Annotated in this window: 51 protein-coding genes and 2 pseudogenes; 33 read left to right on the forward strand and 20 right to left on the reverse strand. The window is 59.3% G+C overall.

Annotated features, from left to right (window positions below):
- The first annotated feature begins 271 nt into the window (after nucleotides 1–271).
- Nucleotides 272–760: a hypothetical protein gene (locus tag ASD63_RS18650; RefSeq protein ID WP_156624159.1), complete on the forward strand. Its 489-nt coding sequence runs from the start codon at nucleotides 272–274 to the stop codon at nucleotides 758–760.
- On the opposite strand, the gene ASD63_RS18655 is transcribed toward ASD63_RS18650, so the two are convergent.
- Nucleotides 757–1,605 (reverse strand): DUF4238 domain-containing protein, encoded by an 849-nt coding sequence (locus ASD63_RS18655; RefSeq protein WP_162253355.1) that lies wholly within the window; start codon nucleotides 1,603–1,605, stop codon nucleotides 757–759. The genes ASD63_RS18650 and ASD63_RS18655 overlap by 4 nt on opposite strands.
- Before the next feature lie 400 nt (nucleotides 1,606–2,005).
- Between ASD63_RS18655 and ASD63_RS18660 the strand changes: the two genes are divergently transcribed.
- Complete coding sequence (locus tag ASD63_RS18660; RefSeq protein WP_060529707.1) at nucleotides 2,006–2,641, forward strand: hypothetical protein; 636 nt, start codon at nucleotides 2,006–2,008, stop codon at nucleotides 2,639–2,641.
- A gap of 47 nt (nucleotides 2,642–2,688) precedes the next feature.
- Here the strand turns inward: ASD63_RS18660 and ASD63_RS18665 are convergent, their stop codons facing one another.
- Nucleotides 2,689–3,579, reverse strand: a complete 891-nt coding sequence (locus ASD63_RS18665) for a hypothetical protein (RefSeq protein ID WP_060529708.1) — start codon at nucleotides 3,577–3,579, stop codon at nucleotides 2,689–2,691.
- 815 nt (nucleotides 3,580–4,394) lie between these two features.
- Here ASD63_RS18665 and ASD63_RS18670 point away from each other — a divergent pair.
- Complete coding sequence (locus tag ASD63_RS18670) at nucleotides 4,395–5,309, forward strand: recombinase family protein (protein WP_060529709.1); 915 nt, start codon at nucleotides 4,395–4,397, stop codon at nucleotides 5,307–5,309.
- A gap of 545 nt (nucleotides 5,310–5,854) precedes the next feature.
- Complete coding sequence (locus ASD63_RS18675; protein WP_060529738.1) at nucleotides 5,855–7,690, forward strand: PAS domain S-box protein; 1,836 nt, start codon at nucleotides 5,855–5,857, stop codon at nucleotides 7,688–7,690.
- Between the two features lie 1,203 nt (nucleotides 7,691–8,893).
- On the opposite strand, the gene repC is transcribed toward ASD63_RS18675, so the two are convergent.
- The 3 genes from repC to repA (ASD63_RS18690) all read right to left on the reverse strand — a co-directional run bounded on the left by repC (nucleotide 8,894) and on the right by repA (ASD63_RS18690) (nucleotide 12,596).
- Complete coding sequence (gene repC, locus ASD63_RS18680) at nucleotides 8,894–10,108, reverse strand: plasmid replication protein RepC (RefSeq protein ID WP_060529710.1); 1,215 nt, start codon at nucleotides 10,106–10,108, stop codon at nucleotides 8,894–8,896.
- 212 nt (nucleotides 10,109–10,320) lie between these two features.
- A complete protein-coding gene (gene repB / locus ASD63_RS18685; protein WP_060529711.1) occupies nucleotides 10,321–11,337 on the reverse strand; it encodes a plasmid partitioning protein RepB in 1,017 nt (338 codons plus the stop codon).
- On the reverse strand, nucleotides 11,334–12,596 hold the full coding sequence (repA, locus tag ASD63_RS18690) for a plasmid partitioning protein RepA (RefSeq protein WP_113080705.1): 1,263 nt from the start codon (nucleotides 12,594–12,596) through the stop codon (nucleotides 11,334–11,336). The genes repB (ASD63_RS18685) and repA (ASD63_RS18690) overlap by 4 nt, the downstream gene beginning before the upstream one ends.
- Nucleotides 12,597–13,531: 935 nt before the next feature.
- Here repA (ASD63_RS18690) and ASD63_RS18695 point away from each other — a divergent pair.
- Nucleotides 13,532–14,383: a DUF932 domain-containing protein gene (locus ASD63_RS18695; protein ID WP_060529740.1), complete on the forward strand. Its 852-nt coding sequence runs from the start codon at nucleotides 13,532–13,534 to the stop codon at nucleotides 14,381–14,383.
- A gap of 220 nt (nucleotides 14,384–14,603) precedes the next feature.
- On the opposite strand, the gene ASD63_RS18700 is transcribed toward ASD63_RS18695, so the two are convergent.
- Nucleotides 14,604–14,807 carry a hypothetical protein gene (locus tag ASD63_RS18700; protein WP_060529712.1) on the reverse strand — a complete coding sequence of 68 codons (204 nt, stop codon included), beginning with the start codon at nucleotides 14,805–14,807 and terminating at the stop codon, nucleotides 14,604–14,606.
- Nucleotides 14,808–15,258: 451 nt separating this feature from the next.
- Between ASD63_RS18700 and ASD63_RS18705 the strand changes: the two genes are divergently transcribed.
- The 6 genes from ASD63_RS18705 (at nucleotide 15,259) to ASD63_RS18730 (ending at nucleotide 20,397) form a co-directional block, all read left to right on the forward strand.
- Entirely contained in the window at nucleotides 15,259–15,570 is a 312-nt protein-coding gene (locus tag ASD63_RS18705) for a DUF736 domain-containing protein (protein ID WP_060529713.1), read from the forward strand.
- Between the two features lie 207 nt (nucleotides 15,571–15,777).
- On the forward strand, nucleotides 15,778–16,536 hold the full coding sequence (locus ASD63_RS18710) for a LuxR family transcriptional regulator (protein WP_051659359.1): 759 nt from the start codon (nucleotides 15,778–15,780) through the stop codon (nucleotides 16,534–16,536).
- A 167-nt stretch (nucleotides 16,537–16,703) separates the two neighbouring features.
- Nucleotides 16,704–17,771 (forward strand): class I SAM-dependent methyltransferase, encoded by a 1,068-nt coding sequence (locus tag ASD63_RS18715; RefSeq protein ID WP_060529714.1) that lies wholly within the window; start codon nucleotides 16,704–16,706, stop codon nucleotides 17,769–17,771.
- A 1-nt stretch (nucleotide 17,772) separates the two neighbouring features.
- Nucleotides 17,773–19,185: a hypothetical protein gene (locus ASD63_RS18720; RefSeq protein WP_244497263.1), complete on the forward strand. Its 1,413-nt coding sequence runs from the start codon at nucleotides 17,773–17,775 to the stop codon at nucleotides 19,183–19,185.
- 68 nt (nucleotides 19,186–19,253) lie between these two features.
- On the forward strand, nucleotides 19,254–19,874 hold the full coding sequence (locus ASD63_RS18725) for a GNAT family N-acetyltransferase (protein WP_244497265.1): 621 nt from the start codon (nucleotides 19,254–19,256) through the stop codon (nucleotides 19,872–19,874).
- A 238-nt stretch (nucleotides 19,875–20,112) separates the two neighbouring features.
- Nucleotides 20,113–20,397, forward strand: coding sequence for a hypothetical protein (locus tag ASD63_RS18730; RefSeq protein ID WP_156624162.1), 285 nt, complete (start codon nucleotides 20,113–20,115; stop codon nucleotides 20,395–20,397).
- 263 nt (nucleotides 20,398–20,660) lie between these two features.
- Here ASD63_RS18730 and ASD63_RS34365 read toward each other — a convergent pair whose 3' ends face one another.
- The gene (locus ASD63_RS34365) at nucleotides 20,661–20,933 is read right to left on the reverse strand and encodes a helix-turn-helix domain-containing protein (protein WP_082572937.1); all 273 of its coding nucleotides are present in this window, start codon (nucleotides 20,931–20,933) and stop codon (nucleotides 20,661–20,663) included.
- A 140-nt stretch (nucleotides 20,934–21,073) separates the two neighbouring features.
- On the opposite strand from ASD63_RS34365, the gene ASD63_RS34370 reads away from it, so the two are divergent.
- The 10 genes from ASD63_RS34370 to ASD63_RS35170 all read left to right on the forward strand — a co-directional run bounded on the left by ASD63_RS34370 (nucleotide 21,074) and on the right by ASD63_RS35170 (nucleotide 32,528).
- On the forward strand, nucleotides 21,074–21,592 hold the full coding sequence (locus ASD63_RS34370) for a hypothetical protein (protein ID WP_082572938.1): 519 nt from the start codon (nucleotides 21,074–21,076) through the stop codon (nucleotides 21,590–21,592).
- A 133-nt stretch (nucleotides 21,593–21,725) separates the two neighbouring features.
- A complete protein-coding gene (locus tag ASD63_RS18735; RefSeq protein ID WP_060529715.1) occupies nucleotides 21,726–23,330 on the forward strand; it encodes an ABC transporter substrate-binding protein in 1,605 nt (534 codons plus the stop codon).
- Between the two features lie 6 nt (nucleotides 23,331–23,336).
- Nucleotides 23,337–24,314 carry an ABC transporter permease gene (locus tag ASD63_RS18740; protein WP_060529716.1) on the forward strand — a complete coding sequence of 326 codons (978 nt, stop codon included), beginning with the start codon at nucleotides 23,337–23,339 and terminating at the stop codon, nucleotides 24,312–24,314.
- An 11-nt stretch (nucleotides 24,315–24,325) separates the two neighbouring features.
- Nucleotides 24,326–25,201, forward strand: a complete 876-nt coding sequence (locus tag ASD63_RS18745; RefSeq protein WP_060529717.1) for an ABC transporter permease — start codon at nucleotides 24,326–24,328, stop codon at nucleotides 25,199–25,201.
- Nucleotides 25,198–26,928 (forward strand): ABC transporter ATP-binding protein, encoded by a 1,731-nt coding sequence (locus ASD63_RS18750; RefSeq protein WP_060529718.1) that lies wholly within the window; start codon nucleotides 25,198–25,200, stop codon nucleotides 26,926–26,928. Before ASD63_RS18745 ends, ASD63_RS18750 begins: the two co-directional genes overlap by 4 nt.
- Nucleotides 26,929–27,020: 92 nt before the next feature.
- The gene (locus tag ASD63_RS18755; RefSeq protein WP_060529719.1) at nucleotides 27,021–28,256 is read left to right on the forward strand and encodes a CapA family protein; all 1,236 of its coding nucleotides are present in this window, start codon (nucleotides 27,021–27,023) and stop codon (nucleotides 28,254–28,256) included.
- Nucleotides 28,257–28,297: 41 nt separating this feature from the next.
- Nucleotides 28,298–29,551, forward strand: coding sequence for a peptidase T (pepT, locus tag ASD63_RS18760; RefSeq protein WP_060529720.1), 1,254 nt, complete (start codon nucleotides 28,298–28,300; stop codon nucleotides 29,549–29,551).
- Nucleotides 29,552–29,975: 424 nt separating this feature from the next.
- Entirely contained in the window at nucleotides 29,976–30,917 is a 942-nt protein-coding gene (locus tag ASD63_RS18765) for a DUF3991 and toprim domain-containing protein (protein WP_060529721.1), read from the forward strand.
- An 848-nt stretch (nucleotides 30,918–31,765) separates the two neighbouring features.
- Nucleotides 31,766–32,074, forward strand: a complete 309-nt coding sequence (locus ASD63_RS18770; protein WP_060529722.1) for a DUF736 domain-containing protein — start codon at nucleotides 31,766–31,768, stop codon at nucleotides 32,072–32,074.
- A 286-nt stretch (nucleotides 32,075–32,360) separates the two neighbouring features.
- On the forward strand, nucleotides 32,361–32,528 hold the full coding sequence (locus ASD63_RS35170; protein ID WP_156624160.1) for a hypothetical protein: 168 nt from the start codon (nucleotides 32,361–32,363) through the stop codon (nucleotides 32,526–32,528).
- A gap of 336 nt (nucleotides 32,529–32,864) precedes the next feature.
- On the opposite strand, the gene traG is transcribed toward ASD63_RS35170, so the two are convergent.
- The 3 genes from traG to traC are packed head-to-tail and all read right to left on the reverse strand — an operon-like array spanning nucleotide 32,865 to nucleotide 35,299.
- Nucleotides 32,865–34,790, reverse strand: a complete 1,926-nt coding sequence (traG, locus tag ASD63_RS18775; protein ID WP_034796840.1) for a Ti-type conjugative transfer system protein TraG — start codon at nucleotides 34,788–34,790, stop codon at nucleotides 32,865–32,867.
- Nucleotides 34,777–34,992, reverse strand: a complete 216-nt coding sequence (locus ASD63_RS18780) for a type IV conjugative transfer system coupling protein TraD (RefSeq protein ID WP_034796842.1) — start codon at nucleotides 34,990–34,992, stop codon at nucleotides 34,777–34,779. Before ASD63_RS18780 ends, traG begins: the two co-directional genes overlap by 14 nt.
- Before the next feature lie 4 nt (nucleotides 34,993–34,996).
- Entirely contained in the window at nucleotides 34,997–35,299 is a 303-nt protein-coding gene (gene traC, locus ASD63_RS18785; RefSeq protein ID WP_034796843.1) for a conjugal transfer protein TraC, read from the reverse strand.
- Nucleotides 35,300–35,555: 256 nt separating this feature from the next.
- On the opposite strand from traC, the gene traA reads away from it, so the two are divergent.
- The 4 genes from traA to ASD63_RS18805 are packed head-to-tail and all read left to right on the forward strand — an operon-like array spanning nucleotide 35,556 to nucleotide 41,196.
- Nucleotides 35,556–38,864 carry a Ti-type conjugative transfer relaxase TraA gene (gene traA, locus ASD63_RS18790; RefSeq protein WP_060529723.1) on the forward strand — a complete coding sequence of 1,103 codons (3,309 nt, stop codon included), beginning with the start codon at nucleotides 35,556–35,558 and terminating at the stop codon, nucleotides 38,862–38,864.
- Nucleotides 38,861–39,427 carry a conjugative transfer signal peptidase TraF gene (gene traF, locus ASD63_RS18795; RefSeq protein WP_060529724.1) on the forward strand — a complete coding sequence of 189 codons (567 nt, stop codon included), beginning with the start codon at nucleotides 38,861–38,863 and terminating at the stop codon, nucleotides 39,425–39,427. Before traA ends, traF begins: the two co-directional genes overlap by 4 nt.
- On the forward strand, nucleotides 39,417–40,577 hold the full coding sequence (locus ASD63_RS18800) for a conjugal transfer protein TraB (protein ID WP_060529725.1): 1,161 nt from the start codon (nucleotides 39,417–39,419) through the stop codon (nucleotides 40,575–40,577). The genes traF and ASD63_RS18800 overlap by 11 nt, the downstream gene beginning before the upstream one ends.
- Nucleotides 40,578–40,593: 16 nt before the next feature.
- Nucleotides 40,594–41,196: a TraH family protein gene (locus tag ASD63_RS18805; RefSeq protein WP_060529726.1), complete on the forward strand. Its 603-nt coding sequence runs from the start codon at nucleotides 40,594–40,596 to the stop codon at nucleotides 41,194–41,196.
- 255 nt (nucleotides 41,197–41,451) lie between these two features.
- Here ASD63_RS18805 and ASD63_RS18815 read toward each other — a convergent pair whose 3' ends face one another.
- The 7 genes and pseudogenes from ASD63_RS18815 to traI form a co-directional block, all read right to left on the reverse strand.
- On the reverse strand, nucleotides 41,452–41,661 hold the full coding sequence (locus ASD63_RS18815) for a helix-turn-helix transcriptional regulator (RefSeq protein ID WP_060529727.1): 210 nt from the start codon (nucleotides 41,659–41,661) through the stop codon (nucleotides 41,452–41,454).
- Nucleotides 41,662–41,699: 38 nt separating this feature from the next.
- Nucleotides 41,700–42,074 (reverse strand): annotated as a pseudogene (locus tag ASD63_RS18820) (conjugal transfer protein TrbJ); the annotation flags it as partial.
- Nucleotides 42,046–44,499, reverse strand: a complete 2,454-nt coding sequence (locus tag ASD63_RS18825; protein WP_060529728.1) for a conjugal transfer protein TrbE — start codon at nucleotides 44,497–44,499, stop codon at nucleotides 42,046–42,048. The gene ASD63_RS18825 and the pseudogene ASD63_RS18820, both read right to left, overlap by 29 nt.
- Before the next feature lie 8 nt (nucleotides 44,500–44,507).
- Nucleotides 44,508–44,807 (reverse strand): conjugal transfer protein TrbD, encoded by a 300-nt coding sequence (locus ASD63_RS18830; protein WP_060529729.1) that lies wholly within the window; start codon nucleotides 44,805–44,807, stop codon nucleotides 44,508–44,510.
- A complete protein-coding gene (locus tag ASD63_RS18835; protein WP_060529730.1) occupies nucleotides 44,800–45,171 on the reverse strand; it encodes a TrbC/VirB2 family protein in 372 nt (123 codons plus the stop codon). Before ASD63_RS18835 ends, ASD63_RS18830 begins: the two co-directional genes overlap by 8 nt.
- Nucleotides 45,161–46,138, reverse strand: coding sequence for a P-type conjugative transfer ATPase TrbB (trbB, locus tag ASD63_RS18840; protein ID WP_060529731.1), 978 nt, complete (start codon nucleotides 46,136–46,138; stop codon nucleotides 45,161–45,163). Before trbB ends, ASD63_RS18835 begins: the two co-directional genes overlap by 11 nt.
- A gap of 23 nt (nucleotides 46,139–46,161) precedes the next feature.
- The gene (gene traI, locus ASD63_RS18845) at nucleotides 46,162–46,776 is read right to left on the reverse strand and encodes an acyl-homoserine-lactone synthase TraI (protein ID WP_060529732.1); all 615 of its coding nucleotides are present in this window, start codon (nucleotides 46,774–46,776) and stop codon (nucleotides 46,162–46,164) included.
- A 344-nt stretch (nucleotides 46,777–47,120) separates the two neighbouring features.
- On the opposite strand from traI, the gene repA (ASD63_RS18850) reads away from it, so the two are divergent.
- From repA (ASD63_RS18850) to ASD63_RS18870, 6 genes are all read left to right on the forward strand, one after another.
- On the forward strand, nucleotides 47,121–48,353 hold the full coding sequence (repA, locus tag ASD63_RS18850; protein ID WP_090429322.1) for a plasmid partitioning protein RepA: 1,233 nt from the start codon (nucleotides 47,121–47,123) through the stop codon (nucleotides 48,351–48,353).
- A gap of 50 nt (nucleotides 48,354–48,403) precedes the next feature.
- Nucleotides 48,404–49,417 (forward strand): plasmid partitioning protein RepB, encoded by a 1,014-nt coding sequence (gene repB, locus ASD63_RS18855; protein ID WP_060529733.1) that lies wholly within the window; start codon nucleotides 48,404–48,406, stop codon nucleotides 49,415–49,417.
- Nucleotides 49,418–49,741: 324 nt separating this feature from the next.
- Entirely contained in the window at nucleotides 49,742–49,978 is a 237-nt protein-coding gene (locus ASD63_RS34375) for a hypothetical protein (protein WP_082572939.1), read from the forward strand.
- Nucleotides 49,979–50,146: 168 nt separating this feature from the next.
- Nucleotides 50,147–50,641, forward strand: coding sequence for a SyrB-like regulator (locus ASD63_RS18860; protein ID WP_244497264.1), 495 nt, complete (start codon nucleotides 50,147–50,149; stop codon nucleotides 50,639–50,641).
- Between the two features lie 90 nt (nucleotides 50,642–50,731).
- Entirely contained in the window at nucleotides 50,732–51,142 is a 411-nt protein-coding gene (locus ASD63_RS18865) for a hypothetical protein (RefSeq protein ID WP_060529735.1), read from the forward strand.
- A gap of 195 nt (nucleotides 51,143–51,337) precedes the next feature.
- On the forward strand, nucleotides 51,338–51,724 hold the full coding sequence (locus tag ASD63_RS18870; protein ID WP_060529736.1) for a hypothetical protein: 387 nt from the start codon (nucleotides 51,338–51,340) through the stop codon (nucleotides 51,722–51,724).
- Nucleotides 51,725–51,821: 97 nt separating this feature from the next.
- Here the strand turns inward: ASD63_RS18870 and ASD63_RS18875 are convergent, their stop codons facing one another.
- Nucleotides 51,822–52,025: a cold-shock protein gene (locus tag ASD63_RS18875; protein ID WP_060529744.1), complete on the reverse strand. Its 204-nt coding sequence runs from the start codon at nucleotides 52,023–52,025 to the stop codon at nucleotides 51,822–51,824.
- A gap of 343 nt (nucleotides 52,026–52,368) precedes the next feature.
- A pseudogene (locus tag ASD63_RS36245) lies at nucleotides 52,369–52,479 on the reverse strand (transcriptional regulator); the annotation flags it as partial.
- Between the two features lie 1,022 nt (nucleotides 52,480–53,501).
- Here ASD63_RS36245 and ASD63_RS18880 point away from each other — a divergent pair.
- A complete protein-coding gene (locus tag ASD63_RS18880) occupies nucleotides 53,502–53,714 on the forward strand; it encodes a hypothetical protein (RefSeq protein WP_134888074.1) in 213 nt (70 codons plus the stop codon).
- A gap of 410 nt (nucleotides 53,715–54,124) precedes the next feature.
- On the opposite strand, the gene ASD63_RS36250 is transcribed toward ASD63_RS18880, so the two are convergent.
- Complete coding sequence (locus ASD63_RS36250) at nucleotides 54,125–54,337, reverse strand: hypothetical protein (RefSeq protein ID WP_029742856.1); 213 nt, start codon at nucleotides 54,335–54,337, stop codon at nucleotides 54,125–54,127.
- An 830-nt stretch (nucleotides 54,338–55,167) separates the two neighbouring features.
- Between ASD63_RS36250 and ASD63_RS18895 the strand changes: the two genes are divergently transcribed.
- Nucleotides 55,168–55,428, forward strand: a complete 261-nt coding sequence (locus ASD63_RS18895) for a hypothetical protein (RefSeq protein ID WP_034796848.1) — start codon at nucleotides 55,168–55,170, stop codon at nucleotides 55,426–55,428.
- The last annotated feature ends 465 nt before the right edge of the window (nucleotides 55,429–55,893 follow it).

The following is a 55,893-nucleotide window of genomic DNA, read 5'->3' on the forward strand; positions in this document are numbered from 1 at the left end:
GCCTGTCCGCGACTTAGTGAAATCGCTGTCCCGTACTTACTGAAATCGGTGTCCGCGACTTACTGAAATCCTTGTCCCGTACTTTGTGAAACCCGCAGTGTCGCAGGTGAACCTACCGCCGCGCGCGCAGTAATCGGCAGCCAGGCAAGCCAGCTCGGCCGCGTGGACGCGGGAAGACTTACCCCCGTAATAGGCGGCCCTAAATCACCTATCAAGATGTTTCGCACAGCTACGACTTGTGTTTATCTCGGCCTATGCTTCGGGGGATCTAATGAACATCAAGCGCGGCATGTTTCGCCTTTGGCTTGTTTTCAGCGTTCTATGGATCGCGAGCATGACCGTGATATGGTGGCCCGATATCCAGCGTGACACCTGGACTATTGGCGACCGGTGGTGGGAGGCCGATGCCCTGGCTAACCTACCCGTGCGCTGCGAGTACGCGCGCGGCGCCATCAACGCGGATTATCGTATCGGGGTCGCCGCTGAGCCATGGAACCAACACAGGGCACCGTCGCAGGCCTGCTGGTACAGCGAGAAGAGATTCAGAGCCCTTTGGCCGGAATACGCAGACCTCGACCATGCGTCTCTATCCAACAAGCTCTATCAGTCGTTAGGCTGGACGCCGCAGATTGAAGAAGACCGCTTCGAGAGAACGAAGAGAGCAATGTTCTTCGCCTTCATCCCTCCAATCCTTTTGCTCGCCATCGGAAGCGCTTTGTTTTGGGCGCTTTCAGGTTTCAGCCGGCCAAAGGGAACCTAACCCGCAATTGTTGCAGCCATACCGAGCTCGCCACGCCTTTCTGGCGTTCTGATAAGCGACATGTATGGCCGCTTCGACATACCACGGCGGACTTCAGCCAGGTCGGAATTGTCCCATCCGTACACGTGAAGTCTCGCTTGGCCAATTTGCTGTGCATTGCTCTCACGCGCAAGCTTGCTCGCCGGCTCCTTCAGGAACGCGTCCATCGTCGGCTTCAGGGTACAGGCAACAAACAGATGCCTCGGGGTGATCGGAAGGCAAATATGGCCATCGACACGGAGAAGGCCGCCCGTCATCACAACCGGTCTGTCAGACGTAACAAGCCTCCGCGATGCCTTGTCGGTCCTGATGACTGACCATGACATTCCGGCGATGGTTCTCATCGCGTTTTGGTTCTGAATTAGCTGTGTCCCGATCAGCAGGGCAGAACGGTTTGGGGAGTCGGGGAAATGCAGCCGAATTGCTTCTTCCGCAGTGGCCGGCTCATGCGGCTCACGAATTTTCAGGTATTTCGCCTGAAGCTCGGCATCCGGCTGGTCGAAGATGGAATTGACGCTCTCCTTCATCTTCTGAACCTCCTCCGGGTTCCGAAGGATCAGAGACAGCACAAAGCGCGCCCAATCATAACGCTCGGGCAGGCTCAGGGGTGCGCCCGCCAACATCTTGTCGCGCACTTTGGCCCCGTCGGCATCAACCTTACCAAAGAACACCCTCTCGACATTCTGCTTCGTTTCTTCGGTGGTACCAGGCAACGTATAGAGGTTGTAGACGAAGCCCGTGGGTTCGGTTCCGCGCCGCCGCGAGCGTATTTGGTTGCTCGGCGGCACCCGCCCGTATTCCTCCAACTTGTCATCGATATTTGAGCCAGGGGCGCAGGTAGAATTGCGGGATGTAGTGATGCTTCTCCTGATTTAGGAGCTTTTTCAGCTTCCGCTTTTCCTTTTTCTTCACGGCGGCTCTCAGTATTCACCCTTCTACTGGTTCAATTATACCATTCGCCCGCCTTCGCCGATGCAGACCGTCAACCGGTCGGCCCCTTTCTCCACCGCATTTTCAGCTTTTAAGCCTCAGGCCGATGATCCGCTGGGCTTATGCGTCAGTTTTCCCGGCGTTCCAGCAACTCTGTGACGCATCCTCCAGCAGCTGGAAATGGTCCGGCCCGACCCTGAGATGCAATCCCTTCATTCATCAATCTCGACGATTAATATGCTCCATGCATAATGACCTGATGTACGGGGGAATCGCATGAACTTTAAGCGCGGCTTGTTCCGGATGTGGGTGGTCCTCTCCGGTCTCTGGGCTTTGCTGGTCGGCGCATTCAGCTACGACAGCGTCGTAAGCCCGTATTTCAGTCCGCGCGCCTTTTATTTCCTCAAGAATGTCACTCCGGCCGCGGCAAAGGCAGAACTTGATAAACGCCGATCTGTTTCGTCATCCTCGTGGTCCAACTATGAGATAAGAACGCCGGAGGGATTCGTCTACACGATGCAAGGCGTAAGCTCGAAGGACGCGTATGACCGCCTTACGGTTGGGCTTGGGACGTCAATCTACGAACTAAAACCTGTTACGGTCGAGCTCTACACTGAAAAATACCGCCAGCTTGAGGAAGGCGAAAGAAACGGCCACACCCAGCAGGTTGAAATCATCGGCTTGCCGGAGGTAACCCTGTTCGCTGCGAAGGATGCCTCCGCAGAGGAGTTGAAACGCCAAGCTGCCGAAGCGTACCGGGTGGGCATCGGGGTCAAGAAGCTGGTGACAGGCATGAAGCGGAAAGGCGCTATAATGCAAGCGGCTCTATGGGGCATTCTTCCGCCTCTCGCCCTGTTTCTCTTTGGTTGGATACTTCTTTGGATTGGCCGGGGTTTCAAGAGCTCCAACTAAGCGTCTTTTGACTGCGGGGCCAAGGTCTAGGATTGACCGCGGCACTTCTAATATCCGCCATAGCCGTAACCGACGTCGGCCCATAGTGCAGCCTCCCGTGCAGCCTTAAGTTCCTCTAGTGAGACCTGGATAGGTTTGAAATCGATCCGATACATCGGTACCTGCCAACTGTTGTATAGCCATCGGAGCTGCTCCTTCTGCGCATGCTCCGAGATTAGATTGGCAGAGTGTAGGCGCTCAAGCATCGTTTGCGACAGACCGCGTCCAGTCGAATAACAATCGATCGATCCTGAAAATTCAACCCGCCCCCAAACCTCTGAAAGGATATCAAGCCCGGGACGCGTGATCGCGCCCACGTCATTCAGCGCTTTCGCAACGTGCCATATGGAAGGGCGCTGGTCCCAGAGCGCCGTTGCTGCTTCGGAAGGCTCATTCCAGGTGGGCTCGCCGTCTTCATAAGTGACTATATCGGCGTACAGTCGGCTTTCTCTGGAAAAGAGCGTCCAGTTGGGAAGAATATGTTCGCCGACCAAACCTTCGAGCCCATGTGTCTTTCGGCTATTGTCTACATACTCCTGCAACTGATCTATGGTTGTCGGGCGCCAATCCTGAGCTTCCGCATAGATGAGGCGGGGCAGGTGCTCATAGAACCATTTGAACATCGTACCGACTAAGCCGCCGCGAATGTTTGGAGGACAACGGACTATGTCGATCAGAACCAGAAGCTTGGCCAATTCCTCGGTCGCGTGGCCGACAAGGATCGCCGACGCGCGGGGGTGGGCGTCAAGTTCGTCTGCCGCCTTCAGCAGGTCATCGGCGCTCTTCAGAAGGACGGGCAAACCCTCAGCTATGACGTCGAGCTGGCGAGCTGGCGACAACTGTCCCAACAGTCGGCCACGCTTCATGCCGATATCTTCTGATTTCTTAACCTCAACCATAAGCGACCCACAGCGTGTTGTTTAAGATTGGTCATTCATGCGGACTCTCCTTGATCACCTTTTCAGCGCCAGAGATCCAGAAGAGCACGCCCGCATATACCACAATTTGCCCTGTCCCAAAGTCAGCGAAAACGGGCTCGGACTGCCGTTCAGCACAGCGGCCGCTCGAAATGCTGCGGCGGATGAAGTTCGAGGCTAAAGGCTTTCATCGATCGAAGATTGACGGTTGAATTCTACGAACCGACGAATCAGACGCGGATCAATTGGAGACGGACCGTCAAACAAACGGCGGTCGGGTCCTCGAAACCGAGGCCGCGGGTCCGATTAGGCAATAATTAACCATATGAATTAACGTGTTAAATTTCATATACCGAAGTGAACTTGGCTTATATTTCCGTCATGCCGACGGCTCCTTTCTCGCACGGTCACTATCGATAGGTTTCAGGTATGGATAGTGATGGCCCCGAAAACGCAAAGCCTCGGTCCCCGGATCAGCACGGGGAGAATCACCTGCGAGATAGAATGGACTGACCGAAGGGGCGGGTCCAGTGTGAGCACTATCCGCCTCGCATTATCTCCAGATTCTCCTTCTAATGAGTTACGACGGCTTGCGACATCGTCTGGAGCTGCCAATTGTCATGATTTCGCCCGCAGAAGCCCGCTGGAGCGCTTTCGCTATCGTTTATGATCAGCTCACCATGTTCCCTTCCATTCTGCCTCTGATGGCCTCCAATTTCCACCATAAAACACGCTTGCAACTTACCTGTTTCTCACACACTTTAACATCCTCACTGAAGTGACGGTTCGAAGGCGCGATGGCGAAGCAACAAACAGCTGATGTCCAACCCCTGCAGCGGCTAATCGGGTACGCCCGCATGTCGACGGATGACCAGGCCAGCGATACTCAGCTGGACGAGCTGCGGGGCGCCGGCTGCGATCGGATCTATCAGGAGCATGGCACCGGGGTTTCGCGCGCTCGGCCCGTCTTGACCAAATTGCTGGGCGAGCTCACCGCGGGAGACGTACTCGTCGTCGTCCGTCTCGATCGGCTAGCCCGCTCCGTGAGCCATTTGCTGCAAGTCATCCGGGATCTTGAACATCGCGGGGTGCACTTTCGGTCAATCCACGATCCGATCGATACCTCAACTCCGCAAGGCATGTTTTCCCTTGCTGTCCTCGATTCCGTCGAAAAGCTTGAGCGTTCGCTGAACGCCGAGCGAACCAAAGCGGGCATCAAGGCCGCGAAGGCTCGCGGCAGGCTGCCTGGAAACCCGGGTCTTCGAGAACGGCGGCCGGAGGCGATTGTCGCGGTTTCAAAGGCGCGCGAGAAGCTCTATCTCGATGAACTGATCGCGTCCGCACAGGCATGGCTTCCAATGGTGCAGCAACTCCGGCCTCAGCACAGCTGGGATAATGTCGTTCGCGTTCTCAACCGGCGTGGCCAGGACTGGACCGTCGAACGCCTTCGTCGCGCCGTGCATCGCATGGTCCGCGCAAAGCTCGCGGAAAATGATCTCCTCGCCCGGTCCCCGCGTCGCGCGCCCGAAGACCATTTAATGCAACTGGTGGCGGCGATCGCGATCGCCGATCCCGATCTGTCGCTTCGCGAGATTGCCGCCGAGCTGGACAAACTGGGAGAGCGGCCGAAGGGCGGCGGCAGAAAATGGATCCCCTCCTCCGTCCGCGATTTGCTGGATGAGGCCCACCGGTTCGGCCTCATCCGCCGCTGAGGCACATTCTATCAGGCGCGCGATTGCCGACATTCTGCTTAATCCTGCGACGGCGAGCCCTTGGCTGGCGTGACACACTCACTACCGAGCCCGCTTTGCTTCCTTAACCGCCATTGATCGAGTGGACGGTCTGCGCGATGCCGAACTTACAGACTAGCGCGAGCCCCCTTGCTGGGGGCAATTCCCTTGCCTCCCATCCCTCCTGATACGCCCCGGCCATACAAGGACAACGTCTGGCCTACCCAGGGCGGCGCCGTCGCCAAGCAAGTCGCCGCCAGGACAATGTCTGAGAGCGCCGACAGCCACGGCAGCGCAGGGATCATTCGTTATCCGGGCACACCCGCAGTCTGATGAATGATCATCGGTTCACGAACAGCGCCCATCTCCGTTCCAGCACGAAAGCGCGGGGTACGGTCCATGCCGTTCCAGGCGCGGATCTGATCCGAAACGTAATCAAAGTGACCAGCAGGTTCCCTCGCTTTGCTTGTTGACCCAACCGTCTCAAAAGGTTGTAGTGCACGCCCATATCGGTGAGGAGTTTGGCCCTGAAGAGCAGCAACGATTTTACAGCAGCTGGGGCCATTGAGCGCCTGATCGAAACCTACAACTGGGAGGCCAGCCCTCTCGGCCCCAGGGTGCGTTGGCCAAACTGTCTCAGCGCCTCAATGGATATTCTGCTGCCGGCGCGGGCCCAGATCGTGCTGTTTTGGGGCGAAGAATTCGTCGCCCTTTACAACGAAGCTTATGCGCCCACCATCGGTGACAAGCACCCTCGCGCATTTGGACGTCCTGCCCGAGAAAACTGGGGTGAACTCTGGAGTGATCTCGAGCCCCTGCTTCGACGTGTCCTCGACGGCGGGCAGACCGTCTTTGCGAAGGACCGTCCCTTCTACATCGAACGCCACGGCTACCCGGAAACAGTCCACTTCGACATCTCCTATTCTCCCGTCCGCGACGAGGAACGCCGTGTTCGTGGGGTTCTTTGCATCGTCAACGAAACAACGGACCGGGTAAAATTCGAGAGTGCATTGCAGGCGAGCGAAGAGCGACTAAGGGCGATTTTTTCGCAGTCCGCAGCAGGGATCGTTCAGACAGACCTCACGGGCCGCTTTCTCCTGGTCAACAACCGCTTCTGCGAGATCCTCGGCTATAGCGAAAGCGAGCTCTTATCGATGCGAATGCGGGATATCTGTATTGCCGGTGATATCGACGAGGCAGACCGGCTCTTTCAAACGGTGGCTGAACGCGGCCAGAGTTTCGAGATGGAGAACCGTCTTCGGCGAAAAGATGGCAATTTGGTCTGGGTGGCGAGCTCGGTTGCGGCGCTTCGCGACAAAGATGGCGGTTTCCAGCAAGCGACCGCCATCATCGTCGACATTACCGAACGCAAGCGCGCTCAGGACGTCGAGCGTCGCCTGGCCGCGATCATCGCTTCGTCCAACGATGCCATCCTTGGCATAGACCTTGGCATGAAAATCACGAGTTGGAACACTGGCGCCGAACGGCTCTATGGATATACCGCTGACGAGGTCATTGGCCGATCCGTCCTGGTCTTGGTTCCTGAGGACCGCCAGGGTGAGGAGCCTGCAATCTTGCGTCAGGTCAGCGCCGGCCTGAAGGTCGAGCCCTACGAAACGGCAAGGCTTCACAAGGACGGTCGAAGCGTCCCTGTCCTCCTCAGCGTTTCACCGATCTATGACGCCTATGGCGTGATCGTCGGCGCATCGAAAATCGCGCATGACATCTCGGCCCGAAAAGACGCAGAACGCCTACAGAGCGTCCTCGTCGGTGAACTGAACCATCGGGTGAAGAACCTTTTTGCGACTGTCCTTGCGATCTCGCGCCAGACGCTTGGCCACGGCCAAATAGATGCCGCGGACGTGCGCTCATTCGAGGCGCGGCTATCTTCCATGGCACGCGCTCATGATCTTTTGACCCACGGGACATGGGAGCAGGCCGAGCTACGGGCGATCGTCGAACAGTCCATTTCACCCTATTCTCCGGATCGATTTGCGGTCACCGGCCCTTCAATCCAGGTCCCTCAAAGGGCGGTCGTGTCGATCTGCCTGGCGCTTCATGAGCTCGCCACGAATGCAGCCAAATACGGCGCACTTGCGGTCGACCAGGGCCGCGTCTCGATCGCTTGGACAGTACAAACCGGAACCGGCTCTCCCGCCAGACTGGTCCTGCGATGGGAGGAAACCGGAGGGCCGCCTGTGACCCCACCGACCCACAGAGGTTTTGGATCCCGGCTCATTGAGAACCTTTTGGCCGCCGAACTCAATGGCACGGTCAAAATTACCTATGACCCAAAGGGCGTCGTATGCGAGGTCGATGCCAATCTTCTTAGCGAATGGGACCAGCAGCCAAACTCTCATTGAACTCGAAGCGTGAGGTGCATTCCATGATCGTCGATCGGGTGCGCGATCGCATTAATCCCCGAGCCGACCTCTTTTTCCCTGACCGCCGGTGTCATCGCCACGGGGCTAGCCGGCGATAGTTTCAGGTAGCCTTTCCAGAAGCCGCGGCGCCTTGATATAAGCCCTCATCACCTGCGCTTCCCAATGCCTTTGCACCCGCGCGCGCAGTTGTTCCCCGGTCGCTCATGCTGAAAGAAATCCAAAAAGCGGTCCCGATCTCAGCGGCGGGCTGCTGTTCGGCTTAAAGGTGGACTACCGTTCCCATTTGCGCCGACACGCAATGTTCTGCGGCAGGAGACTGCACAACGCGCCGAGTGTTTCGCCAGAGACGGCCTTACAACTAGGCTCCCAGTGACCAGCTCAAACCATGGAACCATAAAATCCAAAACCCTGACAGCTGTCAGGGTTTGATGGAAATCACCCGGCAGACCGTGTAGGGGAGCGCATTAAGTCGATCGCCCCGCGCTTGCTGTCTGAAGCACAATGCGTACGGCTTCTTCGTCATGGTTGGAAGGCTCGCTATTCAAAAACCCTGACAGCTGTCAGGGTTTCTCGTCCGGCAGTCTGATCAACCCATTCAACCGCAGCCCGCTTCATCCACGACGTCAATCAATCGACGGCACCGCAATGGAATGCTTCACGTCGTGCAAAGAAACAATCTTCAAGTGAACAGGCCCATTAACGCCGGTCGGGTTTGCCGGCAACCCTAAGCTCAGCTCTCGCTTCCGCCCTGCCGTGAACCGTAACGATACTTCATCGTCCCGCTCGCTGCCCAGACGAAACCCGCCAATGGACCGAGCGGGACCGGGCTTCTGTTCAGCGGATGCTTGCGATCTGTGTTTCGACATCTGGACGCATGAGATCGATAGCCAGCTCAGTGAAAGGGAAGGCTGGGCGAATGACCAATGATGCCACGCTTTTCACCTTAGGCACGATCAGCCGACATGGAGCGGGAACTCCGCAATTTCCAGGGTCGAACGAGCCAATTAAGTGACAGACCTGATCTCACGAGGCTGGAATTGCCGCCCTTCTGAGATCGAACCCCACCATTCCGAGGGAGAATCCATTTCTCGTCAGCAGCCCGCTTCCATTTCGGGAGAGATCAGCCTCGTTTCGCGGACCGGTTTCGATCTACAGCGAGAGAGATGGTAGTCGGCTGTAAGTTCATCCAACGCGCCGATCCGAGCCTCCATTTGCCCTCAACAAAGCCATCAGCATCGGCCCGAGGGAGAATTCGCCGCGCCGTGCCTTTGTCGTCAGATCGCGCAGGTAACCTCCGGCCGAATTGATGTGTCCTGCCCGCTCAAGGATACAAGCGACCGCAACGGCAGCATTTTCAGGCCCCATCACATCGCAAGCATCCTGATAGGCGTTCGGGTTTACCCCCAACATCGAACGGACCACGACCGCCGCGGACATCAGGTCACGCCAGCTCGATACGGCTCCTTCCTGGGCGTACAGTGCGATCTCCGGGCAGGCTCGCATCACCATGCTGAGCGGAAAAGCCTTGATCGGCTCGTTCACCAACCGCTTTGTTGGTTCGGATTCTGCCTCCAGCTGCTGTCCAGAGCCAGGTTCAAGTTCATATAAGGATTCGGTATGTGAATTCTGTATGTGGCGCTCATTTTGAGCATCATTGCTGCTCAAACTTTCCGAATTATCCAAAATATCCAACTGATTGACGATCTCCGAGCAAAGCAGTTCCATCTCGTCGAGGATCGGTGTCAGGTCATGGATGGTTGGGGATCGCGGTATCCGGGCAACGAGAGCCTGATATATATCTTCGATCTTTCTCCAATCGCCGCTCGCACCTTCTTCAATTGCTGCAGAGATGAGCTTGCGGGCGTCGCGTCTACGGATCGTGAGCGCTTCTTTGGTTTTCCGAAGCAAGGCGTGCTCGGCAGCCACCTGCTGCGCCAGCTGCGCAAGTTCCTCCGATCGGGCGAGAAGTGGGGAAAGATCGAAACCAAAAGCATCCTGAACGTCGCCAGCCCTGTCCTTGCGGGCGTAGCGCTTCCCGTTTGCACTGTCTTTGCGATTGATCAATCCGGCATCAACAAGCGCTGCCAGGTGCCGTCGCAGCGTCGCGCCGGCAATACCGTGCGCACGCACCGACAGTTGGGCATTCGACGGAAAAACGATGAGAGAATCTCCCTGCCGGAGATAAGTCTCGGGATAGAAGCTCAAAAGCGCGTCAAGGACGGCAAGAGAACGATCCTGTAGCCCAAGATGCGCCCTGGCTTCACAGGCATCCCGGAACACTTTCCATTTGTCGGCCGATTTGTTCGGCCGGATCTCGATCGACGCTTTTTGTCGCTTTAACAGCGCAAGCGTCATCGGCCGCCGCCCAAAAGGCGTCGTCACACTTCCACTTTGCATCTTCCTTCACCCTTCAGAAGGCAAAAGATGTCCGCTCACCCAATTCGGTGCCAAAAACTCTTGACTGGGATTCGTGGAAATGCGATTCTCAGATTGTCCAGATATGAGAGAGGCTTCCACGACGGCAACGTTAAGGGGGCCTTTTTCTTTTGCGGTATTCCTTTCCGTATTTTCCTTGTCGAATAGACCAGCTGACAGCTTGTCTATAACGTCTAGCTTTGACGCTCACGCGAGAAGCGTTCGATGAGAGCCGGCAATTCGTCGCCGACGAACTTCACGAAGTCCTGACCGAGCGGGCCATCCGCAGAAATCCGAAGCTCCTTGGTCGAAATTTTCCAAGAGCCGAGCTTCGATCCTGCATGGTCCAGAAGTTCACGACTGTCCTCCCGCGGCGGGCTCGAGGGCTTTATTGCCTCGAAAGCACGCTGGAAGCGTTGATCCGATAGGGAGCCGGCTTCACGTGCATGCGAGAGCACCTGCCGCACCACCCCAAGCGATCCAGGATCGCTCGCTATCGTTCTTGCAAACTCTATCCAGCGCGGCCGACCCACTTTGGGGGCACGTCCAATCGCTTCGATCACGTCTGCCGGGATCGTTCGATAAACGCCGCGCATTCGAGCAAGTTCTGCGTCCGCAATCGACAGTGCCGCATAGATGTTGCGGGCCTTGATGCCGGCGTCATCCATCCGCGATGCAAACAATGTGCGCTCAATCCAGGTCAGATCTTGCCGGCTCGCGTTCTCGATGCCTTGTGCGACGACGAGATCGAGATCGGAGATGTCGACCTCAAGCGCGCGAACGCCTCGCCCAAGTTCCTTGGCAGCACGCCAACGCCGGTGACCGTAGACAATCTGGTAGCGCCCTGCAGACGAGGGATGCTGCCGAACCTGGATGGGAACCTTTTGGCCCTCGGCCTCGATCGAGCGTTTGAACGTCTCGAAATCGCTGCCGTCATCATCCGACAATCGGTCCGGGTAGGGGGAAGGATCGATCAGCGCAGGATCGAGCTCAAGGACTGTTCCGCCGCCGGCTTCGACGATGGCCTTTAAACGGTCCCGCTCTGCCCTGATGTCATCGATCGCGCGATGCGCTGCGCCGACAACGCCAGCCCCGACGCGCGGCGACGGGGCTGGTGGCGCAGGTTGCGGATCGTCCGCGAGCTTGTTCTCCAGTTCTTGCGACAGCAGACCGAAGCTCGCGACAATTGACTTGCGAGATGACTTGCTCATGTCCGCCCCCAGCTATCGTTGATAAGGCGGATAATCGCCTCATTGACCGAGTCGACGGCTTCACGGGCGCGCTTATGCGTGTCACGACCAATCTGGCCCATTTCGAGCTCGTAAATCGAGCGCTTGGCGAGGCCCGCGGCTTCGACGGCCGTGCTTTCGATGGCGGTCGGCAAGAGGACGTCTGTCCCGAACATATGTCGCAACATCGCAACGACCTGCGATTGCGGTGCATCATTCGGGTCATGCCGTGTCACGAGATATCGGATGAAATCCTGGTCGAGCTGGGCGCCGCTTTCATTCAAGACGCTGATCAGATCGCCCATCATCAGCAAGAACTGGCTCATGGACGCCACGTCCAGCATCGCAGGATGGACCGTGATGACCATACTGGTTGCCGCATAGATCGCGCTTAAGGTCAGGAAGCCAAGGGAGGGCGGGGTGTCCAGGATGACGACGTCGTAGTCGTCTTCGACGTCTGCCAAGGCAAGCTTCAGGCGCTCGAAAAAGATCGCGCCAGAGCTCGACTTGTTTGCCAGAACACGAGGCGTTTCGTGCTCGTATTCCATGACTTCAAGGTTGCCCGGAACGAGATCGACGCCATCGAAATAGGTTTTGCGAATGATGTCCTTGATCGGTCGCCGCTCGGCGTCATCGTAGCGAAGCGCTGCGTAGATCGTTTCGTTCGCACCGACATCGATTTCCGGCTGCGCACCGAACATTGCAGACAGCGATGCCTGGGGGTCAAGATCGAGTGTGAGGACGCGATAACCATGGAGGGCAAGGTAATGCGCCAGATGAACACACGTGGTGGTCTTGGCACTGCCGCCCTTGAAGTTCGCGATCGCCAGCACCTGGAGGTGCTCACCCGGTCGGCGGCGAGGCAGGAAGCGGAGTGCTTCCGCAGGCTTCTGCTTGGCAAACAGCTCTCGCAGTTCGTTGATCTGTGCGAGCGTGTAGACGCGATGGTTGTTCTCAAGGCGGCCCGGCGTCGGCCCGCGCCCTTCCGATGACATCAGCTTCAGGGTCGAATCCGGTATGGACGTCAGCTTCGAGACTTCGTTCGTCAGAAACGACCTCAAGGCCTTTTCTGACCTCGGCGGGTACATCCGTGTCCGCAGTTGCTGCAGCTGGTTCGACAAAAGACCGGCGTGCCGCAAGATCTTCGCGGCTGCGTCTTCCTTGAGTTGAACGTCATTTTCTGCGCGTTGAGCTATCGCCATTTTTCCCTCTTGGCGGTCAAAGACCGGTTTGACGGCCATTATCCGCCAAGAGATAGAACACGATTCTCCTGAACCGTCCAGAATTATAGGGTTAACAAAGCTTTAACGTCGATTGTGACGACTCGGTGATCAAACCGGCGCTACTCGTTGGAATCGCGTGTGTTTTTCCCAAACGCAACGCTCCCGGCGGCTGAAATTGCGCACACATTTGTTAAGCTCGACGCCGTCAGTTGCAGGGCAATCACCGTTGCGTTGTCCCCCTGTCACCCGAATCAGTGTCGGCAATGCGACAGGAATTATCAACGCAAGCTGCCTACAGCCTGTGCCTGTGTCTGTGTCTGTGCATGTGCATGTGATTGCCCGATCGGGAGAGACGATCTTCCCCGCCAAACCTCACCCCCTGGACTAAATGCAACGAAATCTCGGGAGCGTTTTCACCCTCGAACCGTTTCCAGTCTTAGCCTTCTCCGGCGTTCGTCGGTGCTTGGTCGGACGCAGCTATTGTCCCCGAGTTTCAGCAACGCGCGTCAAAGGAAGCATTTTGCCCGCACGCGTGAATGCTCGAGAGTGCGCTGCCAACGCGAGGGCTTCACGTGCCTGATAGGTGGAACGCTACGGTCGGGGGCAGTCGGTCCCGCTTCCCCTTCGGGCCACTATGTTGAAGCTCCTGCGGCGGCCCTTTTCCCGCCCTTCGCGTGACGCGAATTCCCGCTTTCCCGCTGAAGCGGCGCTATGCTGAAAGCTCCGATACGCTTCATTGTTGGTTGACCGATCGACCCCGATCGGTCGAGTGGGCCGAGGGTCTTTGCCCCTTCTCTCCCCTAAACAGTCTTTCGCCCACCTTCCTTCGCTTGCGCTTTCGTGCAGGCGGTTCCCCGCAAAGACTGTTTTCCCCTCCGTCCCCACCGCTCGCGCGGCCCCGGGAAGCAGCACGCGGCCCTGCTTCGCGGTCCAAGGGAAAAGGAGAAATGACAATGAGCATTTACGCCAAAACTGCCCGATTTGACACCGGTCGAGCTCTCACCGAGGACGAGATGCGTGGCTTTGCACCTTCGATTTTTGCCACCTCAGCGCACGAGAGCCGCTCCGAGCGCTTCAAGCCAATCCCGACAATCGAGATTTTGCGCGGTCTCGCAAAAGAAGGGTTCATGCCGGTCGGAGCCCGCCAGTCGATTAGCCGCACCGAAGGAAAGGCGAATTTTACAAAGCACCTCATCCGGCTTCGCCGCCTCGATGATGGCAATATCTACCACGTCGGTGATACCGTCTGCGAAATCCTGCTCAAAAATGCAAATGACGGAATGAGTGCATACGAATTGCTCGCAGGGCTTTTCCGCGTGTGCTGCCTCAACTCGCTCGTTGCGCAAACGGGAACGATCGACGCGATCAAAGTCCGACACTCCGGTGATGTTCAAGGCAAGGTGATCGAGGGCACCTATCGCGTCCTTGGGGAGGCGGAGCGCACTCTGGCGGCGCCGCAGGACTGGTCAGGCTTAAGAGTGGGGCGTGAGGCAAGGGAAGTCCTGGCCGAGGCTGCACACCTCGTTCGTTTTGGCGACGCGGAAGGGTCGGTAACGAACCCGATCAAACCGGAGCAATTGCTGGTGCCACGCCGCATCGAGGACAGGGCAGAAGACCTTTGGACCGTGTGGAATGTCGTTCAGGAGAACAGCGTTAAAGGTGGATTGCGTGGCGTAAGGCGTGATGAATTCGGCAGAGCGCGCCGATCGACGTCTCGACCGATTAACGGCATCGATCAGGACATCAAGCTCAACAAGGCTCTTTGGCTCATTGGTGAGAGAATGGCCGCATTGCTCCGCCGCTGACCTTCTCGGCCGATCGATTTCCTCGCGTCCGGTATGCATCTGGACGCGAGGCGATCGCGTGCCTTGAGGGGCGCCCCAAAGCCCCGCCCCTCAAACTCCCCTGCCCACCCGGAAGACGCCAGCGCGAAGGACGCTCGCGTCGACCTGGACAGTTTGCCTGGTCGGTCTGGCACTGGATGTGCAGCAGCGCTGGATTGGGACAAGCGCCCATGGGCATCCATCAGGCAACTGAAGGACGCTCGCTCTGACGTTGAGCGACGACATCGGTCGCCGCGGACGGGCCCTGTTCTGCCGAATTGGCTGCAATGGGTTCGTCGATCACGCGCAGGTCCATTTTTCCCCAGATCGACGCCTTTTGCGCCTTGTTCTGCGGCTTTCTGGACGGCTTGATTTCAACGATGAACGGTCTTGGCTGCTGGCGCAAGTCTCCTCCACTGGTCGGGTCGCGATCAAACGAATTCGCGCGACGGGATTGGCAGCTGTGCCTTGATCGAGGATGGAGACAGCAACGGCCAAAGTCGGTTCCGGCGCCATTCGCAGGTTGTGGACGACCGCCGAACGTTTTGATCGGTGCTGGCCTGCTTCGTTGCGATGGAGATGTTTCTTCCGTGCCTCGGGCCGCTCCCTGCGCGGGCTCGATGGGGCGTGTCTGACCGGAAAACGGCTGATGCCTCGATCGTCCGCCCGCAACGGCAGGCCCACTTTTCTTGCCCCTGGCGGCTCAGGCCGCCATTCCCCGCCAACCAACAAAAGTGTCCCTTGCCGTCCTCCATTTCATTGCGGCCCAATGGGTGCGGTCCGATCGTCCCCGGTCCTTTCGACAGCCATCGAGGCCGCGAAGGGCGCGGCCCGAAACCACAGAAAGGAACTTCGACATGGCAACCATCGGCACTTTCACCTCCACTGAAAATGGCTTCAACGGCTCGATCCGCACCCTGGCCCTCAACGTCAAGGCTCGCATCGCCCGGATCGAATCTCCCTCCGACAAGGGCCCCCACTTCCGCATCTATGCCGGCAACGTCGAGTTCGGGGCGGCCTGGCAGAAGAGCTCCGAGCAGACCGGTAAAGACTACCTCTCGGTCAAGCTCGATGATCCCAGCTTTCCTGCTCCGATCTACGCGACACTTGCGGGGGTCGAAGGTGAAGATGGCTACCAGCTGATCTGGTCGCGCTCTATCCGGGACTAACAAGCAGCAGGCCCCGCCGCCAGGCGGGGCCTCTCTTTCAACGCCGGGAGCCGACAATGACCATCGAACACTGATTAAGCCACGCGGGCCGAAATCAGGAACGCGCGCTGCTTCCTGGCGTCGTTTGGTCCATTGGTGAATCCTGCAATTTCGCGGTCGAAATACGACCGCTATGATCCAGATTTCCGATCTGAAGCGCAGCATGAAATGACCGGCAGACGAAGTCTTTCTCCCCTATTCGACCACCGCAGATTGTCTTCTTGCTTGAGAACGCTGCGGACAGTGAACCACCGTGAGGACCTCCACCCCGCACTTCGCGAACTTTGCGTGCAATACAATGTGGCGCACATGACGTTTCTGGTGGTCCGTGCCGCAGGCGGCTCGAGTGCCTACCCCTATTACGCCACGACCTATCCAGATACGTGGGCGGCGAGATATATTGATAACGGCTATCTCGACATAGACCCGGTGATCGACGTCATGCGGTGGGGGCTTCTTCCGGTAGATTGGTCGTCCCTTGACCGGCGTTCAGGTCGGGCCCGCCGATTGTTTCAGGAGGCGCGGTGCTATGGGATCGGCTCACAAGGGTTGACGGTTCCAGTTCGAGGCTCGAATGGCGAACGTAGTCTCTTCTCAGTGACTTCCAGGCTCCCTAGGCGAGAATGGTCGCGACTACGCGATTCAAGCATCCACGAACTGCAAATTCTATCTCACTATCTCCATGAGACGGTGTTTGAGGTTGTCGGCTATCGCAAGTTCGACCGCATTCGAAAACTATCCGGGCGCGAGAGCCAGTGTCTGCGGCTGCTCGCGATGGGTCGGATCTCCAAACAGATAGCTGCGGATCTCGGAATCTCTGAGAATTCCGTCAAATTGTACCTTCGCTCCGCGAGGCTGAAACTAGGCGCTGTGACCAGCTATCAGGCTGTTGCCCGGGCAAGCTTCCTCGAGTTGATCAGGTTCTGAACGATCCAACCTGCCCAAGCGCCGCAATTTTCGCCAATCTGGCCTACCGATTTCGGTAGATTGGCTATCCCCTCGGTCGGGTTCACAAATGCACCAGAACTTACCTGCGGTTGCGGTGCTGACCGACTAAGGTCGACTTGCACCGACCGCTGTAACGGGAGATGGTCATGGTGGATCGGACAACGATTGATCACTGGCGCAGTGCGCCCAGGCTAACGGCGTTTGCAGGGTTCTTTGAAAGAACCGCACGCGGTGAGTCCGGAGCTCCGGACCTTGCTCAACCAAAAATTGATCTGAGCCTCCTCGACTTTGACCTGGAGGCTGCGGTCTTTTCGGATACGCACCGGCGTCTTTGGGGGCACTTCGATAGCCACTACTTCGCCAGCATTCCCTATCGGCTTGAGGAGGAAGCTCGCCTGGGAGCGGCGATCCTCGCCTTTGCCTTGCGGGCCTGGAGCCGAAGCGCTTCGCCGGCGACAATATACACGCTTGGGACAGGAACCGGATGCCTTGCGCGCGCACTTGCAACGCTCGGCAATGGGCGGATCGAAGCTCTCTGCTGCAGCCCTACTGCCGCCAATCGGGTGTCATTCGTTGCAAAGCGGGGAAGCGACCATGCGCACTTCTTCCATGGTCCATTCTTTGATCTTACCAACGACAGATACCTCTCAGATCCAGAGCTTTTTCCTTTTCAGGCCGGATTCGACGTGCTCTTGGAGGACACGACTTTCCAGATGTACGACCGTGACCGGATAAAGCAGTTGGACTTCGTCGTTCCCCGCATTCGCCCGGGCGGCATCCTCGTGCAGGTCCAGAAGCTCGCGCATGAGGACCCTGACACCTACGAGGAACGAGAACGCCAAAAGGACGAGCTCTTCAAAACTCGCTACTTCTCGGCCGGCGACATCTCCAAGAAGAAGGATGAAGTTCTCAACACGATGACGGGTCTTCAGGTTGATCTGGCGACGACGGCAGCTGCTCTCGGGACCTTTTTTCGCTATTCGGTGGTAACTTGGAACAGCGGGAATTTCTACACAATCGTGTCGTCCAATTCGCGCACCGCCACGTTAGAGCTGGTTTCCTTGATGCTGAAGCCGGCGATCCCGCCGGGCTACTGTTACGAGCGTTTGCCGGTCATACTCGTCGATACGGAAGCTGAACCGTTGGCGCCTGAGCTCAGCTGGCGCTGCGCGAACACCATGGCGCCACTCGCGCCGAGGCGGCAGGCCTTCTGAAATGGCCGCTTCTCTTGCCGACGGAAAACTTTGCAGCGCTGGCGACGTGCGCCATGCCATGACCCATCTCATGCCGTCTATGGCCCCATGCTGGGAACGTCCACTGGAGGAATACGCGGCGACAGTCTTCGATGCCGTCAAGGGTCAGGCAGCGTGTTCGGTACGCCTCCATGCCATGGAACTGTTGTGCCGATGCGTCGAGCGGGCGGCGCGCAGATCCGGTTTCGCGGACGAGGAAGCCCGAAGGGCTAGCCACCAGTTGATGTCCGCGCCGGTTCTTCAGACGGGTCCGCACTGCTTGTTGCTGCCGGAACCCGTCGCGCTCTATACGCATTTGTTCAGCCTGATGGGTCTCGAAGCGCACCGGCTTGAGTGGTACATCACCTATCATGCCTCGACGGTCAGTTTCGCGGAAAAGGCAAAGAAGGGCCCCGGCTGGCTCTGGCTCGAGGGTGAAGCGCTCAATGTCTTCGGATTGCCGCGAAGGCGGATGGATTCATCCAGCGTCTGCGGTTTGAGCGGACCATACCGATTTGCGCTGTCGAACGCTCACGGCCAATCGGTGCCGAACGCCGCCGCCGCTCACCTCCTCTCCGAGCTTCCTTCAGGTGAATTTGCTTCTGCTGCCGACGCGATCAGGGACGCCAATCAGATGTTGTGGCGCCGCAAGCTGTCTTCTTCCGTCAAGCTGCTTCAGCTTGACGATCTCGACATAGCAGACCTGGTTGCAGATCACCTCGAAGACCCCGCATCGTGGCTGTCGGCAGGCTTTATCAGAAATCGTGCGGTTGCCGAGAGTGTCCTGGACACGATCGATCAACTGAACTCTGGCCCCTGGAAGGGATGGCTCCGCCGAACAACAGATTTCTTCTGGGGTACTGACAAAGGCAGAATTGTTCCCCTTCGTCTCCGGGACAACGTGCTGGCAACGAAAAACCGGCCGGACTTCGAAGTCCAGTTCCGACCGGAAAGTCTCGTGGCGGCGCTTCGGCACCGCGTGCTGGTGCCAAGTCTCTTCATGGTGTTCCTGGTGACTTCCATCATGCCCGGCGTGCGCGTTCTCGGTGGATGTCGCCAGGTCATTTACTACCCACTCATGCGCTACCTTGCCGCCAAAGCGTTTGCGCGATCGGGCGAGTTGGAACTTTGGGAAGAAGACATGCGTCGCGATCGTCTGCCGGGAGTTTGGGGACACCGCGTCTTGAAACGGGATGGCGCTGACCCGTTGGGCAAGATCCGGCTTTTGGATAGTGCGGCGGCACTTCTTTCGCGATACCGGAAGATGCCCTTAGTCCAGACGGCCGGTGATCTCGCGAGTTTCACGAGCGACCCGCTCTGGGCAGACCTGTTGGCGAATACGGAACGTGGGATCATCAACTCGGCATCCACCGAATGGCAGTGGTCGGGTCTATAAAAGCAGAGGGATGCGGGAGGCTGGTCGCCGAGACCAGGTTTATCGTTCAGAGAGACACATGCATGAGCATGTCACGACGAACCGGTGATTTTAAGGAGGCCAATGTGCCGATTGAAAACGGATTGGTCGTCAGACGCCTGTGCGTCAAGGACGTGGATGTGTTTCGGCGCCTGCGCCTGGAGGCGCTTTCGCATGAGCCTTTCTCCTACGCCAGTGTTTTTGGAGACTGGGCCAATCTCTCCGATCGTCAATGGCGTCAACATCTAAACCAGCCGGTGTTTGTCGCGTTTCTGGATGGAGAACCTGTGGGCATGATGGGGCTGAGGTTTGAGAATGCGCGGAAAATGGCCCACCGCGCGAAGCTTGTCAGCGTCTATGTTCGAAAGTGCAAGCGCGGTAGCGGGGTTGCGGCAAATCTCTTGCGAGAGGTGGCAGATCACGCGCAGGCTCACGGAATTCTTCAGCTCGAGCTTGCGGTGAACGCGGAGAATTCGGAGGCAATCCGCTTCTATGAGCGCCAGGGTTTCATGGCGGTTGGCCGCATTCCCGACGGCTTTATCGGCCATGGCAGCAAGCACGATGAGTTGATTATGGTTCTTCGGTTGGCGCCGCCGTTTGGTCCCGGCGAGATTTTTATCCGAACCGTACCGGAATCGCAGAAACAGACCTTCCCTTCGTCCGTTCGGTAGCTTCTCCTAATAGTCGCTACAGCGCGTCCATCGAGCCATATGGATGCGATCCTCGCCTCGCCTCAAAAGGCGGGGCTTCTTTTTGACCGCAAACAACGTCGCAAAAGACCAGCCGAGGTGGGGGATCGTGCGAGATCAGAAGGACGCTCCCACTGCCTCATGATGCTGAAAAAGGAAAAACCGACGTGCGAGACAGATCCGCAGGTTGGATGCATTGCTTATGAATTCTCGGGTTCCCATATTTCAATCAACCGCATTTGTTTCCGAACTGATCAGAGCTGCCAATGAGGTCGAGAAGCTAACGCCCTCCGAAGTAAGCCGGCTCCTCGCGGTCGCTACGATCCGTGATATGCGCGAGCAAGCCGGCGTTGCGGGCAACAGGCGCACAAACGATGTGGTGATCAATTTGGGTATCGCATCTGCCCGCGTCGGAGATTTATCCATCGAGGACATCAAGGATACCCTGATCGATGCAGCGGACGTCATTCGGGCGCTACGCATCATCCTCGTTGAAAGGGAATGAGGCCGAGCAGAGTTAGTCTACCGCACGTCGCAGGGAGGTGACCGGGTGGGATATGATTGGTCTGGCGCGCGAGGGCGTCGCATGAAGTTGGCGCGCTTCAGTGCCGCGGTTACGCTCGCGGCGCTCCTAGTCGGTACAAGTCGTGGACAGGGCACGCGATAGTGCGCGTCAGAGATCAGCTTGTGCTGATTGAATAGCGTAGGTCGCCTTGCGCTGGAAGGCGCCTTGGATGGCTAGTAACGAATCCCTAGCAAGCGAGCGTTTCACGATATCGGCTTTTCAAAGCGAACTCCGACGCCACCACCATTTTCTCGGATAAACTTTATCCCGGATGCCTCCAGGGCTACGCGAATGGCTTTCAAATTTGCACTCGTGAGCGACGGAACCCCATCCTCAGTTTCCGCGCGACTTACCGTTGCAACACCAATCCCGGCTGCCTTCGCAAGATCCTTTGCGCTCCATCGGATCAATGCGCGGGCCGCGCGAATTTGCGCGCCGGTGATTTCATTGTAATCATCTGATTTCGAATTGATCAATCGAATCTCGTGTGCTACCTAGACGTTACTTGAAACTGCAGTTCGCTATCGAAAGGCGGTATCAAGCGAACTGCGGCTGCATCCGGTGCGGGAACACCGAATACAGCCTGACCACAACCAAGCTTACGGGAGCTCGGATCATGGCTGATTCCGACAATACCAGAACTTTGCCTACCGTCACCCGAGGAGATTTTCATTCCCTGGTTGCGGCCCGGTTACCCACACATGTTGCGCGTTCCGCGGCCGAGAACTCACTGTTAGATGGGTGCTATTCGGATCCTGCGCTCGCGGCTTGGCATCTTTGGCGTGCCACCTGGGACCGTCTGAGCGAATCGACGGCGCAACTGCAACACCTCGAAACCTCCCTTTTTTCGGCTGGCCTGTCATCCTCAAGCGACCACGACGGGTCACGTGCTTACAACGAGGCTCTCGAGGTTGAGGACCGTGCAGCGTTGGCAGAGGAACTGGCCGCACAAGCGTTGTGGCTGACGCCAGCGCCGTCAATCGCCGGTGTTGCGGCCAAACTCGACGCGATTGTGACGCGTAACCAGCCTTCCCTCATCTGTTCCGACGAACCATGGCCGCAAATCCGTACGGTGCTGGCTGATTTGCTGAAAATCGATACGTCAGCTGATCCCTCGCCGCGCCTCAGCGGTTGAAAGTGTTCGCCGCATCGTAAGCGGCGCGCTGACAGCCCGCCGCCGGGACTTAGAGCAATCTCCGAATGACCCCGCGCCGAAGCCCCTTCGGCGCGAGCCCCTGACTCTGTCAAAAAACAACAAGGAACTGCACATGAAACTGGGAAGACCTTTTCGCCCATGCCTGCTGTCGGCGTTTCTCGTGTCCGTCTCGCTCGGTGCGTCGTTGATCTCGACGCCAGCCGTGGCCCAAGAGCCGGGTGATCTGCGCATCGCCACGTCCTACAAGCTGATGACGCTCGATCCGCATTACGCCAATCTCAACGAGAATACCTCGCTGCTCTCTCATATCTATGAGCGGCTCGTCTATCAGGACGAGGGTCTCGAGCTGAAGCCCGGGCTTGCCATCTCCTGGCGCGCGCTTTCCCCTACCCAGTGGGAGTTCAAGCTGCGCGACGGGGTGCGATTCCATGGTGGCGCGGTCTTCGATGCCGAGGATGTCGTCTATTCGATCGAGCGGATCCGGGATTTCCTGAAGCCCCCGAGCGGCGGGTTTCGCTCCTCTGTCAGCGGCATCAAGGCGGTTTCTGCGACCGATCCGCTGACGGTGGTCATCGAGACCAGCGGTGCCGCCCCTACCCTGCCGCTCACCTTCTCCTCGATCCTCATGATGAACAAGCCGGCGGAGGGCTTTGAGACCACCGAAGCGCTCAATTCCGGTGCTGCACCTGTTGGGACCGGACCCTACAAGTTCGAACGCTGGAGCTCCGGCGAGAGCCTCAGGCTGGTGCGCAACGATGGCTACTGGGGCGGCAAGCCCGCCTGGCTGACGGTCGGCTTCCGCGTGATCGAGAACCCGGCCGCCCGCGTGGCAGCCCTTAGCACCGGCGAGGTCGACGTCGCCGACGCCATTCCCGCCCGTGATGTCGATGGTCTGAAGCAGCGCGGCGCCTGGATTGCCAGCGTCGGTGCCGCCCGCATCAACTTCGTGCAGTTCGATGTTGACCGCGACACCCTTCCCGGTGTGACGGACAAATCGGGAGAACCGATCGCCAACCCGTTCAAGGACCCGCAGGTGCGGCGTGCACTGGCGCTTGCAACCGACCGCGGCATTCTCGCAGACAAGATCCTTGCCGGCTATGGGACCGCCGCCTCGCAGGTGTTTCCGACCGGCCTGCCGGGCACGTCGGCCAAGCTTCTGCCTGAGGCGCCTGACTACGAAGCGGCAAAGGCGCTGCTCGCCAGGGCCGGATATCCTGACGGGTTCAATCTGGTTCTTGCCGGTCCGGCCGGGCGTTATCCGGGCGACGCCGAGAGCCTGCAGGCAATCGCCCAGAGCTGGGCCCGGATAGGTGTGAACGCCCAGCCCTCGACAGCGCCGTTCTCGGTGTTCAACACCAAGCGCGCTGCCGGCGACTATGCCGTCTGGTATGGCGGCACCTCCGGCGAGGCTGTCGACATCATCCTTCGCGCCCTGCTCGCTTCGCCGAACAAGGAGCGCGGAACCGGTGCGTTGAACTTCGGCAAGTATCAGAACGTCGCCTTCGACGAGATGCTGGCCAAGGCGGAGAGCATTGCCGTCGGACCGGAGCGCGATGCGGCATTGGCTTCGGCAACTGAGCTGGTGATGGCCGACCAGCCGATCATCCCGCTTTACCACTTCCACCACATCGTCGGTTACGGCCCGCGCATCGGCTCCTACGTCATGCATCCGCGCGGCTGGACGACGGCGATGCAGACGATTGCCGCGACGGAGTAGAGGCGGATGGATATGATCTCGATTGTTTTTGGAAGGCTGTCACAGGCCTTCCTGCTTCTCATCGCCATGTCGCTGATCGGCTTTATCGGCATCCACAGCGTCGGCAATCCGGTCTTCAACGTCGTCAACATCGAAACCGCCACGCCTGAGGACATTCAGGCGGCCACCATTGCGCTTGGCCTCGATCAGCCAATCTGGCGCCAGTACCTCGTCTTCATCAGCAATGTCGTGAGCGGCAACTTCGGCACCTCCTACATCTATCATCAGCCGGCCTTCACGCTGGTGATGAGCAAACTGCCGGCAACGCTGGAACTTGCCTTTATCGCCATGCTGATCGCGGCACCGCTTGGAACCGGGCTCGGACTTCTTGCCGGCCGGCGCGTGGGCTCGCTGTTTGACCGGACCCTGCTGAACGGCAGCGTCTCGGCGCTCAGCATCCCGTCTTTCTGGCTGGCGATGATGCTGATCCTCGTCGGCGCCATCCTCACCGGCTGGTTTCCCTCCGGTGGACGCGGTGCGACCGAGCGTGTCCTCGGTGAGGACTGGAGTTGGCTCACCGCCAACGGGCTCTGGCACCTGGTGCTGCCGGCGCTGGCGCTCGCCATTCCGAACATCGCCTTGATCGCACGGTTGTCGCGCTCTGGCACGACCGAGGTCGAAAGCCAGGACTTCACGCGGTTTTGCCGCGCCAAGGGGCTGTCGTCACGACGGATCCTCATGCGCCACACGCTGCCGAACATCAGCGTGCCGATCGTGACGATCATCGGCCTGCAGTTCGGCGGCATGCTCGCCTTTGCCGTGGTGGTGGAGTCGATCTTCTCGTGGCCGGGCGTCGGCAAGCTTCTGATCGACTCCATCCAGTTGCTCGATCGGCCGGTGGTGATGGCGACCCTCACCTTCATCGCCGTCGCCTTCGTCGGGCTCAACGCCCTCGTCGATCTCTTCTACGCCGTGCTCGATCCGCGCGTGCGCCTGTCTTCATAAGGTGGACCGTCATGAAAGCCCAAATCCTGAGCGCATTAAAAAAGCCCCGACGCGGACCGGTGCTCACCCTGTCCAAAATCCTGCTCGTCAGCTACGTGCTGGTTGCCATTGCCGCGCCGCTGATCGCACCGCAGAACCCTTATGATCCCTTGCAGATCTTCGGCTGGGAGGCGTCGTCGCCGCCCGGCACACTCGGAAGCGGCGGTTATCTCTACCTGCTTGGAACCGACGGCCTCGGCCGCGATATCGTCAGTACCATTCTTTATGGCCTGCGCATCAGCCTGGTGGTGTCGATCGTCAGTTCAGCACTTGCCGCCCTGATCGGGCTCACCGCCGGGGTCAGTGCCGCCTACTTCGGCAAATGGGTCGATGTCGTCATCATGCGCCTCGTCGACCTGCAGCTCAGCCTGCCGACCATCCTGATTGCGCTGATTGCCATCGTCACGCTCGGTCCGGGCGTCGACCGGATCATCCTGGCGCTGGTCATCGTGCAATGGGCGACCTATGCGCGGATCGCCCGTGGCGTCGCCTTAAGCGAGGTCAAGAAACCCTACATGGATGCGGCCCGGCTAATGCGGCTTCCGACATCAAGGGTCATCTTCCGTCACCTGCTGCCCAACAGCATCGCACCGGCCATCACCCTGATCCCGATCGAGGTCGGCCATGCGGTGGCGCTGGAGGCGACGCTGTCCTTCCTTGGCTTGGGCGTTCCGATCGACAAACCCTCGCTCGGCTCCGCCGTTGCCAACGGCTTCCAGTACCTGATGACCGGCCAATACTGGATCAGCCTGTTTCCGGGGCTCGCCCTCTTCGGCCTGATCGCTTCCATCAATCTCGTCGGCGAGGACGTTCGCCGCAGTCTCGATCCAAGGAACCAGACGCGATGACAGTGGAACATGTGAACATCCCTCCGCACCCCCTGCCCCCGTCGCCGCCATTGTTGCGGGTCGAGAACCTTAGCCTTCGCCATCTCTCCAGGGCCGGCCCGACGACGATCCTCAGCGACGTCAGCTTCGCGCTTGGACGCGGCGAGATCCTTGGGATCATCGGTGAGTCCGGGGCTGGCAAGTCGACCGTCGGCAATGCCATCCTCGGACTGCTTGCGCCGGAGTTCCAGCAGACCTCGGGAACAATCAGCTTCGACGGCAAGGCGTTTAACGCGATGACGGCCGGCGAGCGGGAAGCGCTGCGCGGAAAACGGATTTCGGCGATCTTCCAGGATCACACCGCTTCGCTCGATCCGTTGATGAGCGTCGGCGCGCAAGTTCAGGAAACTTGCCTTGCGGTCGACCCTTCCTTGTCGAAACGCGCGGCCCGCGCCCGGGCCATCGATCTGCTGGCGCGTGTCGGCATTCCCGAGCCGGAGCGGCGCTATGGCAACTACCCGCACCAGTTCTCCGGTGGCCAGCGGCAGCGCATCGTCATTGCCATCGCCCTTGCCGGCGCTCCCGACATCATCATCGCCGACGAGCCGACCTCGGCACTCGATGCGACGGTGCAAAAGCAGGTGCTGCAATTGCTGAGAACACTCGTCGATGAGACCGGTGTTTCGGTCATTCTCGTCACCCACGACATGGGCGTGATCTCCGAGATCACCGACCGGGTGCTGGTCATGAAGAAGGGCCAGGTCGTCGAGGCGGATGCGACAGTCATCATCCTCGATCAGCCACGCCATGACTATACGAAGAAGCTGCTTGCCGCCGTTCCACGACTGCGCATCCCAGCACAGGTCGCGACGGTTGAAGACAAGGTGGCAGACAGGAATGGTCCGGACGGTTCCGGCGCCCCCGATGATGCCGGGGTCCCGCTGCTTGTGGCCGAAGGCATCTCGAAAGAATTCTCTCCGCAGGGATTCCAATGGGGCCTTGGCTTGGGACTTGGCCGCAAACGGCCGAGCTTCGGTCTCAGCGATGTCGGCATCCGCCTGCCGCGTGGCACGATCACCGGCATTGTCGGCGAGAGCGGCAGCGGCAAGACCACCTTCGGCCGCATTCTCGCCGGTCTCGACAGCGCCCATCACGGCCGGATTGTGATCGGCGAGCAAAGCTATGAGGCGGCCTCAAGCGGCCGGCGCAGCGGTCTTCTCGGCCGGGTGCAGATGATCTTCCAGGACCCGTCCGTCTCGCTCAATCCGCGGATGACCATTGGCGAGACGCTTGAGGAAAGCATTCGCTTCGGCGCAGAGGCTGGCTCCAGAGACAAACCGATTGCCGAGACGGCGGCTATGATGATGGACCGCCTCGGTCTTGCCCGGAGCCTCTCGTCCCGCCATCCGCATCAGCTTTCCGGTGGCCAAAAGCAGCGGGTCTGCATCGCTCGTGCGCTGCTTGCCAAGCCTCAGATCATCGTCGCGGACGAACCGACCTCGGCCCTCGATGTCTCGGTGCAGGCCGAGATCGTCACGCTGCTCAAGGAAACCATCGCCGGAGAGGACATGACGATGGTGTTTATCTCTCATGACCTTGCGATCGTGCAGGCGATGTGCAGCGCCGTTTACATCTTCAAAAGCGGCCGGATCGAGGATTTTGGGTCCTCGGACTTCATCTTCTCGCGTTCCAGCAATGCCTATACCCGCAGCCTGATTGCCGCCCGACCCGAGCGCTTCACATGTTGAGAGACGCGCTCCTTCCAGGACAGGTCGGACCACCCTCAGTGCCCGTCACAATCTCCGAACGCTTGGCCGCAATCGCCATGGAAAGTTATCGCATGAAAGAACGCTTCACCTTTGCCCTGACCGGTCAATCGCTGATCAAATACGACATCCGCGACATCACCGATCCGGCCTTCACCAAGGTTCGCTCGCTGCTCTGCGAAGCCGATCTCGCCTTCACCAACTTCGAAAGCACGATCCTTGGGCGTCACGGTGGCTGGCCGCTGAAAGGCTCGTTCTTCGGCTGCAGCGATCCGATCGTGCTCGATTGCCTTCAGGGCATCGGGTTCGACGCGCTGTCGCTGTCGAACAATCATGCCTTCGACCTTGGTCCGTCGGGCGTACTCTCGACGCTGGAGGAGGTCGAAAAGCGCGGCTTCCTGCATGCGGGTCTCGGTCGAGATCAGGGCGAAGTCTCTCAAGCGAGCCGTGCAACGGTATCCGGGCGGCCGGTTGCCATCGTTGCGATGGACGGCGGTCCCGGTCCCGACTTCATGTATGCAGCCGATGGGAAGGAAGGGAGGCCGGCACGCCCGGGCGTCAATCGGCTCGCCATTACCCAGAGGATCGAGGTCGACGGGCCGGCATTCGAACAATTGGCCGCCATTCGCGACCTGGTCGGCTACACCGCGATCGATCTCGCCAATGACAGCCAACCTGACGACCGTCCGAACCTCGACCCGGAGAAAGAAATCGCCATTGCCCGGGCCGTGTTCCGGCGGTCGGAGCGCTGCGGCCGCAGCGTGAACATCGATGCGGTGGACCTTGAGAGGAACCTTGGCGCCATCGCGGCGGCGGCGAAAGATGGATCGCTGGTGGTCGCCTATCTGCACCATCATCATTGGGCATCCGACTGGTACCAGGTGCCTGGCTGGGTGAGTGGTGTCGCCCGCGCCTGCATCGATGCCGGCGCGTCGCTCTTCGTCAGCCACGGAGCGCCGGTGCTGCAGCCGATCGAGATCTATCGCGGCCGGCCGATCTTCTACAGCCTCGGCAACTTCATCTTCCATGTGCGTTCAGAGAAATCGACCTGGACGGCACCGGAGGTCTGGGAAAGCGTGGTCGCGGCACCGACCTTCGACGCTGACAACCGTCTCGTCGAGATCAGACTGTATCCGGTCATCATCGGTGGCGAACAAGCGTTAGAGGACGGCGTGCTGGAGCGGCGCCTGGCGCCCCATCTTGCGACCGGGGCCGGTGCACAGCGGATCTTGGCGCGGCTTGCGGAGCAATCGGCCGGGCTCGGCACCGATATCCAGATCTTGGACGGTCTCGGCGTTATCCGGGGCTAACCGGTCGACCTCTTGCCCGCATCTCCCACATGAGGACCATCATGGACGTTCGCCAGGAGCTGATCAGCCGCTTCTTCCGCTATGCCGCAATCGAAAGCCAAAGCAATGGCCGCGCGCAAACGCTGCCCTCGTCGCCGGGCCAGGCAGCGCTTGCTGCCCTTTTGGGCGACGAGATGCGGGCGCTGGGTTTGGCGGATGTCGTCGTCGACGGACGTGCGATCGTCACCGGTCTCAAACGCGGCAACCGCCCCGAGGCGCCGGCGATCGGCTTTATCGCCCATCTCGACACCGTCGATGTCGGCCTGTCGCCCTTCATCCATCCGCAGATCCTGCGCTTTAACGGCAAGGATCTTTGCCTCAATGCCAAGGAAGATATCTGGCTGCGGGTCGCCGAGCATCCGGAGATCGCCCGCTGGCAGGGCGAGGACATTATCGTCAGTGATGGCACCAGTGTGCTCAGCGCCGACAACAAGGCGGCGATCGCCGTGATCATGACGTTGCTCGGACGGCTCGATAACACAGTGCACGGCGATGTCTACGTCGCCTTCGTACCCGACGAAGAAATCGGATTGCGCGGCGCCAAGGCCCTCGATCTCTCTCGCTTTCCTTGCGACTTCGCCTACACCATCGACTGCTGCGAACTGGGCGAAGTGGTGCTTGAGACCTTCAATGCAGCGTCTGCCGAGATCGTCTTTACCGGTGTCAGTGCCCATCCGATGTCGGCCAAGGGCAATCTCGTCAATCCGCTGACGATGGCGATCGACTTCATAGCCCAGTTCGACCGCAACGACACGCCGGGACACACCGCGGGTCGCCAGGGCTTCTTCTGGTTCAAGGATCTCGTCGCCAATGACAGCGAGGCGACCCTCACCTGCCTGATCCGCGACTTCGACACCGACGGTTTCCATCAGCGCAAGCGGCGGATCGCCGAAATGGCGGAGCGGATCCGGTCAAGTTACCCCAGCGGTAACGTCCGCTACCAGATCACCGAGACCTATCGAAACATCGCCACCAGCCTGGCAGAGGACGATCGTGCCGTCGCTCTGTTGTTCCGGGCCATGGACGAACTTGGGATCGACAAGAAGCTGATCCCGATGCGCGGCGGCACCGATGGCGCCGTGCTCTCGGCCCGTGGCATTCCGACGCCGAACTTCTTTACCGGCGCCTATAACTTCCATTCGCGCTTCGAGTTCCTGCCGATCCCGGCGTTTGAACAGTCGTTCGAGGTGGCAATGGGGATTTGTCGGTTGGCGGCGACGGGTGAGAAGGCTGGGTCGGCCGCTGTGAGCGATTGAGCAATCATTTGATGATCGGCCGTCGGTGATGTTTGAGCGTTCTGACCATCGGCGGCGGTGATTGCCGCGATAACAGTGCACGCTGACGATCGTGCTGGGTCAGCGTGCCTTAGAATTGGGAGCATGCCAATCCCGCTTGTTTGTGATGGCGTCCTGGCCCGGGTCCGGATCTTCCACCATGAATTTCATCCCTGGGCGGCTCATTGAGGCCCCCTCCTTCATTCCTGCGCCGTTCCGGCTGCCGGTTGCGAGCCGGCGGCCGCAAGCGGGGCTTCCTCGCGGCTGACGTCTCCAATTGTAGAATCCTACAATTGCGGAGCGCGCCCTTGCGGCCTTTGCTCTTCGCGGCGGCTTGAAATCGGCCCGCGATAATCACGGGAAGAAACGAGATGGGAGAACGGTCGCGACGCGACCGAATGAAAAAATGAATCGAAGGGACATTGAACGACTGCGGGAAACAGTGCGCTGTGAGGTGGCACTGGAGGCCTCTGGTTTCGCTCTCGACCCTAAAGAGAGCACAAAACGTGCAATGAAGTATCGCCGCGGCAGCGAAATCATCATTGTCACGCACTCAGGAAGGGGATGGTTCGATCCTCTGGGTGAGGAGAAAGGCGACGTATTCGGTCTCGTAGTCCATTTGGAGCGCTGTGCCTTCCTCGAAGCATGCGCTCGGGTCGCTGCACTTGCGGGCACGGAGCCTTTGCCTACCATGTGGGAGCACGAAGGTCGTAAACTTCCGGACCTCACGTCCATCTCCGAAACTTGGGCCGGCCGGAGATCGCCATGGCCGGGCTCCGCAACATGGCGTTATCTCCGTTGGCAGCGGTGCCTTCCTGTCCCCATCATCCGCACCGCGATCGCTCAAGGTCTACTGCGCGAAGGGCCGTCGGGGAGCATGTGGGCGGCACATACCGACGATTTGGGTGCGGTTTGCGGATGGGAATCCCGTGGGCCGGAATGGCGTGGATTTGCGACCGGCGGCAGCAAGGTTTTGTTCCGGCTTGGCTGCACAAATGCCACTCGCCTCTGTGTGACCGAGGCGGCGATCGACGCCATGAGCCTGGCGGCCATCGAAGGGATGCGGGTGGGCACCCTCTATCTTAGCACTGGCGGTGGCTGGGCGCCGGCGACGAGTGCCGCCTTGCGCGCGCTGGCGGCGGGCTCGGACGCGCAACTCGTCGCGGCGACAGACGCCAATTCGCAAGGCGACGCCTATGCCGGCCGGCTCCGCGCACTGGCTGACGACGTCGGCTGCGCATGGCATCGACTTCGCCCCTCCGCCGACGATTGGAATCATGTGCTGCAGCGGGACAAGGATAGAATGGACAAGACAACGAACAAGGCAGACGTGCCGCATACCCGCTGACCGCATCAACGGAGGCTTCGCCCCTGCGCCGGCCATTGACCCGGATGGCCGGGATGCCGGCGAGCCAGAAGGTGTCATGAAAAACCAAAGTGGAGACTGAGGTAGCGGCGGCGCACGCGCAGCGCGCGACCGTATTTCTCCACGGGCTTCAGCCAGAAGAGACGGAAATGCAAGATGCGGCTTGGTAGCGTCGGAGGCGAATGATTAAGGCCGGTCGCCGCTTTTGGCGGTGGCCGGCTCCACGACCGGCTTCAGGTGGTCCATAGGGCTGTCAGCCACGCTCAGATCCAGTTTCCCCAGATCGACGGTTTGTGGATCCCGGTTTTCGGCTTTCGGGACTGCTTCATCTCAACGATGAACGGCTTGGTCTGCTGACGCTTTTTTCCTCCGGGCGAATCGCGCAACTCGATCGCTCAAAGTTTGTCTCGCAAGCGACCCTTGGCTGAGGGGCAAGCGAGAAGCATGTCTGACCGTTGTGCTGGCAGTCAGGTTAAACCCGGTGCGGCTGTCGGCTTGGGATCGTCTGATGTCGATCGCCACAGTCATATCCCCTTTCCTGAGCGCCGGGGCACCATCCGCGGTCTCGATGGGGCATGTCTGCCCGGGGAACGGCTTCGCCTCGCTCTTGTTCCCGCAACGGCTCTCCGAAACTTTCATCCCCTGGCGGAGAACACCCCCACTTGAGTGGGACCCCGGATCACCGCCATTCCTCGCGAAACAAGAAAGTTTCTCCGTTCCGCCCTTCACGTGTGTTCCGGCCCTTGCGGGTGCGGTCCGATCATCCCCGGCCTTTGCGACTGCCATCGAGGCCGCAATGGTGCGGCCCGAAAGCAAAAAGGAAAAGGACAATGGCTACCATCGGCACCTTCACCGCCAACGAAAGCGGCTTCACCGGCTCGATCCGCACCCTCGCCCTCAACATCAAGGCACGCATCGCCCGCATCGAGAACCCCTCGGACAAGGGCCCGCAGTTCCGCATCTTTGCGGGCGCCGTCGAACTCGGCGCCGCCTGGCAGAAGCGCTCCGAGCAGGACCGCGACTACCTCTCGGTCAAACTCGACGACCCGAGCTTCCCGGCTCCGATCTACGCGACGCTGACGGAAATCGATGGCGAAGACGGATACCAGCTCATCTGGTCCCGCCCGAACCGGGACTGAGGAGCGACCGGCCCCGCCGCAACGCGGGGCCAAGCCTCGTGTCTGAAGCCGGAAACAGGCATCGAGCCGGTTTCCGGCTTTTTGCTGCCACACGAGAGGTTGGGATTTGCTCAGATCATCCCATTTTGACGTGGTGAAAGGGCCGCCTCAAGGACGGGTGGTTCCCCCAAAATGCTTGCGCATTGCGGCTCCCCCACCCGCCGCGGTGCGGGCGCTTGGCGCTCCTTGACCCGGCCCTCTCCCCACGACCGCGGATGTCATCTTTCTCAAACATCTGGAGATGACGATGATGACGATCGAACAACACATCGAAGAACTGCTGGCCGAGCTCAGGAACGCCGTCTGCACTGGCGAGCGTCGGCAAATCGAGACTGAACTTGAACTCGCCAAGGCCGAGCGCGAGCGCGCCCTGGCAGAACAGGACGGCCGTGTCAGCGCAGAGCCTCCGTTCTGACGGAGGCTTTTATGCATGCAACTGACACCGTGCCCATCTTTCTCAAGTTGGAGGCGCGGACACCTGTCGGTATCACGCTGACGGCCTCCGCACCGATCGTTATTGCGCAGGCAGGCTCGCGGTCGATCGTGTGCGAGGCGCGGGGTGCAGTCGGTCCCGCCTCCCCTTCGGGCCTCTATGTTGAGGCTCCTGCGGCTGCTCTTTTCCCGCCCTCCGCACGACGAGAATTCCCGAAATCTCGCCCTTCGGGCGCCGCTATGCTGATTTCTCCGATACTCTTCATTTTTCTGGGTCAGCCTTGCTCGTGGCTCTTCGCGCCGGCTCGATCCTGGAGCCTCAGACGTCTTGCGCGATCTTGTGGAACCTGTTCGCATCGACGCAAGCCTTCATGTCTTTTCGCCTGAACCAGATCGCCCGTCCGCAGCGAAGCGGCGGGTTGCCGGCGGTGAAGACGATCTGCTCATCGGTGCGCATGCGAAGCACTTCGTGTGGCTGGATCAGCGCACGCGCGGCAAGCTGCTTTGATCTGGTTCGCGACGCTCCCTTCGATTGGAAACTTCGACTGACCTGGTCGATCTCGACCGTGGTCATGCCGCAGCGTTTAGAGATGTAGTCCGCCGTGTCGGGATCGTTGATCGCGGCGAAAGAAATCCAACTCGCACTCTCGAACCATTTGCTTGCGGCATCTCGGCCGCCATAGGTTTCGCGCATCTGTCCGATCGACTGGTAGATCATCGTCAGCGTGATGCCGTACTTGCGGCCAGCATCACGCGCGGTTTCGAGGATCCGCATGTAACCGAGGCGCGCGACCTCATCGAGAAGGAAGAGCGCCCGCCCCTTCACCTGGCCGTCGCGATTGTAGATCGCATTGAGGAACGAGCCGATGATCACACGCGCAAGCCCGGCATGCGTCTCCAAGGTCTTGAGGTCGATGTTGATGAACACATCGGTCCTTCCGGCGGCAAGGGCATCGGTAGAGAAGGTCGAACCGGACACCAGGGCCGCATAGTTCGGATAGGACAGCCAATGCGTTTCCTTCACAGCATTGGCGTAGACACCCGAGAAGGTTTCCGGCGTCATATTGACGAAGGCGGCGACGTTTTCCTTCACGAAGTCCGAGTTCGAATTGTGATAGATCGACTGTAGCCGTTCGCGCAGTTTCGGCTCGGGTTCCGCCAGATTGGCCCGAACCTGCCGCAAGGTCTGGTTCTCCTGGTCGGTATGGCCGGACAGGCAGACGTCAGCGATCAAAGCGGTCAACAATTGCAGCGCCGAAGCGCGGAAGAAGTCGTCGCGCAAGCCACGCGCACCGCCGCTGTCGCTGATGATCCATGAAGCGACCGACGCGATATCTTCTTCCTTGGTCCCGCCGAACCGACCGATCCAGTCGAGCGCATTGAAGCCGGTTTCCGGTTCCTTCGGATCGAGGATGCGGAGGAACCGCGCTGCGGCTTTGCGATGCCGACAGACCATCGGCGCCACTTCGCTTGAAGGGTCGAGCACGACAAGCGCGCCGCCCCATTTGAGTGCCGTCGGAATTGTCACCGATGTTGTTTTGAAGCCACCGGATCCGGCAAAGACGATCCCGTGCGACGATCCGAATGACCCGTCGAAGCAGAGCAATGGCGGTTTGCCGCCAGCGCCCCAGGTCTCACAATGATCCGAACGAAACGGCTGCGCCGCCGTACTGTCTTGGTCGACGCGATAGCACTCGCCAATGACAATTCCGCCTGTATCGGGAAAGAGCTTCGCCGCTTGCCCCATCTTCATCCAGTCGGCCTCTCCATGAAGGGCCCTTTGTCCCTTCACGCGTTTGGGCTCGGGACGTCTGAAGGCCGCGTTTCCGATCAACGCTATGCGGAGCGCGAAACCTCCAGCCAACAGCGCGGCAGCTGCGCCGACCATTGTTGCTGGATCCAGGTACGAGGCAACCGACATGCCCGGGGGCACCTCTCCAGTAAACGCGGAAAGACGTGATGCCTCACGGAATGCTGCCGTCAGAAGCGTTGCTGCGGCTCCGAAGAGAGCGCTCCAGCCCGCGAGCTTGATCTTGACTGCGCCCGCGCTTGCGAACAGGAAGATTACCCCGACCACCGCGGCGCTGACATAGGGCGCGGCGATGCCAATATGTCCGAGAGTTTGCCTTGCCGCATCCGTTTTGCCGAACGGCGAAAGCCAGTGCTCGATGCCATGCATGCCGATAACCGTCAGCGTCATCAGCGCGAGGGGGATGATTGCGAGCGCAAGCTTATTGGTCGTCATGGCTGAAAGCCTCCGCCCCGATGGCGATCAGCCGTGCCCGCTCGCCTTCGTCGGACTTCAGTCTGAGGCTCAGTTCGACCAGTGCTCCAAGCAGAAGCGCGCGTTTTTCGTATCGCAGGCCCGCCTTCACAATCAGACCACCGAGTTCAATCTTTTCCCGCGTGTCCTTCTTGCGGGAATCGGATGTCCTCATTTTCGCCATCCGCTTAAGCCTCGCCACTGCTGCCCTCAGCCGTGCCAGGCGCGAGCGTCGTAGTCCCGGCGGGTCCGCCGTTTTCGCCAGCGCTCCTTTTTCTTCCGGTCGAGGCGATGACGCCTTGGCGTTGGCGAAAGCGCATCACCAGAGCCTCGAAGGCGGCGTGAAGCTCGATTTCGTCGATCTCGATTTCGCCAAGGCCTGCCTTCAGCGCAATCCGGCCGATGCGTTCGGCTTCCCGTGTCTCCGCTTGTTTGAGCTGTTCCTGCAGTTTGGCGATTTCGTCGCGAATTTTTGAAGAAGGTTTCTTCATGTGCGCAGTTCTCCCTGGCTTCAGAAAGCTTGTCTTTCGAAGGCAGTTTTGCGGACCGGAGGGCGCAGCGCACTACGGTGAATCCTACAATCGCCAAGGGCGATGCTTTTGTGAATGATCACGGCCGTTCCGAAGGAGCGGCATCAAAGTGCGCAATTATACGTCGCCGATGCGACGCTTTGCTTTTCTCCCCCTGGCGGGGCTGCCGTTCCCCACGACCGTTTGAGTTTGTTCGCAATCGGGAAAGATTTCTGCCGTGGCCGTTCCCCATTTCTCCGTCAGCGTCGTCGCCCGCGGCTCCGGTCGCAGCGCGGTCATGTCGGCGGCCTATCGGCATTGCGCCAAGATGGACTACGAGCGGGAAGCAAGGACGATCGACTATCGCGCCAAGCAGGGTTTGCTCCACGAAGAGTTTGCCATCCCGGCCGATGCACCCGCATGGTTGCGGTCGATGATTGCAGACCGCCCCGTCTCGGGAGCAGCAGAAGCCTTCTGGAACAAGGTTGAGCAATTTGAGAAGCGTGGTGATGCCCAACTCGCCAAGGATGTCACGATTGCGCTGCCGCTCGAACTGACAGCTGAGCAGAACGTCGCGCTCATCCGAGACTTTGTCGAGCACCACGTCACCTCCAGGGGCATGGTCGCTGACTGGGTCTATCACGATGCGCCGGGCAACCCGCATGTCCATCTGATGACGACGTTGAGGCCGCTGACCGAGAATGGGTTCGGCGGCAAGAAGGTCGCGGTTCTGGGGGTGGACGGCAATCCAATCCGCAACGATCATGGCAAGATCGTCTACGAACTTTGGGCCGGAAACCTCGACGATTTCAACGCATTTCGCGATGGCTGGTTTGCCTGCCAGAACCGTCATCTGGGGCTTGCCGGTCTCGGCATTCGCATCGATGGCCGTTCTTTCCAACAGCAGGGTATCGAGCTTACGCCGACCATTCATCTCGGAGTCGGCACCAAGGCGATCGAGCGGAAATCCGCGGCGGACGAACAGGCAGCTTCGCTCGAGCGGCTGGTATTGCAGGAGGAGCGGCGAAGCGAGAACTCGCGACGCATCCAGGGTCGGCCGGAGATCGTGCTCGACCTGATCTCGCGTGAAAAAAGCGTCTTTGACGAACGCGACATAGCCAAGATCCTGCATCGCTATATCGATGACCCCGGCCTCTTCCAGAGTCTGATGGCGCGCATTCTGCAAAGCCCGGACGCGCTTTGTCTCGACCGCGAGCGGCTCGCTTTTGCGACAGGCTTGCGTGTGCCGGCAAAATACGCCACGCGCGAGCTGATCAGGCTGGAAGCGGAGATGGCAAGTCGCGCGGTTTGGCTGTCACGCCGATCCTCGCATGGCGTTCGGGATGCCGTGCTCAAGGCGGCGTTCACACGTCATTCGCGCCTGTCGAAGGAACAGATATCGGCGATCGAGCATGTAGCGGGACCCGAGCGCATCGCCGCTGTCATTGGCCGCGCCGGCGCCGGCAAGACGACGATGATGAAAGCTGCGCGTGAAGCGTGGGAAACAGCGGGCTATCGTGTCGTCGGTGGTGCGCTCGCCGGCAAGGCCGCTGAAGGGTTGGAGAAGGACGCGGGGATCGTCTCGCGCACGCTTTCGGCTTGGGAACTGCGCTGGAAAGAAGGTCGAAACCCGCTCGACAACAAGACGGTCTTCGTTCTCGATGAAGCGGGTATGGTATCATCCCGGCACATGGCGCTGTTCGTCGAGGTCGCGACCAAGGCTGGCGCCAAGCTCGTCCTGATCGGCGACCCGGAGCAGCTGCAGCCCATTGAAGCGGGCGCGGCCTTCCGCGCCATTGCCGATCGGATCGGCTATGCCGAACTTCAGACCATCTATCGACAACGCGAACGGTGGATGCGCGACGCGTCGCTCGATCTCGCCCGGGGCGATGTCGGCAAGGCGGTTGAAGCCTATCGCGCAAATGGCAGGATCGTTGCTTCCGAGCTCAAGGCCCAAGCGGTCCAGAACCTGATTGCGGACTGGGAGCGCGATTACGATCCTACCAGGACCATGCTGATCCTCGCCCACCTTCGGCGCGATGTGAGAATGCTCAACGATATGGCACGTGCCAGGCTCGTTGAGCGAGGCCTGCTCAACGACGGTTTCATGTTTCGGACCGAGGACGGGAACCGCCATTTCGCGCCCGGTGATCAGATTATTTTCCTCAAGAACGAAGGATCTCTGGGCGTCAAGAACGGCATGCTCGGCAAGGTCGTCGACGCGGCTCAAAATCGTATCGTCGCGGAGATTGGCGAAGGACAGCATCGGCGCCAGGTGACGGTGGAGAGCCGCTTTTACAACAATATCGACCACGGTTATGCCACCACGATCCATAAGAGCCAGGGCGCCACCGTGGACCGGGTGAAGGTGCTTGCTTCGCTCTCCCTCGATCGGCATTTGACTTATGTCGCGATGACCCGACACCGTGAGGATCTCGACGTCTATTACGGTCAGCGTTCATTCGCCAAGGCCGGCGGCCTGACTGAGATGCTGTCGCAGAAGAACTCGAAGGAAACCACGCTCGATTACGAGAAGGCGACCTTCTATCGCCAAGCGCTGCACTTCGCTCAAGCACGGGGCCTGCACCTCCTCAATGTCGCTCGAACGATCGCCCGCGACCGACTTGATTGGACGGTTCGGCAGAAACAGAAAATGACTGATCTGGCTCACCGCCTTGCCAGTATCGGCGAGCAGCTGGGGTTCGCTGTCGGCGCCAAAACAATGAATGCGCAAAGACTGAAGGAGACCAGACCCATGGTTGCCGGTATCGCCACATTCCCGAAATCGATGGAGCAGTCAGTCATAGACAAAATCGAAGCCGATCCCGGTTTGAAGAAGATATGGGAAGATGTGTCGACCCGGTTTCATCTTGTCTACGCGCAGCCGGAAGCCGCCTTCAAGGCGGTCAATGTCTGCGAGATGTTGAAGGACGATACCGTCGCCAGCGCAACGTTGGCTAAGGTCGCTAGTCAGCCGGACACCTACGGCGCGCTTAAAGGAAGAACCGGCATTCTCGCAAGCCGCGCCGACAAACAGGACCGTGAGCGGGCGGAGTGCAACGTTCCGGCTCTGGTCCAGAGTCTTGGCGACTACGTGGGCCAGCGCAGCCGGATCGAGCAACGCTATCGGACAGAGGAAGTGGCACTCCGCCGCAGGGTCGCTATCGACATCCCCGAGTTGTCTGCGGGCGCCCGACAAACGCTGGAGCGGGTGCGGGATGCCATCGATCGCAATGAGCTCCTCGCGGCGTTGGGGTTCGCTCTCGCCGACAGACAAGTGAAGGCGGAACTGGACGGCTTTGCCAAGGCGGTCAACGAGCGTTTCGGGGAGCGCACGTTCCTGCCGCTCGCCGCCAAGGGCACGAATGGAGAGACCTTCAAAACGATCACAGCTGGCTTGAAACCCGGTGAAACCGCGGAGGTCCGGTTGGCGTGGAACTTGATGCGCGCAGCGCAGCAGCTCAGCGCCCACGAGCGAACGGTCGAAGCCCTGAAACAGGCCGAGACGCTACGTCAGACCAAAAGTCAGGGACTGTCGCTGAAATGACCGCCCTCCCCATTGCAACCGCGCGGTTGAAGCGAGGCAATTGCCCGATCCTACTCGGCTTGACCATGATCACAACGGCGTTCCTCAGCGCGATCTTCATTGCCTGGTTCGGTAACTACCGGATCAACCTCACGCCGAGCGAGCCGCTTGGTCTTTGGCGAATAGTCAAGCTCGCTCGGCCAGCCGCCGTCGGCGATCTCGTCTTCATTTGTCCACCGCAAACCACGACGATGCGTGAAGCACGGGCGCGCGGGTACCTGCGCTCCGGTCTCTGTCCGGGCGGCGTCGCGCCCCTTATCAAGTCGGTCATCGCAATTGCCGGACAGCGTGTCGAGGTGGACGCCAGCGTCAGGGTGGACGGCCGTTCGATACCCGCCTCCAGCGTGGCGCAGCTTGATGGACAGGGACGGAAGATGACGCCATTTTCGGGAGGGATTGTGCCGGCAGGTTCGGTGTTCCTGCACTCACCCTTCGCGGGTTCCTACGACTCCCGTTATTTCGGGCCTGTCTCCGAAGCGGGAATTCTCGGACTGGCGCAAGAGGTGTTGACCTATGCACCGTAACGACCTCCGGCCAGCAGGTCTGGTCATCGCATCGATTGTGGCCGGATGGATCGGGTGGAGCGGCAACGTCCTCCTTCTGCCGGTCGCGTTGGTGTTTCCTGTCCTCTGGTCGCGGGCGCAGACGAGGTCTGTGGCGCTGCTTGTCTCGGTCGGCTATTTCCTAGCTGCGTCCCGCGGTTTGCCGCAGGGCGTTGCGGCCTTCTACGCATCCGACCTTTGGCCCGGCTTGCTGCTTTGGCTATGCGCGTCCGGGAGCTTTTCTGCTGTGCATGCGGTGCTCTGGACGAAGCGCTCCCGCGCTCGTCCGTTCCGCTATCTGATTGCGGCTGTCGTCATGGCACTTCCACCCTTCGGTATCACAGGCTGGGCTCATCCCGCCACGGCTGCCGGCATTCTGTTCCCCGGATGGGAATGGTGGGGATTGCTTGCGGTCACAGCCGGCCTCATGGGCCTCGTAACCCGCGCATGGCCGGCTGTCGCCATTGTCCTTTCGGGACTTTGGCTTTGGTCCGCCGCAAACTGGACCGAGCCGAAACTACCCGAGGGTTGGCTGGCCGTCGATCTCGATCTTGGGGCTTCGCTCGGCCGCGATGCGAGTTTAGAGCGTCACAGTGCTTTGGTTGCAACGGTGAAGGATCGTGCAGTTGGCGGCAGAGCCGTTGTCCTGCCCGAAAGTGCCCTGGGCTTCTTGACGCCAACCGTTGAACGGCTCTGGGTGAATGCCCTGCAAGGGACCGACATCACCGTGATCGCCGGTGCGGCCATGCTTGGCGCAGAGACCTATGACAACATCCTCTTCGGCCTCTCGGCGAACGGAGGCAAAGTTCTCTATCGCGAGCGGATGCCGGTCCCCGGCTCGATGTGGCAGCCCTGGCGGTCATGGTTCGGGAAGAGCGGTGGTGCGCGCGCGCACCTGTTTGGCAGTCCCGTTGCGACGATGGGCAATCGTCGGGTGGCACCACTGATCTGCTACGAGCAACTCGTCGTCTGGCCGATATTGCAATCGATGCTCCACGATCCGGACCTGATCGTCGCCGTCGGAAACGGGTGGTGGACCAAGGGGACATCGATTGTCGCAATTCAACGAGCGAGCACCATCGCCTGGGCAAAGCTGTTTGCAATGCCGCTTGTATTTTCCCTCAACACCTGAAAACCGAGGAGACGTCATGGTGGACGCTGCCCTGATCAAAGAGTGCGCCGATCCTTCCCTTAACCCCGCGATCGTCGAGCAGTTCGTAGCGGCTGCGGGTTCCACCGATCCCCTCACTGTCACCGTCAAATCGGGCGCGCGGTTGATCCTGGTGCAGAAACCGTCATCGACCGACGAGGCAATGGCGATCATCCGCCAGCACGCTGGACGATCGGTGGTTCGCGTCGGACTGACGCAGTTTCCGGCGGGTCTCGGCGTTAAGGACGCCGGGGACCTGAAGCCGGAGCTTGTTGATCCATGTGAAAATCTTCGGAGTGGAACGGCAATGTTTGCGAAGGTTTTGCGGATTGTCAGCAAGTGGTACGGCAATCCGACGAGCGAAGAGGCCCTCCCACACATATTCGAGGATGCGGTCTATGCCTGGAAGACTGGTGAGTTCGAAGGCGTCAGCGTTTTCCAAGCGAAAGACCCGGGAGGTGGGCTCGAATTGCAGCAGCGAAGAAACGTGCCGTCCATCGTTGATCAAGACGCAGCGGGCACGACACGCGATACACAAGCGCACGAGGATGTTGCAGGCGCCGGAATACGCATCGATCTTTCCCGCATCGGCGGAAATTGACCGTCATTCGGGCAGTGCGTAGCGCGTCAGGATGGCCTCATTGCCTTCCAACGTCATCTCGATGAATTCGTTCACCAAGATGTTTCGATGAATGAGTTCATCAAGGGCCGCGAGGAACAGTTCCCGCTGCAGGGCGGGAAGCACCGGGGACGATGATGATCAGGCCGGCGTGCAACGTACGTATAATTTTCTGAAATCGCACGCGTGTTGGTCACGAAAGTAAAATGTTCCGCGACGATGCGCGGGATCAGATCCCTAGGGCTTTGCCAAAAGCTCGCTCGGATCCACACCCAATACCTCGGAGAGCTGCCCGAGCACCGTGACGGTGGCGGATGTGTTTGCCCTTTCGATATCCCCGATATGCCGGACGCTCAGGCCGGTTCGGTGGGCCAGTTCTTCCTGCGTCAACTTCTTGCCATGACGTATTCGACGCAAGTTCACCGCCATGACCTCCCTGAGATCCATCGCATGAGCGAAACTCTAATCGGTACTATGGTGCCAGGATCGTCGGCGTTGCCCATCGAAAAGGCGATGCTTTGCCCCTGATCGACGATTTCGCGCAATTGATTCAGATCCCGTTCCACCTCTCCCCAGATCTGGTTCGGCAATCGCGCCGTGTTCTGAAGCATGTTGTCGTAGATCTTCAGCTGGTTCTGGATCTGCTCGGCCAACTGGCTGATCTGGGTCAGCTGATTGTCGACCTGCAGCCCATTGCTCTTTAGGAGATCGACGAGTTGGGCGTTGTTGGCGAGCTGCGTCCACTCTGTGGCAACACCTGTTGCTGACCCGGAGCGCACGGTTTGCGGCGATCCGACGACAGTTGTGATAGCAGCCACGGCTGAAAGCACCTTACTCGATGTTGAGTATTGACGCGGCATCGGGAACTCCTCTTGTTGCCAACCAATGGCTCGGCCAGTTCTGACCGTGTGCGGACTTGAGTGCGCGGATGCGCTTGAGATCCTCCTTGCCGGACGCCCCGACGAAGCTGAGTGCAACCGGACCCAGCGCCATGTCGAAGAGCCGGCGGCCCTCTGGCGTGACGACGTAATATTCACGCTTGGGGATGGCCCCAGAGACGATCTCGATCTGCCGCTCATTAAATCCGATCCGCTCATAGAACTCGCACGTCCCCGGCTCGCGGGCCGCGCCGTTCGGAAGGCAGATCTTGGTCGGGCAAGATTCCTTCAGCACATCGATGATGCCAGAGCGCTCGGCATCCGAGATTGACTGGGTCGCGAGCACGACCGCGCAGTTTGCCTTGCGCAGGACCTTCAGCCATTCGCGGATCTTGTTGCGGAATACCGGGTGGCCCAGCATCAGCCAGGCCTCGTCCAGGACGATCAGGCTGGGGGAGCCGTCTAGCCGTTTCTCTATCAACCGGAACAGATAGGTCAGGACCGGTACGAGATTGCGTTCGCCCAGGTTCATGAGGTGTTCGATTTCAAAAGTCTGGAAAGTGCCGAGGGTGAGCCCGTCCTGCTCGGCGTCGAGCAGCTGACCCATTGGCCCGTCGACGGTGTAGTGGTGGAGCGCGTCCTTGATCTCGCGCATCTGCACGCCGCTGACGAAATCCGAAAGAGACCGGCCGGTCGCTTTGGCCATCAAACAGAGCTGGCGGGAAATGGCGTTCCGATGATCAGGCGTGATCGTCGTGCCTTGTAGCGCAACGAGCATTTCGATCCACTCGCTGGCCCAGGCCCGATCGCCATCCGTTGAAAGGTCGAATAGTGGGCAGAACGCAAGCGCCCTCCCTTCTTCATGATCGCCGCCGATCTCGTAGTGCTCCCCGCCGGTGGCCAGCGTTAGCGGCAGTAGTGAATTGCCTTTGTCGAAAGCGAAGATCTGGGCGAACTCGTACCGCCTGAACTGCGCGGCGATCAGTGCCAACAGCGTCGATTTCCCCGAGCCGGTCGGGCCGAAGATCAGCGTATGCCCCACATCATCGACATGCAGGTTGAATCGAAACGGCGTTGAGCCGGTCGCGACCTGCATCAGTGGCGGAGAATTGGTGGGAAAGAAGGGACAAGGGGCAACCGGACTGCCCGACCAGACCGAATTAAGCGGAACCAGATCAGCGAGGTTGCTGGTGTTGATCAGTGGTTCTCGGACGTTGCAGTACCAGTTGCCTGGAAGGCTGCCGAGAAAGGCGTCTGTCGCGTTGAGCGTTTCGATCCGTGCACCGAACCCTTCGGCTTGCACCAACCGGCGGATCGCCTCGGCCTTCTCCTGCAGTCGCTCTCGGTCGTCATCGAACAGGATAACGACCGGCGTGTAGTAGCCGTAAGCGACCAACTGCGACGACGCCTGAGCGATTGCATCTTCGGTCTCGGCGACCATGCTCATCGCGTCTTGATCGAGGGCCCGGCTTTGCGTCTGAAACAACTGGTCGAAGAACGGGCGAACCTTCTGCTGCCACTTCTTGCGCGTGCGCTCGAGTTTCTTCCGCGCCTCTTCCGCGTCGAGGAAGATGAAACGCGAGGACCAGCGATATGTGAGCGGCATCAGATCAAGGCTGTTCAGGATCCCTGGCCAGCTTTCAGCAGGAAAGCCGTCGATAGCCACGACACCGAGAAACCGGTTCTCGACGTTCGGCGTAAGTCCATGCTGAAGCTCCGCCGTTGCGATCCAGTCCAAGTACATGGGGACGTCGGGGAGTCGGATCGGATGGTTTTCACCTGTTATGCAGAACCGGACGAATTGAAGGAGCTCGTCGTATCGCGCGGTGCGCTCCCCTTCCCTCTCGGATACTTCGCGTGTCTCCATTCGCTGGATCGAAAGGGTGTTCGCAAAATACTGTTCGATCTCGCGCACACTATTCCGGAATATGGCGAGGACTGTATCTGCGTAAGTCTTCTTCCGACTGCTCTCATCCGAGTAGATGTATTTACTCAAGGCAGTTTTCTTGGACTCAGGCGGTCGGTGGGTGAGGATCAGGACATGCTTGCTCTCAAAGTGCCCCTGCTCGCGCGCGAAATGGGCTCGGCGTTCGGCATCGATCGCGCGTGTCACAGGATCGGGAAAGTGGCAACGATCTTCCGAAGGGTAATCGACTGTCGGAACCCGAATGGCCTCGACCTGGATCATCCATCCGTTGCCAAGCCGTGACAGGATTGCGTTGATCTGACGCGAAAGTTCGTTTCTCTCGAGGTCAGTGGCGCTTTCGGAATCTGGTCCAGCGAAGTACCAACCCGCCATCAGGCTACCATCTTTCAGGAGCAGAACGCCGTTGTCGACCAGGCCGGCATACGGAACGAGATCAGCGAAAGACGGGCCGGTGGCCCGGAATTGTTTGAGAGCGACCATGGTTGTCCTCAGTACCGCCGCCACGGCGAACTCGTTGCCCTGTAGTAGGGATTGTAGGAGATGTGCCGCAGATAGACCTGCCGCATCAGCGGGTCGGATTTCGCCATCACGCGAAGGAGACCGACGATCCCGATCCAGACGGCGATGCCGAAGAGTGCTGAGTACGCGGTTAGAACGACGAAGATGAGGATTACGGCGGCAAGTCCCGTGATCAACACCAGTTCGCGGTCTGCGCCCATCAGCAGGCTCGGCCGCGAGAGGGCGCGATGGATGCGGTTGCGCTGCAGTCTGGACACACGCTCAACCATCAGTGCGGCCCGATGGAGTTTTTGTAATTTTCGTGTCCGCCAGCCCGATCGAAGCACCGGTTGCACCGAAGAGGCCCACGATCTGTGTCGCGCCGAGAAGAATGCCCGCTACGAGGACGACGTACACCAACCGCCGGGCAAAGTCGTTGAGTTCGCCGCCGAAGATCAGCATCCCGCCCGCGATGGCGACGGCGGCAAGCGCGATGTATCCGGCCACCGGGCCGGTGATCGATTCTTGGATTTGCTCAAGCGGCCCCTCCCAGGGGAGGCTGCCGCCCGAACCGGCCAGCGTCGGCGCAGTCGATGCAAAAAAGCTGGGCGCCGCAATGAGCGTCATGGCGATCAGAGCATGCTTAGGCGACATGGCGGGCCTCCTGTTCTTCTGTGAACTGATCGGATTCGATCTGGTACTGGCCATCGGCAAACTGCTCGACATGGATGACGTCGCGAACTCGGCGCCCACGCGAGGTCCGCTCGATCGAAACAACCAGGTCGACCGCCTCACCGATTACTTCCTGCATCGGCTGCTGGCTCGCCTCCGCGGTGAGTTGCGCAAGACGGCGCAGAGCAGAGGTGGCAGTGTTCGCATGGATCGTTGCAACGCCACCCGGATGACCGGTGTTCCATGCTTTGAGTAGCGTCAGTGCAGCTCCATCACGGACCTCGCCGACGACGATCCGATCGGGACGCAAACGCATGGTGCTCCTGAGAAGCCGCGCCATATCGATGGTATCGCTTGTGCGCAGGACCACAGCGTTCTTGGCCGTGCATTGTATTTCGGCCGTGTCCTCCAGAATTACGAGCCGATCCTCCGGCGCGGATCTGACAATTTCGTCGATGACAGCGTTCGCAAGTGTCGTCTTGCCCGAACCAGTTCCCCCGGAGATGATGATGTTCAGCCGCGCGGAGACTGCACTGCGGATCGTCGCCGCCTGGTCCACAGTCATGATGCCGATCCGAACATAGTCATCGAGCGGGATGAGATGTGATGCCCGGCGCCGTATGGTGAAAGCAGGGTTCGCGACGACGGGGGGCAACAGTCCCTCGAAACGGTGGCCGCCGATCGGGAGCTCACCCGAAATGATCGGCTGTTGCGCATCGACCTCGGACTGGAGCGCATGCGCCACAGTGCCGATTACCATTTCCGCTGCCGCTGGCGACATCTCTCCTACGGGGTTCATGCCATGCCCGACGCGCTCAATGAAGAGCTTTCCGTCCGGGTTGAGCATGATCTCGACGACATTCGCGTCGTCGAGGGCGACGCAGAGCTGATCACCAAGGGCTTCCTGAAGTTTGCGGACAAGTCGAGGATGGGATCGAGGCTGGTTCATTGGCTTCTCCCTAAGCTGCTTGGTCAAAAGGGGTGGATGATATTGGACCGGTAGTTGGCGTGGCGGAGGTTTAGCCAGGTGTCCCGGTTGGCAGGGAGGATGCCAGCGACGGCCATCGTTGCGCCAATCTCCTTGGGCTCACCAAGACGCTGGAGAGGCCATCCGACGCGGGCGAGGATCCGTTCGAACCGGAGATCCGTGACGGTGACGATTTCGGTGAAACGGTGGGCGATGCTCCATTCGACTATTCCGGCGAACATGGTGAGCGTGGCTTCGTGTATCTTGCCCCCACCCCGTCCCTCCTCGATAGTGGTGTCCACGCAAAAGCGCGAACTCTCGATCATTCCGGTATGGGCGCGGAGCCCCCCGCTTGGTAGGAGTGAAGGGAAAACGTCGGCCAGCATGGTCGGGCCCTGCGCTGGCAGGAGGCGCGCACAACCCACCACCTGCCCGTCGTCGGAGACGGCTAGGATGTACGTTGGCTCAAGTGCGTCGAAACAATCCGATTCGTAGTCGCCGATGACATCCACTTCCCATCCGAGCCGATCAGAAAAGACACGAGCTCGCAGTTGATGATGATTGTGGAGAAGCCTGATCTCCTCGACGTTGCGCGGCTTCGAAATTGCGAGAATCTGCACGAAACTCTCCGTCCATGTTTGTTCGACGGGAGAGCAGCACAGATCGGCGTTCGTGTGCAGTTGTAGGATTCTACAAGCTTATTAGTTGCACGCCAAAGTCTCGGCGTTCTACGGAAACGTGCGGCTCGAAGCCTGCCCACGCGGCGGCCATGCGGGAGTCACAGTAAAACGCATGGTGAGCACAACGAGCAGGCTGAATGCTAAATCACGGAATATAAAGGGTAATTGGATTTCTCTCTCAAACCCGCCGCCGCGTTAACCTTCTGTTAACCATTAAGTCCTTGCCAAGAAATGGCATTTGCGTATCGTCACGGAAAAAGGGCCGTTCCGGCGAAAAATCCGTGATGAGAGATATAAGCGTGAGTGTGGCAACAAAAGCAAACCGCCAGACTTTGCCAAGCGTCGATGTAACCATCGGTGAGCATGCAGACCTTCTGAGCTCACAGCTGCAATCGATGAGCGAAGCACTTTTCCCGCCAACGTCGCAGAAAGTTCTGCGAAAGTTCACCTCCGGAGAAGCCGCGCGACTAATAGGTGTATCTGATTCGACACTGCGGAAGATGACTCTCGCTGGTGAAGGCCCGCAGCCGGAGACAACGAGCAATGGTCGACGCCTTTACACGCTTTCTGACATCAATCAGATCCGGCGCATGCTGGCTCGATCCACACGTGGGCGCGAGAGCGTCGAGTTCGTGCCACATCGTCGTCCTGGAGAACACCTTCAGGTACTGGCTGTAACGAATTTCAAGGGGGGGTCAGGCAAGACGACCACTTCGGCGCACTTGGCCCAGCACCTTGCCTTGCAGGGTTACCGTGTCCTTGCTGTAGACCTCGACCCTCAGGCGAGTTTGTCCGCCCTTCTGGGGGTCCAACCCGAGTTGGATGTTGCGTCCAATCAGACCCTTTACGCTGCAATTCGCTACGATGACGAGCGCCGGAACCTCTCGGATGTAATTCGGTCGACCTATTTTGACGGTTTGGATCTCATTCCAGGCAATCTCGAGCTGATGGAATTCGAGCACACAACGCCCAAAGCGCTAAGCGCCGGCACTCCGGGCGAAACTCTGTTCTTCGCCCGTGTGGCCGCTGCAGTCGATGAGGTTGCTGACAACTACGATGTTGTTGTCATTGATTGCCCACCGCAACTCGGTTTTCTCACGTTGAGCGGACTATGCGCAGCAACCTCCATGATCGTCACCGTGCATCCGCAGATGCTCGACGTTTCGTCGATGAGCCAGTTTCTGCTTATGACGCGGGACCTTCTTGGTGTCGTACGCGACGCCGGTGGGGACCTGAAATATGACTTTATACGCTATTTGCTTACCCGGTTCGAACCGCAAGATGCGCCGCAGACAAAGGTTGCAGCCCTCCTGCGCAACTTGTTTGACGATCATGTCCTTACAAACCCGATGTTGAAGTCCGCCGCCGTTTCGGATGCCGGACTGACAAAGCAGACGTTGTACGAGATCGGCAGGGAAAACTTGACGAGATCTACCTACGATCGCGCCATGGAGGCGCTCGATGCAGTGAACTCTGAGGTTGAAGTGCTGATTAAACGGGCCTGGGGTCGCGCATAGCGCGGCGATGGATCGGCGTTTTTATTTGAAGATATGACAGGCGAGGCAACATGAGCAGGCGAGATTCAATCGACTCTCTCTTTCTGAAAAAGCCAGTAGCTACGGCTTCATCCGCGTCCAAATCAGCGGACCGCGTGCGCACGGGTGCAATCTCGGCAATGGGCTCTTCGTTGCACGAGATGGCGGAGAACGCCAAGCAGGCGACGAGACTTCAGCAGCAACTGGCCGAAGGCGAAGCGGTCATTTCCATTGACACCGCTTCGATTGATACCTCGAGGATCTTAGACCGGATCCCGGCCGACGTTGACCCCGCCTTTGATGCTCTGGTTGAGAGTGTGGCAGAGCATGGGCAGCAGGTTCCAATTCTGGTGCGACCGAGCCCGCAGACGACGGGCCGGTTCGAGATTGCTTACGGGCGCCGGCGCTTGAAAGCGGCCCAGAAGCTCGGGCTGCCTGTCCGTGCGATCGTAAGAAACCTATCTGACAGCCAGCTCGTCATCGCGCAGGGGCGCGAAAATCTGGACCGCAAGGACCTTTCCTTTATCGAAAAGGCTTTCTTTGCAAAACACCTCGAAGACGCCGGATGCGACCGACCAACGATCATCGCCGCCCTTGCAGCCGACAAGGCAGACGTCAGCCGCTATGTGGCGACCGCACGGCAACTTCCAGAGGACTTGGTTCGGCTGATTGGCCCGGCACCCAAAGCAGGGCGGGCACGCTGGTTGGCGCTCGTTGACCACCTTGCCTCGCCTTCCAAGTTGGCTAGCGCTCGCGAGCACCTCGTCGGTTATGCTGAGAACAGGCTCGAAAGCGACGCGCGGTTGGACGCTCTCCTTCGTGCGTTTGACGAGCCCGAAAAGAAAGCGACTGCCAGCAAGTCGGAAACTTGGAAGACGCCGCGTGGAAAACGCGGAGCGCGCATCGAGGCTCGGAGTGGGAAAACGACCATCACCTTTGAAGAGAAGGTGGTTCCGGCATTTGCCCAGTTCGTTTCCGCCAAGCTGGACGAACTTTATAGGGAATTCCAGGAACGCAACGGCGAGGGTCTGGATAGCGAACGATAACGGCTACACGCTTGCGGTAGAAATCCTATTGTCTGTGTCGTCACGGACTTAGTCTCGTCCTGAACATGCCACTTGCGGAGGCAACCATGAGGGTTCGCCGGCTGGAAGTCCTGAACCCAGCGCCTGTGCGCGAAAAGCAAAGCGTCCGCCGGCCTGTTGGGAACTCCCAACAACGTCGAGGCCTATATGCACGTCGTACTTTAGAATTTTTCAGGTTATTCGGCCGACATATATGACAACGGCAGTTTGTTGGGAGCTCCCAACGGACGCTACGCTGATTTTTCTTACTGATGAAGAACCTCAGACCACATTAGCCAGACCGCCGTGGACTACTATTCTTCCTCTGGCTACACCAACCTCGATGATTTGCCAAAGCGCTCGACGACAAAAATCTCAAGAGCTACATCGCGACGCTCAAGGCATTCGTGCCCGCACGCCGTCAACCTTCCGCAAGTGCAACTGCCCGAGCGCCCGAACGGCACGCGTTTCATTCACGTGCATGAAAACCGCCCCGGCATGCTCATCCAACTCAACGAGATCTTCCGCCGTCGCTACAACTGAGTGAGCTCCCGCCGCTCCCCGGGCTGCCGCAAGGAGAACACGCGGGTGATTTGATGCGGCACTCCGGCGGTTGCAGTGCGCAAGACTAAACGGCCGCACCCCGGAAAGCTTGGGGCACGGTCCGCCAGGTGGTCTGCTTGCGCGGCGTCAATCGCTACAGAAACGAGTTTGTCTCGGCTGGTCGCCGGCGTGTTCCTTGACACTGCGCTTGGCTCGTCGGAAAAGTCGTTTAGAGCTGGAGAGGGTAAAATCATGGCAGAAGAAATCAAACTGGATGAAACCGCCGTCGTGGAAACGGCTGCGCCGGCGGATGCGCCTGCGCCCAAGAAGCGCGGAGTGAAAAAAGTAGCTTCGGATGCAACGATGGCAGAGGCAAGTGTCGCGCCGGCCTCCAAGAGGGGCCGCAAGCGCAAGGAAACCTCGATTGAGGTGAAGGCGGCAAGTCAGGCGACCCCCGCTGTCAAGGCCCGGGCGAATGCCGTCACCAAAGGCCCTGGAAAGAGGACCACGTCGAAGCCGTCAGCGGCAGCGTTCGTTCCGGTGCTCGACGAGATCGCGGGTCTTCTTCAGTTGGAGGAAGAGAATGCGCGGTTGCGCAAGGCGCTCGCCGACAAACTGCGGACCGAGAACGCCGATCTGCGCAAGCGGCTTGGGCTCAGCTGATCACGAGGGTGAAAGGCCGACCGTCTTGCGGTCGGCCTTCGTCATCGCGTCTTTAGAGGGGGCCTGGCTAAATCCAGGTGATGGGGCATCATGAAGTCGCCGTGGAAGTTCTTGGTCAATCTGGCATCGAGAGGCAGAACCGTCGAACAGCCGCATGAGTCCTCGATGCCGACGGAAGTCCCAATCCCCGCTGCAACGCCTGATGAGGCGGAAGCGATTGTCGAGACGGCGCCGGTTGAGGTCGAGCCGCCACGTGCCACCGAACCGGTGGCTTCCCTCCGCCGAAAACCTTCAAAACAGCAGGCACGGGAGGTTCAAAACGTTGCGTTGGCTGCCGGTGTCGCGCATGGAGCTGCGAACTCCGAGCCTCGCGGGGCACCGATCGTCTTTATCGATGAGGTGGTCGCGCTGGACGAGGACATCACACAACTAAGGCGGCAACTGGCACAAAAACTGTCTTTGCAGAACGCTCAGCTTAAGAAGTTGCTCGAGCGGTTCTGAAGGGGTCCCCCACGCTTGCCGCTCTTGCCCCCTGGATACCGATGAAACCGCAGCAGCGGAAGTTTATCGTCGAAGTCAAATCGGCTCGCCGGCGGTCGACTACCAGCCAGTCCTCAATTTGGGGCGATACGGACCTCAAAGCGCTCGTGCGCGCGGCGAAGACAGAAGCACCGCACGTTTGCTCCGGCTCAGCGCATGGAACTGCCTTCTCCAGAGACCACTGCAGAAGTTTTGCCAATCGAGGGCGCCGTAATCGAGGGTGCTGACCCAATCGCAGATCTGGCGGACCCGACAGAAGGCGGCACTGGTAGCGTTGATGTTTTTTCCGGTTCTGCTCCGATCCTACCCTTGGAAGTGGATCGCCCGAAGGCTATCCCACAAAAAACGAAGCTGAAGCGCCAGGGCTCGGCGCGCCGGGGTCGTCCTCTTGACAGCCGGACGGTTATCGTTACTCCCGAAGCACTTGACGACCTTGCGGCGCGCGAGGAAGAAAATCGCCGGCTGAAAGGGCTGCTCGCGCAACGGCTTCGGCAGGAAAACAACCTGCTCCAAAAAATGTTTGAACGGTTCGAAACAAACTGAATGGTGGTCTGCTGACCGTCGCTTCGAAGGCCAGCGGGTCCTTCGTTGAACCATAGCTCGCGACTTTCGTCGTTGCCACTGGTGTACAGTTGGCAACTCAGGCTGACCTGACGTTTTCGGCTCGCGATTTTCCTGTCTTGCGGTCCTGGCCAATGTCGTACCTGACCTTTTGGCCGTCTCGAAGCGGACTGCCGCCTTCAGCCGCGGACACATGGACAAACACGTCCGTTCCGCCGTTCTCAGGTGAGATGAAGCCGTAACCCTTGTCCTGATTAAAAAACTTAACAGTACCGATTGCCATCATCATCCTCGTTCACTGTAGTGGCTCTGCGAAGCCTATTCACCCTCTTGGTTCACTGCAATCACGCAAACGGGTGAACATCGATCCGCTCTCGATTGTTGATAATGAGAAACCCCTAAAATTAGAGGGAACAAAAGTAGTCAGGGACCAGAACGAAGGCGCAACCATGCCGGCAGTTCCGATCGTGGCGACCACAACAAAAAGTCGAGTAAATTTGAAAGGAATATCGCCGCCAATTCCAGCCGATTCTAGAGGTCGCGCCCAATTGTACCCGCGTTCGGGGTCTTAGCTGATGCTATGATAGCTGCAACTATTATCCAAGAGCAGGAAGCAACCAGGATGCTTAGCGGCCTTCACCCCCGCTCGTAGCCACAGTGTCCGCCGACGGTTCCGCCGGCGTCATGCGCTTCAGGAGCCCGATCAGATCGCGCATGGTATCATGCGGTAAGCGTTCCGACGCCTGGGAACCGCCCGAATGGTTTCGGTGACGTCAACCATTACTCGGGTCGGTTGCTGATTGGTCAGCTGTCCGTGGAGAACCATTTGCTGCTTGGCGAGTTGGATCCTAGCGAAACCCAAAGAGTGGCAGCATCGGGATTGGTAAGAGAATGCGGTGCTCCTTTTCCAAATCGCCGGGGAACGCGCAACAGATGAGGAGGTCTCTGTGTCAATTTTCGTTCTAATCAGTGCCGCTTGCATCGTGCTCGGCGTACTTCTCCTTTGCTGGGAGGCACTTGCGGGGCGCCCATTGAGCCGTCCGCGTACTTCCGACGATGGCGCACCTCCGACACTTGAGCCAAAAGGACAAGGCCTTGGCTTCCTCGGTCCAACGAGAAATTGGGCGGGGCTCAGCCTGATTGCGGCAGGAATGATCATATTCCTCTTGGTTCCTTGATGAACGATCGACCTGGCCGCGTGCGGCCCGAAAGGGGGCAGTACCGCGGACGGCGAGATCGCTCGATAGTGAAGGCTTGACCCATCGAGGTTTTATCGCCGCGCGCTGATCCGTATCGCCCCAAATCGAGGACTGGCCGGTGGTCGATCGATTCTGCAAGCCGGCGTCACCGGACGGGTTTGAGTCCGAGAGCCGATCTTGGACACAGATAGCATGAAAATGTTTGCCATTTTTGCAGCGGCGCAGAGGAGTAAAGGACGAATGGCGCAGTGTCGCTGCGATAAAGCACCGAGACCGCGGAACATTTCCGTTCGGCTGTGTTTGGACGCGTACACCAGCCGAGTGGACGGTGGTGCGCCAACCGAGGAGAACGAAAATGCCAAACCAAGGCGGCCAAGGCGGCAGCAGCGAGCAAAATCGAAAAGCTGGCGAGCAAGGTGGAAAGAACGAAAACAAGCGTGCATCCAGCAGCCGAGAAAGCGGAAGCGGGAAGAGCTCCGGGTCCGGGGGCAAGAAAAGCGGATCCAGTGGCGCCTCCGGCGCGAGCCGTAGCAGCAATCGAAAGAGTTGAGGTCTTTAAGATGGCAAGCGGACAAGGACGCGAACGACCTGATGATCCCGTGGGCAATGGTAATGGTGTTCGACACAGCGATGAGCAGGATCCACGAAAGCCCCTCCCCGGATCTGATGAAGAAAACGCAGATGAGGAATTGGACGACGACGAAGAAGATGAAATCTCCCCACGGGAGCCGGAGCCCGATGAGGAAGATCCCGATCTGCCGGCTCGCGAGTAGAACCCGCTGGGTTTTTCTGACGTGAAAAAGGACCGCCCGCCAAAGCCGCGGGCGGTTCTTTTTTTGCCTAGCCTACCCTGAGAGAACTTCGGAGCTGTGAAAGATTGGGGCCCGCAGCAATCCATGACCAGAAACTCGCACTTAGAAACGGCGGTCGAAAAAGTACGAGGTGTGCGATGAGGTGCTGCGTTTAGCTACTACTGACCGATTAACAGGCTCCCGGCCCTTCTGGCGACTGTTTCACGAACGATTGGGGTTCGCTGTCGAAGCCGACGTCCCATTCTTTTTTCCCGGGCATCCTGAGAGCCGGTGATGACGGTCGGTTCGCGCTGGCAACCCCGTAGGCCTCGCGGTCCGCCTGGGATGGGGCGAACCCCGCCTGTGACGGGGCGAACGCTCCGGTCTCGCGTTTATTCTCCACCGCGGCGTTCCTTCGCTTTCAAGGCGTGGGAGGGGCGGTTGCGCTCGGGGTCCTTGTTTGTCTCGCCAACGGCGTCACGCGCCGTGTCGGGGTCGTCTTTGGCTGGTAGGTAGCCACGCGGCCTAGACTCTTTGGGGCCCTCCCAGCGGGGGGATTGGTCGGTCGTACCGGGCGCGCCGTCCCGAGGTTTGTTAATACCCATAGTCACGTCTCCTTTCCGGTATTAACTGCTCCGTCTTCTCAATGTTCCGTTTGCTAGGGCAATCCTCCCGTCTTGTGGTGAGGCGGGTTAACAGGTTTTGACTCTGGAGACACGAAGCGCAGAAAAATCGAGAGGATCACGGGAGCAGCCCTGGACTGGAATTCTAGATTTCAATTCTGGAACCGAACCAGTATTTGGGACTGCCCGCATGTTGTCAGACCGTCGTCGCGGCACTGCCGTGGCTCCGCGCAAAGCTCCGGAGAAAAAGGAGGAAAGACCGTGATCCCGAGAGAGTAGGCGTAACGCCTTGGCGGATAGGCTGCCAACGCGCACGGGCAACGGCACTTCAGTCTCATAAGCATGCTTTGCAGGATCCCCGCTTGTCGCTATGAGGCACAGACGGATAAGACCGTCGCTTCTATTTGCCGGCGGGTGGCAGAGGCCGTCCAGGGTAACGAGGCCCAAGTCGTGGCCTACCTGCATGATGTTGTCGAAAGGGAAGGGGTGGACTCTCGACCGTCTACCGGAGGAGGGATCTCCGAGATCCTGGCGGCCGTCAATGCGATGTTACGCCGCGACTACTAGGCCTAGGGAGGATGCCGTTCGCCGGGCGGCGGCGAACGCCTTGTTTCGGCGTGTCAAACAGGCCGATCACGAGGGCAACCTCGCGCAGGTACAGACGCTGGGGAGAATGGCGCGAAGTACGCAGAGAGCCTTGTGCCGCTGAATACGCCACGAAAATCACGAATAGCGAGGTGCTCCACGGAACCGACGGCCGGCCCCAAAAGTTTGTCACTCCATCGGAACCACTGCTAAACGGGAGGAATCCAATGAGCAGTTCGACGACCACCGACCATGACGTAATCCGTAAATGGGTTGAACAGCGCAAGGGCCGGCCCGCCGCGGTTCGCACGAAGGGCAAGGGTGGCATTCTTCGGATCGACTTTGGCGAGAAGGACGAGGACCTTGAAGAGATCAACTGGGATGAGTTCTTCGAGATTTTCGAGAGCAGCCGGCTTGCCTTTCTTCATCAGGAGAAGACGGAAGGCGGCAAGACTAGCCGCTTCAACAAGTTCGTCGAGCGTGAGTAGACGGACTAGATGGCTCGCCCCGGGTCTGATGAGAGGAATTCCTGGGTGAGGATTCCATCTGCGCGGAGAGGCGATTGCCAAGCGATGCGTTTTGTCTGCCCCGCTGGATACCGCCTCTTTTACGCGGGGATAGCGATGTGCAAGGTAAATGGCGACGAAAGCGGGTAGCGTTGTTGCAAATGAAGGAAACCTCTGGACCAGTCTGATATGGTCGCCATTGCCTGCCGACGGGGCGTCGCGAGCATGACGCTCGTTGACTGGGAAGTCGGCGCGTTCTACTCGAATTGTCACCGTGCTTACGTCGGGGACTGGGAGCGGCCCGTCCAGCAGGAAAGTTCCACCGACGGCACGCCTATCGAAGGAGACTGTCGCTCCCGAATTCGTCCCATCCGCTCAAGCCGGTCGCGGCTTCGTCGGCTCGTTCGCTTGGTTTGACTTTTTCCTTTTTCTTCAGCGACCGCGTCA

It is taken from the genome of Ensifer sp. Root558, from assembly GCF_001427045.1.
GTDB classification, from domain to species: domain Bacteria; phylum Pseudomonadota; class Alphaproteobacteria; order Rhizobiales; family Rhizobiaceae; genus Ensifer; species Ensifer adhaerens.

What these genes read in the sequence shown, in the direction of transcription:
- ASD63_RS18650 (WP_156624159.1), top strand. Translation starts at nt 272, where the DNA reads ATGAACATCAAGCGCGGCATGTTTCGCCTTTGGCTTGTTTTCAGCGTT.
- ASD63_RS18660 (WP_060529707.1), top strand. Translation starts at nt 2,006, where the DNA reads ATGAACTTTAAGCGCGGCTTGTTCCGGATGTGGGTGGTCCTCTCCGGT.
- ASD63_RS18665 (WP_060529708.1), bottom strand. Translation starts at nt 3,579, where the DNA reads ATGGTTGAGGTTAAGAAATCAGAAGATATCGGCATGAAGCGTGGCCGA.
- ASD63_RS18670 (WP_060529709.1), top strand. Translation starts at nt 4,395, where the DNA reads ATGGCGAAGCAACAAACAGCTGATGTCCAACCCCTGCAGCGGCTAATC.
- repC (WP_060529710.1), bottom strand. Translation starts at nt 10,108, where the DNA reads ATGCAAAGTGGAAGTGTGACGACGCCTTTTGGGCGGCGGCCGATGACG.
- repB (WP_060529711.1), bottom strand. Translation starts at nt 11,337, where the DNA reads ATGAGCAAGTCATCTCGCAAGTCAATTGTCGCGAGCTTCGGTCTGCTG.
- repA (WP_113080705.1), bottom strand. Translation starts at nt 12,596, where the DNA reads ATGGCCGTCAAACCGGTCTTTGACCGCCAAGAGGGAAAAATGGCGATA.
- ASD63_RS18695 (WP_060529740.1), top strand. Translation starts at nt 13,532, where the DNA reads ATGAGCATTTACGCCAAAACTGCCCGATTTGACACCGGTCGAGCTCTC.
- ASD63_RS18705 (WP_060529713.1), top strand. Translation starts at nt 15,259, where the DNA reads ATGGCAACCATCGGCACTTTCACCTCCACTGAAAATGGCTTCAACGGC.
- ASD63_RS18710 (WP_051659359.1), top strand. Translation starts at nt 15,778, where the DNA reads ATGACCGGCAGACGAAGTCTTTCTCCCCTATTCGACCACCGCAGATTG.
- ASD63_RS18715 (WP_060529714.1), top strand. Translation starts at nt 16,704, where the DNA reads ATGGTGGATCGGACAACGATTGATCACTGGCGCAGTGCGCCCAGGCTA.
- ASD63_RS18720 (WP_244497263.1), top strand. Translation starts at nt 17,773, where the DNA reads ATGGCCGCTTCTCTTGCCGACGGAAAACTTTGCAGCGCTGGCGACGTG.
- ASD63_RS18725 (WP_244497265.1), top strand. Translation starts at nt 19,254, where the DNA reads ATGTCACGACGAACCGGTGATTTTAAGGAGGCCAATGTGCCGATTGAA.
- ASD63_RS34370 (WP_082572938.1), top strand. Translation starts at nt 21,074, where the DNA reads ATGGCTGATTCCGACAATACCAGAACTTTGCCTACCGTCACCCGAGGA.
- ASD63_RS18735 (WP_060529715.1), top strand. Translation starts at nt 21,726, where the DNA reads ATGAAACTGGGAAGACCTTTTCGCCCATGCCTGCTGTCGGCGTTTCTC.
- ASD63_RS18740 (WP_060529716.1), top strand. Translation starts at nt 23,337, where the DNA reads ATGGATATGATCTCGATTGTTTTTGGAAGGCTGTCACAGGCCTTCCTG.
- ASD63_RS18745 (WP_060529717.1), top strand. Translation starts at nt 24,326, where the DNA reads ATGAAAGCCCAAATCCTGAGCGCATTAAAAAAGCCCCGACGCGGACCG.
- ASD63_RS18750 (WP_060529718.1), top strand. Translation starts at nt 25,198, where the DNA reads ATGACAGTGGAACATGTGAACATCCCTCCGCACCCCCTGCCCCCGTCG.
- ASD63_RS18755 (WP_060529719.1), top strand. Translation starts at nt 27,021, where the DNA reads ATGAAAGAACGCTTCACCTTTGCCCTGACCGGTCAATCGCTGATCAAA.
- pepT (WP_060529720.1), top strand. Translation starts at nt 28,298, where the DNA reads ATGGACGTTCGCCAGGAGCTGATCAGCCGCTTCTTCCGCTATGCCGCA.
- ASD63_RS18765 (WP_060529721.1), top strand. Translation starts at nt 29,976, where the DNA reads ATGAATCGAAGGGACATTGAACGACTGCGGGAAACAGTGCGCTGTGAG.
- ASD63_RS18770 (WP_060529722.1), top strand. Translation starts at nt 31,766, where the DNA reads ATGGCTACCATCGGCACCTTCACCGCCAACGAAAGCGGCTTCACCGGC.
- ASD63_RS35170 (WP_156624160.1), top strand. Translation starts at nt 32,361, where the DNA reads ATGATGACGATCGAACAACACATCGAAGAACTGCTGGCCGAGCTCAGG.
- traG (WP_034796840.1), bottom strand. Translation starts at nt 34,790, where the DNA reads ATGACGACCAATAAGCTTGCGCTCGCAATCATCCCCCTCGCGCTGATG.
- ASD63_RS18780 (WP_034796842.1), bottom strand. Translation starts at nt 34,992, where the DNA reads ATGGCGAAAATGAGGACATCCGATTCCCGCAAGAAGGACACGCGGGAA.
- traC (WP_034796843.1), bottom strand. Translation starts at nt 35,299, where the DNA reads ATGAAGAAACCTTCTTCAAAAATTCGCGACGAAATCGCCAAACTGCAG.
- traF (WP_060529724.1), top strand. Translation starts at nt 38,861, where the DNA reads ATGACCGCCCTCCCCATTGCAACCGCGCGGTTGAAGCGAGGCAATTGC.
- ASD63_RS18800 (WP_060529725.1), top strand. Translation starts at nt 39,417, where the DNA reads ATGCACCGTAACGACCTCCGGCCAGCAGGTCTGGTCATCGCATCGATT.
- ASD63_RS18805 (WP_060529726.1), top strand. Translation starts at nt 40,594, where the DNA reads ATGGTGGACGCTGCCCTGATCAAAGAGTGCGCCGATCCTTCCCTTAAC.
- ASD63_RS18815 (WP_060529727.1), bottom strand. Translation starts at nt 41,661, where the DNA reads ATGGATCTCAGGGAGGTCATGGCGGTGAACTTGCGTCGAATACGTCAT.
- ASD63_RS18825 (WP_060529728.1), bottom strand. Translation starts at nt 44,499, where the DNA reads ATGGTCGCTCTCAAACAATTCCGGGCCACCGGCCCGTCTTTCGCTGAT.
- ASD63_RS18830 (WP_060529729.1), bottom strand. Translation starts at nt 44,807, where the DNA reads ATGGTTGAGCGTGTGTCCAGACTGCAGCGCAACCGCATCCATCGCGCC.
- ASD63_RS18835 (WP_060529730.1), bottom strand. Translation starts at nt 45,171, where the DNA reads ATGTCGCCTAAGCATGCTCTGATCGCCATGACGCTCATTGCGGCGCCC.
- trbB (WP_060529731.1), bottom strand. Translation starts at nt 46,138, where the DNA reads ATGAACCAGCCTCGATCCCATCCTCGACTTGTCCGCAAACTTCAGGAA.
- repA (WP_090429322.1), top strand. Translation starts at nt 47,121, where the DNA reads ATGAGAGATATAAGCGTGAGTGTGGCAACAAAAGCAAACCGCCAGACT.
- repB (WP_060529733.1), top strand. Translation starts at nt 48,404, where the DNA reads ATGAGCAGGCGAGATTCAATCGACTCTCTCTTTCTGAAAAAGCCAGTA.
- ASD63_RS18865 (WP_060529735.1), top strand. Translation starts at nt 50,732, where the DNA reads ATGAAGTCGCCGTGGAAGTTCTTGGTCAATCTGGCATCGAGAGGCAGA.
- ASD63_RS18870 (WP_060529736.1), top strand. Translation starts at nt 51,338, where the DNA reads ATGGAACTGCCTTCTCCAGAGACCACTGCAGAAGTTTTGCCAATCGAG.
- ASD63_RS18875 (WP_060529744.1), bottom strand. Translation starts at nt 52,025, where the DNA reads ATGGCAATCGGTACTGTTAAGTTTTTTAATCAGGACAAGGGTTACGGC.
- ASD63_RS18880 (WP_134888074.1), top strand. Translation starts at nt 53,502, where the DNA reads ATGGCAAGCGGACAAGGACGCGAACGACCTGATGATCCCGTGGGCAAT.
- ASD63_RS36250 (WP_029742856.1), bottom strand. Translation starts at nt 54,337, where the DNA reads ATGGGTATTAACAAACCTCGGGACGGCGCGCCCGGTACGACCGACCAA.
- ASD63_RS18895 (WP_034796848.1), top strand. Translation starts at nt 55,168, where the DNA reads ATGAGCAGTTCGACGACCACCGACCATGACGTAATCCGTAAATGGGTT.